General features: G+C 67.2%; 61 protein-coding genes (2 of these 61 running past the window's edge). 26 read left to right on the top strand and 35 right to left on the bottom strand.

The annotated features are described in order from the left end of the window. Positions 1 to 1074 carry the 3' portion of a hypothetical protein gene (locus ACMGFI_RS13850; protein WP_436910380.1) on the top strand. It extends 474 nt beyond the left edge of the window, so the window shows 1074 of its 1548 coding nt (coding positions 475-1548); its start codon lies off the left edge, out of view; it ends in the stop codon at positions 1072 to 1074. Between the two features lie 45 nt (positions 1075 to 1119). Here the strand turns inward: ACMGFI_RS13850 and ACMGFI_RS13845 are convergent, their stop codons facing one another. Together ACMGFI_RS13845 and ACMGFI_RS13840 are read right to left on the bottom strand one after the other, a co-directional pair. Then, positions 1120 to 2280, bottom strand: a complete 1161-nt coding sequence (locus ACMGFI_RS13845; RefSeq protein ID WP_436910379.1) for a sensor histidine kinase — start codon at positions 2278 to 2280, stop codon at positions 1120 to 1122. 133 nt (positions 2281 to 2413) lie between these two features. Next, the gene (locus tag ACMGFI_RS13840; RefSeq protein ID WP_436910377.1) at positions 2414 to 3490 is read right to left on the bottom strand and encodes an mRNA surveillance protein pelota; all 1077 of its coding nucleotides are present in this window, start codon (positions 3488 to 3490) and stop codon (positions 2414 to 2416) included. Positions 3491 to 3628: 138 nt separating this feature from the next. On the opposite strand from ACMGFI_RS13840, the gene ACMGFI_RS13835 reads away from it, so the two are divergent. Then, positions 3629 to 4003 carry a hypothetical protein gene (locus tag ACMGFI_RS13835; RefSeq protein WP_436910376.1) on the top strand — a complete coding sequence of 125 codons (375 nt, stop codon included), beginning with the start codon at positions 3629 to 3631 and terminating at the stop codon, positions 4001 to 4003. Then, on the top strand, positions 3970 to 4356 hold the full coding sequence (locus ACMGFI_RS13830) for a hypothetical protein (RefSeq protein ID WP_436910375.1): 387 nt from the start codon (positions 3970 to 3972) through the stop codon (positions 4354 to 4356). The genes ACMGFI_RS13835 and ACMGFI_RS13830 overlap by 34 nt, the downstream gene beginning before the upstream one ends. A gap of 138 nt (positions 4357 to 4494) precedes the next feature. On the opposite strand, the gene ACMGFI_RS13825 is transcribed toward ACMGFI_RS13830, so the two are convergent. Further along, positions 4495 to 4869: a DUF7718 family protein gene (locus tag ACMGFI_RS13825; RefSeq protein ID WP_436910374.1), complete on the bottom strand. Its 375-nt coding sequence runs from the start codon at positions 4867 to 4869 to the stop codon at positions 4495 to 4497. 207 nt (positions 4870 to 5076) lie between these two features. Between ACMGFI_RS13825 and ACMGFI_RS13820 the strand changes: the two genes are divergently transcribed. Beyond that, positions 5077 to 5259, top strand: coding sequence for a hypothetical protein (locus ACMGFI_RS13820; protein WP_436910373.1), 183 nt, complete (start codon positions 5077 to 5079; stop codon positions 5257 to 5259). 101 nt (positions 5260 to 5360) lie between these two features. Beyond that, positions 5361 to 6251: a bifunctional methylenetetrahydrofolate dehydrogenase/methenyltetrahydrofolate cyclohydrolase FolD gene (gene folD, locus ACMGFI_RS13815; RefSeq protein WP_436910372.1), complete on the top strand. Its 891-nt coding sequence runs from the start codon at positions 5361 to 5363 to the stop codon at positions 6249 to 6251. A 24-nt stretch (positions 6252 to 6275) separates the two neighbouring features. Here folD and ACMGFI_RS13810 read toward each other — a convergent pair whose 3' ends face one another. Beyond that, positions 6276 to 6995, bottom strand: coding sequence for a DUF7117 family protein (locus tag ACMGFI_RS13810; RefSeq protein WP_436910370.1), 720 nt, complete (start codon positions 6993 to 6995; stop codon positions 6276 to 6278). Positions 6996 to 7422: 427 nt separating this feature from the next. Then, positions 7423 to 7701, bottom strand: coding sequence for an amphi-Trp domain-containing protein (locus tag ACMGFI_RS13805; protein ID WP_436910368.1), 279 nt, complete (start codon positions 7699 to 7701; stop codon positions 7423 to 7425). 260 nt (positions 7702 to 7961) lie between these two features. Between ACMGFI_RS13805 and ACMGFI_RS13800 the strand changes: the two genes are divergently transcribed. Continuing rightward, a complete protein-coding gene (locus tag ACMGFI_RS13800) occupies positions 7962 to 8237 on the top strand; it encodes a PadR family transcriptional regulator (protein ID WP_123539147.1) in 276 nt (91 codons plus the stop codon). Here ACMGFI_RS13800 and ACMGFI_RS13795 read toward each other — a convergent pair. Further along, the gene (locus ACMGFI_RS13795) at positions 8234 to 9487 is read right to left on the bottom strand and encodes an AI-2E family transporter (RefSeq protein WP_436910366.1); all 1254 of its coding nucleotides are present in this window, start codon (positions 9485 to 9487) and stop codon (positions 8234 to 8236) included. The genes ACMGFI_RS13800 and ACMGFI_RS13795 overlap by 4 nt on opposite strands. A 107-nt stretch (positions 9488 to 9594) precedes the next feature. Between ACMGFI_RS13795 and ACMGFI_RS13790 the strand changes: the two genes are divergently transcribed. The 3 genes from ACMGFI_RS13790 to ACMGFI_RS13780 all read left to right on the top strand — a co-directional run bounded on the left by ACMGFI_RS13790 (position 9595) and on the right by ACMGFI_RS13780 (position 13161). Next, positions 9595 to 10872, top strand: a complete 1278-nt coding sequence (locus ACMGFI_RS13790) for an MgtC/SapB family protein (protein WP_436910364.1) — start codon at positions 9595 to 9597, stop codon at positions 10870 to 10872. Between the two features lie 94 nt (positions 10873 to 10966). Next, entirely contained in the window at positions 10967 to 12304 is a 1338-nt protein-coding gene (locus ACMGFI_RS13785) for a class-III pyridoxal-phosphate-dependent aminotransferase (protein WP_436910362.1), read from the top strand. Between the two features lie 77 nt (positions 12305 to 12381). Further along, positions 12382 to 13161 carry a ZIP family metal transporter gene (locus tag ACMGFI_RS13780; protein ID WP_436910360.1) on the top strand — a complete coding sequence of 260 codons (780 nt, stop codon included), beginning with the start codon at positions 12382 to 12384 and terminating at the stop codon, positions 13159 to 13161. A gap of 57 nt (positions 13162 to 13218) precedes the next feature. On the opposite strand, the gene ACMGFI_RS13775 is transcribed toward ACMGFI_RS13780, so the two are convergent. From ACMGFI_RS13775 to ACMGFI_RS13755, 5 genes are all read right to left on the bottom strand, one after another. After that, positions 13219 to 13491, bottom strand: coding sequence for a hypothetical protein (locus ACMGFI_RS13775; protein ID WP_436910359.1), 273 nt, complete (start codon positions 13489 to 13491; stop codon positions 13219 to 13221). Positions 13492 to 13844: 353 nt separating this feature from the next. Continuing rightward, entirely contained in the window at positions 13845 to 14174 is a 330-nt protein-coding gene (locus ACMGFI_RS13770; RefSeq protein WP_436910357.1) for a ribbon-helix-helix protein, read from the bottom strand. Between the two features lie 96 nt (positions 14175 to 14270). Next, entirely contained in the window at positions 14271 to 14549 is a 279-nt protein-coding gene (locus tag ACMGFI_RS13765; RefSeq protein WP_436910355.1) for a HalOD1 output domain-containing protein, read from the bottom strand. 180 nt (positions 14550 to 14729) lie between these two features. Next, entirely contained in the window at positions 14730 to 15482 is a 753-nt protein-coding gene (locus ACMGFI_RS13760) for a sugar phosphate isomerase/epimerase family protein (RefSeq protein WP_436910353.1), read from the bottom strand. Between the two features lie 105 nt (positions 15483 to 15587). Next, complete coding sequence (locus ACMGFI_RS13755) at positions 15588 to 16979, bottom strand: cytochrome P450 (protein ID WP_436910352.1); 1392 nt, start codon at positions 16977 to 16979, stop codon at positions 15588 to 15590. A 159-nt stretch (positions 16980 to 17138) separates the two neighbouring features. On the opposite strand from ACMGFI_RS13755, the gene ACMGFI_RS13750 reads away from it, so the two are divergent. Continuing rightward, positions 17139 to 18143 (top strand): NAD-dependent epimerase/dehydratase family protein, encoded by a 1005-nt coding sequence (locus tag ACMGFI_RS13750; RefSeq protein ID WP_436910351.1) that lies wholly within the window; start codon positions 17139 to 17141, stop codon positions 18141 to 18143. 46 nt (positions 18144 to 18189) lie between these two features. Here ACMGFI_RS13750 and ACMGFI_RS13745 read toward each other — a convergent pair whose 3' ends face one another. The 3 genes from ACMGFI_RS13745 to ACMGFI_RS13735 form a co-directional block, all read right to left on the bottom strand. Continuing rightward, positions 18190 to 18336, bottom strand: coding sequence for a hypothetical protein (locus tag ACMGFI_RS13745; protein ID WP_436910349.1), 147 nt, complete (start codon positions 18334 to 18336; stop codon positions 18190 to 18192). A gap of 5 nt (positions 18337 to 18341) precedes the next feature. Beyond that, a complete protein-coding gene (locus ACMGFI_RS13740; protein WP_436910347.1) occupies positions 18342 to 18527 on the bottom strand; it encodes a DUF7837 family putative zinc-binding protein in 186 nt (61 codons plus the stop codon). A 79-nt stretch (positions 18528 to 18606) separates the two neighbouring features. Next, positions 18607 to 19077: an FKBP-type peptidyl-prolyl cis-trans isomerase gene (locus tag ACMGFI_RS13735; RefSeq protein WP_436910346.1), complete on the bottom strand. Its 471-nt coding sequence runs from the start codon at positions 19075 to 19077 to the stop codon at positions 18607 to 18609. Positions 19078 to 19129: 52 nt separating this feature from the next. Here ACMGFI_RS13735 and ACMGFI_RS13730 point away from each other — a divergent pair, with 52 nt between their 5' ends. Then, the gene (locus ACMGFI_RS13730; protein WP_436910344.1) at positions 19130 to 19432 is read left to right on the top strand and encodes a hypothetical protein; all 303 of its coding nucleotides are present in this window, start codon (positions 19130 to 19132) and stop codon (positions 19430 to 19432) included. Positions 19433 to 19452: 20 nt separating this feature from the next. Here ACMGFI_RS13730 and ACMGFI_RS13725 read toward each other — a convergent pair whose 3' ends face one another. Continuing rightward, positions 19453 to 20460 (bottom strand): aldo/keto reductase, encoded by a 1008-nt coding sequence (locus ACMGFI_RS13725; RefSeq protein ID WP_436910343.1) that lies wholly within the window; start codon positions 20458 to 20460, stop codon positions 19453 to 19455. A 164-nt stretch (positions 20461 to 20624) separates the two neighbouring features. On the opposite strand from ACMGFI_RS13725, the gene ACMGFI_RS13720 reads away from it, so the two are divergent. Next, positions 20625 to 22022: a DUF389 domain-containing protein gene (locus tag ACMGFI_RS13720; RefSeq protein WP_436910342.1), complete on the top strand. Its 1398-nt coding sequence runs from the start codon at positions 20625 to 20627 to the stop codon at positions 22020 to 22022. A gap of 4 nt (positions 22023 to 22026) precedes the next feature. Here the strand turns inward: ACMGFI_RS13720 and ACMGFI_RS13715 are convergent, their stop codons facing one another. Together ACMGFI_RS13715 and ACMGFI_RS13710 are read right to left on the bottom strand one after the other, a co-directional pair. Next, entirely contained in the window at positions 22027 to 22221 is a 195-nt protein-coding gene (locus ACMGFI_RS13715) for a hypothetical protein (protein WP_436910340.1), read from the bottom strand. Between the two features lie 56 nt (positions 22222 to 22277). Next, on the bottom strand, positions 22278 to 22898 hold the full coding sequence (locus ACMGFI_RS13710; RefSeq protein WP_436910339.1) for a VOC family protein: 621 nt from the start codon (positions 22896 to 22898) through the stop codon (positions 22278 to 22280). Positions 22899 to 23031: 133 nt separating this feature from the next. On the opposite strand from ACMGFI_RS13710, the gene ACMGFI_RS13705 reads away from it, so the two are divergent. From ACMGFI_RS13705 to ACMGFI_RS13690, 4 genes are all read left to right on the top strand, one after another. After that, entirely contained in the window at positions 23032 to 23487 is a 456-nt protein-coding gene (locus ACMGFI_RS13705; protein WP_436910338.1) for a hypothetical protein, read from the top strand. Between the two features lie 115 nt (positions 23488 to 23602). Then, positions 23603 to 24457, top strand: a complete 855-nt coding sequence (locus ACMGFI_RS13700) for a hypothetical protein (RefSeq protein WP_436910337.1) — start codon at positions 23603 to 23605, stop codon at positions 24455 to 24457. Positions 24458 to 24552: 95 nt separating this feature from the next. Then, positions 24553 to 25407 carry a phosphatase PAP2 family protein gene (locus tag ACMGFI_RS13695; protein ID WP_436910336.1) on the top strand — a complete coding sequence of 285 codons (855 nt, stop codon included), beginning with the start codon at positions 24553 to 24555 and terminating at the stop codon, positions 25405 to 25407. A 118-nt stretch (positions 25408 to 25525) separates the two neighbouring features. After that, the gene (locus tag ACMGFI_RS13690) at positions 25526 to 26164 is read left to right on the top strand and encodes a phosphoesterase (RefSeq protein WP_436910335.1); all 639 of its coding nucleotides are present in this window, start codon (positions 25526 to 25528) and stop codon (positions 26162 to 26164) included. 43 nt (positions 26165 to 26207) lie between these two features. On the opposite strand, the gene ACMGFI_RS13685 is transcribed toward ACMGFI_RS13690, so the two are convergent. From ACMGFI_RS13685 to ACMGFI_RS13645, 9 genes are all read right to left on the bottom strand, one after another. After that, a complete protein-coding gene (locus ACMGFI_RS13685) occupies positions 26208 to 27245 on the bottom strand; it encodes an NAD(P)/FAD-dependent oxidoreductase (RefSeq protein WP_436910333.1) in 1038 nt (345 codons plus the stop codon). 523 nt (positions 27246 to 27768) lie between these two features. Beyond that, on the bottom strand, positions 27769 to 28902 hold the full coding sequence (locus ACMGFI_RS13680) for a CapA family protein (protein ID WP_436910332.1): 1134 nt from the start codon (positions 28900 to 28902) through the stop codon (positions 27769 to 27771). Positions 28903 to 28927: 25 nt separating this feature from the next. Continuing rightward, entirely contained in the window at positions 28928 to 31615 is a 2688-nt protein-coding gene (gene leuS, locus ACMGFI_RS13675; protein WP_436910331.1) for a leucine--tRNA ligase, read from the bottom strand. Positions 31616 to 31690: 75 nt separating this feature from the next. Next, positions 31691 to 31888, bottom strand: coding sequence for a hypothetical protein (locus ACMGFI_RS13670; protein WP_436910329.1), 198 nt, complete (start codon positions 31886 to 31888; stop codon positions 31691 to 31693). Positions 31889 to 31974: 86 nt separating this feature from the next. Beyond that, positions 31975 to 33405 carry a hypothetical protein gene (locus tag ACMGFI_RS13665; protein WP_436910328.1) on the bottom strand — a complete coding sequence of 477 codons (1431 nt, stop codon included), beginning with the start codon at positions 33403 to 33405 and terminating at the stop codon, positions 31975 to 31977. Continuing rightward, the gene (locus ACMGFI_RS13660; protein ID WP_436910327.1) at positions 33402 to 35297 is read right to left on the bottom strand and encodes a UvrD-helicase domain-containing protein; all 1896 of its coding nucleotides are present in this window, start codon (positions 35295 to 35297) and stop codon (positions 33402 to 33404) included. The genes ACMGFI_RS13665 and ACMGFI_RS13660 overlap by 4 nt, the downstream gene beginning before the upstream one ends. Continuing rightward, positions 35294 to 36367, bottom strand: a complete 1074-nt coding sequence (locus ACMGFI_RS13655; protein ID WP_436910326.1) for a hypothetical protein — start codon at positions 36365 to 36367, stop codon at positions 35294 to 35296. The genes ACMGFI_RS13660 and ACMGFI_RS13655 overlap by 4 nt, the downstream gene beginning before the upstream one ends. Before the next feature lie 232 nt (positions 36368 to 36599). After that, positions 36600 to 36728, bottom strand: a complete 129-nt coding sequence (locus tag ACMGFI_RS13650; protein WP_436910325.1) for a hypothetical protein — start codon at positions 36726 to 36728, stop codon at positions 36600 to 36602. A 1-nt stretch (position 36729) separates the two neighbouring features. Continuing rightward, entirely contained in the window at positions 36730 to 36933 is a 204-nt protein-coding gene (locus ACMGFI_RS13645; protein WP_436910324.1) for a hypothetical protein, read from the bottom strand. A gap of 520 nt (positions 36934 to 37453) precedes the next feature. Between ACMGFI_RS13645 and ACMGFI_RS13640 the strand changes: the two genes are divergently transcribed. From ACMGFI_RS13640 to ACMGFI_RS13620, 5 genes are all read left to right on the top strand, one after another. Beyond that, the gene (locus ACMGFI_RS13640) at positions 37454 to 37981 is read left to right on the top strand and encodes a hypothetical protein (RefSeq protein ID WP_436910323.1); all 528 of its coding nucleotides are present in this window, start codon (positions 37454 to 37456) and stop codon (positions 37979 to 37981) included. Positions 37982 to 38212: 231 nt separating this feature from the next. Further along, on the top strand, positions 38213 to 38536 hold the full coding sequence (locus ACMGFI_RS13635; protein ID WP_436910322.1) for a hypothetical protein: 324 nt from the start codon (positions 38213 to 38215) through the stop codon (positions 38534 to 38536). Further along, entirely contained in the window at positions 38533 to 39084 is a 552-nt protein-coding gene (locus ACMGFI_RS13630) for a hypothetical protein (RefSeq protein ID WP_436910320.1), read from the top strand. Before ACMGFI_RS13635 ends, ACMGFI_RS13630 begins: the two co-directional genes overlap by 4 nt. Beyond that, complete coding sequence (locus ACMGFI_RS13625; RefSeq protein WP_436910318.1) at positions 39084 to 39743, top strand: hypothetical protein; 660 nt, start codon at positions 39084 to 39086, stop codon at positions 39741 to 39743. Before ACMGFI_RS13630 ends, ACMGFI_RS13625 begins: the two co-directional genes overlap by 1 nt. 2 nt (positions 39744 to 39745) lie before the next feature. Beyond that, positions 39746 to 40555 carry an ATP-binding protein gene (locus tag ACMGFI_RS13620; RefSeq protein ID WP_436910316.1) on the top strand — a complete coding sequence of 270 codons (810 nt, stop codon included), beginning with the start codon at positions 39746 to 39748 and terminating at the stop codon, positions 40553 to 40555. Between the two features lie 313 nt (positions 40556 to 40868). Here ACMGFI_RS13620 and ACMGFI_RS13615 read toward each other — a convergent pair whose 3' ends face one another. The 9 genes from ACMGFI_RS13615 to ACMGFI_RS13575 all read right to left on the bottom strand — a co-directional run bounded on the left by ACMGFI_RS13615 (position 40869) and on the right by ACMGFI_RS13575 (position 48598). Continuing rightward, complete coding sequence (locus ACMGFI_RS13615) at positions 40869 to 41135, bottom strand: hypothetical protein (RefSeq protein WP_436910315.1); 267 nt, start codon at positions 41133 to 41135, stop codon at positions 40869 to 40871. Beyond that, complete coding sequence (locus ACMGFI_RS13610) at positions 41128 to 41454, bottom strand: hypothetical protein (RefSeq protein WP_436910313.1); 327 nt, start codon at positions 41452 to 41454, stop codon at positions 41128 to 41130. The genes ACMGFI_RS13615 and ACMGFI_RS13610 overlap by 8 nt, the downstream gene beginning before the upstream one ends. Further along, positions 41447 to 41725 carry a hypothetical protein gene (locus ACMGFI_RS13605; protein WP_436910312.1) on the bottom strand — a complete coding sequence of 93 codons (279 nt, stop codon included), beginning with the start codon at positions 41723 to 41725 and terminating at the stop codon, positions 41447 to 41449. The genes ACMGFI_RS13610 and ACMGFI_RS13605 overlap by 8 nt, the downstream gene beginning before the upstream one ends. A gap of 205 nt (positions 41726 to 41930) precedes the next feature. Next, on the bottom strand, positions 41931 to 42104 hold the full coding sequence (locus ACMGFI_RS13600) for a hypothetical protein (protein WP_436910311.1): 174 nt from the start codon (positions 42102 to 42104) through the stop codon (positions 41931 to 41933). A gap of 4 nt (positions 42105 to 42108) precedes the next feature. Continuing rightward, positions 42109 to 42345 (bottom strand): hypothetical protein, encoded by a 237-nt coding sequence (locus ACMGFI_RS13595; RefSeq protein WP_436910309.1) that lies wholly within the window; start codon positions 42343 to 42345, stop codon positions 42109 to 42111. Then, the gene (locus ACMGFI_RS13590; protein ID WP_436910308.1) at positions 42342 to 42524 is read right to left on the bottom strand and encodes a hypothetical protein; all 183 of its coding nucleotides are present in this window, start codon (positions 42522 to 42524) and stop codon (positions 42342 to 42344) included. Before ACMGFI_RS13590 ends, ACMGFI_RS13595 begins: the two co-directional genes overlap by 4 nt. Further along, positions 42525 to 46499 (bottom strand): hypothetical protein, encoded by a 3975-nt coding sequence (locus tag ACMGFI_RS13585; protein ID WP_436910307.1) that lies wholly within the window; start codon positions 46497 to 46499, stop codon positions 42525 to 42527. A 55-nt stretch (positions 46500 to 46554) separates the two neighbouring features. Beyond that, on the bottom strand, positions 46555 to 47160 hold the full coding sequence (locus ACMGFI_RS13580; protein ID WP_436910306.1) for a site-specific integrase: 606 nt from the start codon (positions 47158 to 47160) through the stop codon (positions 46555 to 46557). Between the two features lie 127 nt (positions 47161 to 47287). Further along, entirely contained in the window at positions 47288 to 48598 is a 1311-nt protein-coding gene (locus tag ACMGFI_RS13575) for a site-specific integrase (RefSeq protein ID WP_436910305.1), read from the bottom strand. Positions 48599 to 48865: 267 nt separating this feature from the next. Here ACMGFI_RS13575 and ACMGFI_RS13570 point away from each other — a divergent pair, with 267 nt between their 5' ends. From ACMGFI_RS13570 to ddfA, 5 genes are all read left to right on the top strand, one after another. After that, positions 48866 to 50086, top strand: coding sequence for an FAD-dependent oxidoreductase (locus tag ACMGFI_RS13570; RefSeq protein WP_436910303.1), 1221 nt, complete (start codon positions 48866 to 48868; stop codon positions 50084 to 50086). Positions 50087 to 50345: 259 nt separating this feature from the next. Further along, the gene (locus tag ACMGFI_RS13565; protein ID WP_436910302.1) at positions 50346 to 51389 is read left to right on the top strand and encodes a phytoene/squalene synthase family protein; all 1044 of its coding nucleotides are present in this window, start codon (positions 50346 to 50348) and stop codon (positions 51387 to 51389) included. 172 nt (positions 51390 to 51561) lie between these two features. After that, positions 51562 to 52767 carry an NAD(P)/FAD-dependent oxidoreductase gene (locus ACMGFI_RS13560; protein ID WP_436910301.1) on the top strand — a complete coding sequence of 402 codons (1206 nt, stop codon included), beginning with the start codon at positions 51562 to 51564 and terminating at the stop codon, positions 52765 to 52767. A 139-nt stretch (positions 52768 to 52906) separates the two neighbouring features. After that, positions 52907 to 53197 carry a translation initiation factor eIF-1A gene (locus tag ACMGFI_RS13555; protein ID WP_135362923.1) on the top strand — a complete coding sequence of 97 codons (291 nt, stop codon included), beginning with the start codon at positions 52907 to 52909 and terminating at the stop codon, positions 53195 to 53197. Between the two features lie 309 nt (positions 53198 to 53506). Next, positions 53507 to 53623: the 5' portion of a DdfA family disk-determining factor gene (ddfA, locus tag ACMGFI_RS13550; protein ID WP_436910299.1), read on the top strand. The gene runs 189 nt beyond the window's last position; the window shows 117 of its 306 coding nt (coding positions 1-117); it begins with the start codon at positions 53507 to 53509; its stop codon lies off the right edge, out of view.

Below are 53623 nucleotides of genomic sequence, written 5' to 3'. Positions count from 1 at the left end.
GCCAGGACGTTCGAGGCCGAACGGGACGCCAGCGCGCAGTCGCTGATCCGGACGAGCGACGGCGGGTTCGCCCTCGTCGGGCGGCGGATGACCGGGGACGGGAACGTCGACGCTTCCCTCCTGGTGACGGACGGCGACGGGGACGTCGAGTTCGACCGGACCTACGGCGGCGACGAGACGGAGGTGACCTACGACGTCGTCGAGACGAGCGACGGGGGATTCGCCATGGCGGGGCTCACGAGGTCGTACGGGGAGGGTTCTTACAGCGCCTGGCTCGTGAAGACCGACGGTGACGGGAACGTCGAGTTCACCGAGGCGTACGGCGACGGCCTGCGGGACAGAGCGTTCGGCCTCGTCCAGACCGCGGACGGGGGCTTCGTGCTGGGCGGCGACACGACGCCGCCGGACAGCCTCGACAGTAGCTTCTATCTCGTGAAGACCGACGAAGCGGGCGACGAGACGTTCAGCCGGACGTACGACGGTGGGACGGCGAGGGCCATGATACAGACGAGCGACGGCGGGTTCGCACTGACCGGGTCGACGTTCCTGCAGGACTCCGACGAGAACGCCGCCCTGTTCCTCAAGACGGACGACGAGGGCGACGAGGAGTTCTCGACGGCGATCGACAGCGAGGGAGTCTGGTCGGCGAACGCGCTGGTCCAGACCGACGACGGCGGGTTCGCCCTCGCCGGCTCCGGCGTGGCCGAGGGCCGGGCCGGGGAGTGCTGGCTCGTGAAGACCGACGAAGCGGGCGAGGAGGAGTTCGTCAGGAGTTACGGCGGCGACGCGCTCGACCTGGCGGACGGGGTCGTCCAGACCGAGGACGGCGGGTACGCGCTGGCGGGACTCACGGAGTCGTTCGACGCCGGGGGCTCCGACATCTACTTCGTCAGGACCGACGAGAGCGGCGAGGTGACGAGCGAGCGGGTCTACGGAAGCTGCGGGCACGACCGGGCGAGAGACCTCGTCCGGACGACGGACGGTGGCTTCGCGCTCGCCGGCGACGTGGCCGGCTCGGAACGCATCCGACCCACCGAGATGGCGCTCGTGAAGACCGCGGCCGACCTCGAGTGACGCCGGCGCCCGGGAGCGAGTTCCCGACCGAACCCGGACGAGGTCTCAGACCCGTTCGAGGGTCACCCGGAAGTCCGCGCCGCCGGCGTCGCTGTCGCGGACGGCGACGGTTCCGCCGTAGGACTCGGTGAGCGCGCGGACGAACCCGAGGCCGAACCCGGTTCCCTCGCTGTCGGGGCCCTTGACGCCCATCTCGAAGATCTCGTCGCGGAGGTCCGGCTCGATGCCGGCGCCGTCGTCGGCCATCCCGACGACGAGGCGGTCGGGCGCGGGCTCCTCGGCGTAGAGGTCGACCGTCACCGCGCCGTCGTTGTGGACCGCGGCGTTGGTGAGGACGTTCGTGAACACCGAGTCGAGCAGGTCGCCGGCGTAGACGCGGTGGTCGAACGCGGCGGGGTCGAACTCGACGGACAGCGACTCGTACTGGTCGGTCGCATCGCGGACGGTGTCTTCGAGCAACGGGCGCAGGTCCCGCGGTTCGGGCTCCCGCTGGGCTTCGAGCGTCGAGAGGAGGTCACCGACCCGCTCGACGAGGTCCGCGGAGTTGCTGGCCGCGCGTTCGATCTTGGCGACGTACTCGCTGGCCTGTTCGTCCTCGACCACGTCCGCGACGGCGTCTGCGAACCCGGCGATGACCTGGAGGTCGTTGCCGATGTCGTGGCGCAGCAGGCGGTCGTACATCTCGATCATCTCCTTGCGAGTCTCGAGGTCCTGGCGCGCGCGTTCGAGCCGCTCTCGCGAGCGGATGTTGCTGATGGCCGTCGCGGCGTGGGTCGCGAGGATCTCCATCGGCCTGACCACCTCGTCGCCGAACTCCTCGGCCGACGACGAACGGACGACGATCACGCAGATCGGTTCGTCGACGATCCCCTCCGGGACCGCCAGCGTCGCCGCGGTGTCCGCGTCCCCGTCGATCCCCGCCTCCTCGCCGGTGACGGTGAGCGTCTCGCCCGTCTCGTGGGCCCGCTGGACCACCTCGCCGGGCGCCCCGCCGGCGGAGACCTCGGGGTTCGTGCTCCCGACGACGGACAGGTCGCCGTCGCGGACCTCGACGACGGTCACGTCGGTCAGCTCGAAGAGGATCGTGATCGCCTCCAGCGTCAGCGAGACGACCTCGTCGACGGACTCGCACTGGTTCAGCGCCTGCCCGTACTTGTTGAGGTCGGCGACCTGCCGCGCGAAGTCCTGACGTTGTTCGAATCCCATGGCCCCGTCGTAACTACCGCACCTTCGGAAACCCGTACGTAAACCCTTTCGCCGCCGTTATCAACTGTGAGACGAACGACGTGTCCGGTCAAGCGCACCTGCGACCGGGGGAGCGTTGGACCACTGCGGGCTGTCAGTCGATGCGATAGCGTAGCAACGCCGCGATGCCGCCGAGGTTTCGCAGCTGCTGGCCGGGGTCGAACTCGCCGGAGAAGACGGTCACCTCGCCGCCCTTCTGCTCGGTCGTCTCGATGACGTCGTCGACGTCGATCTCCCACTCGCCGTCCTCGCCCCGCTCGACGCGCAGGCGCTCGTCGAGGACGAGCAACTGGTCGATGGCGCCGAACTCGGCGGCCTCGGCGACCTGGTCGGGGCCGTAGGCCACCTCCGAGCCCGTCGCGATGCGCTCGGTCAACTCGTCGATCAGGTCGGCCTCCGCGGAGATGCGCGTCTGGGTCTGGACCTCGTCGACGGCGCCGCGCTTGAGCACCTCGTGGACGCCGCGGTCGCCGACGCCCGTGGTGTCGACGGTCGTGATCTGCTCCGCGACGTCGGGGTGGTTGTCCCGGATGTAGTCCAGCGCGTCCTGCTTGGTGAACCCGGGGCCGGCGAGGATGATCGCCTCCACGTCCATCCGCGAGAGGACGGTGCCGAGTTCGTCGAACAGCTCCTCGCGCGGGCGGGCGCCGTCGCCCCACGCGGCCTTGCCGGTCGGGCCGGTGATCGACGCCCGCTCCTCGGTGCCGTACTGGGCGACGGTGTGGACGTAGGCCTCGCCCTCCTCGACGGTGGCGACGGCCACGTCGGGGTTCTCCGTGGCCTCGACGGCCTCCTCGAGGCGCTCGTCCTGGTCCGGTTTCCAGACCTTCTCGACCTCGATCTCGGTGCGCGGCTCGACGTTGAGCGTGTGGTGGAAGTCCAGTTGGTCCTCCCGCGAGCAGTCGACGATGACGCCGCCGACGCGCAGGCGGTTGGCGAACTTGGCGAACTCCACGTCGTCGACTTCGATCTCGATCCACATGGGCTCGCGCTCGCCGCCGGTGTCGCGCATATCGTCGTCGTTGCGCTGGATGCGCCGCGTCGTGTCGCCGGCCACCAGGTCGCCGGGCTCGACGACGTAGGTGAGATGCCAGAGGTCGTCCAGGCTCTCCGGGACGAGGGTGACCCGCTCCCGACCCTCCGTCGTCGGGTGGCGGTCGTTGATCTGCATACCCGAACCTCAGCCTCCGACGGCAAGTGTGCTGTTATTCCGCGGCGGTCACACTAAGTCAACGGCGCGTTCTACAAACTGCCCCAAATTCAAGTAGAAACGAAAATGCTTGAGTGGAATTAGCATACTTTGTGAGGTATGGATCTATTTGAGATTCTTTCAAATCCGGGCGTTGGAAACTTACTGTTACTTTTCGCATCTATAATCGGAGTCGCAGGGAGCTATACATTATATAAAATACGCTTAAAGGATCGAAAGTCAGCAATGCGACAGGCACTCAAAGCTGAAATTGAGTCTGGAAAATCTTTGGATACTTGGGTCCAGGAAAAAGACCAAAACGAGAACCCGCCAGCTCAAATAATTCATGCCACTGCAGCATATGACAGTCATGTTGAAGATCTTGGTCTATTAACCGATGAAGAAATAGCTAATGTGAGTGAGTTCTATTCAAAGCTGATTCTTGTGAATGACATTCTACAGTGGAAGCGGAATCAGATCTACAACTTGGTTTGACTCAAGGGGTAACTGACCCTAAAAAGGCCAAAATGGATTACAGGATCCGCAGGGCTCTTCAAGAGCTTGCAGTGAAGCGTTGGCAGGCCTTGCAGGTGCTTAAAAAGAATCTTGATGAAGATTATCGTTCTCCAGAGCTAATGGATCTCCCAAAAGAAGCTGGTGGTACTGTGCTAACAGACCATCCAGCTATAAACTCTGCTATTGATAAATTGGTTGAGAAAGAATATTTCGAGCCTACAGAGGAATCTTCAGACATCGTTCAGCTAACAGAGAAGGGAGAAAGATGGCTCAACGAGGATTCAGATATCGAGAATGAATATAATTTAGATACCGATCTTAGTCTTTCGTGAGTGAGTCTGCACTGCTTTTGAGGTCGCAAAAAAGTTATGCCAATTACTCGTCGTCTTCGAGCGCCTCGTCGAGCGCGTCGCGCACCCGATCGAAGTGGTCCTCGACGCGGTCGGACATCTTGTCGAGTTCGTCGTCGCTCACAGGTCGCTCCCGTTCCTGATGTCGTGCCATCTCTCGAACCTCTTGACGTATCGTTGCACGTTCTCACGTAAGTCCTCTTCGGCGTAGTCGAACCCTTGTGCGGCCGGTATCGGTCCGGAGATGTCTCGCACGTCGACCTTCTCCCCGTCCCTGTAGACATCCATATGCAGCCCCTCTTCGGCGATGTCGTGCCCGCTCTCGCCCTCCCGGTCGTGGTCGTATCTGACGACCGGCGCCCAGTCACCGTCGATCCAGTATTCGAGCTGTACCACGAAGCGGACAACGTCACCCTGCTCTGTCGTGAAGCCGGTCCGGATCTGGACGCGGTCGGCAAGCCGGTCGGGTGGTGGCGTCACCTCGTACTCAGACATCGTTACTCGGCGGAGTTCGCCGGGACGAGCGTCACCTGCTCCCGACCCTCCGTCGTCGGGTGGCGGTCGTTGATCTGCATACTCGCATCTCTGCCTCCGGCGGCAAGTGTGCTGTTATTCCGCGGCGACGCCGCGGAGATGGAGTCGGCCGTCGACTCCGCGGCTCCCGCTACGGTTTTCACTCCGCGTCGCCTAGCGGGTCCAGCCGTGACAGATCCATCCTCCCGGCCGGGCGCCGCGGCGCTCGGCCCGAACGACCCCGTCGAGGCGGCCGACGGCTACTCGCGGACGGTCTACCGCGAGTGTGACCTCTGCGAGACGGTGACCGACCTCACCGAATCGCACGGCCTGTTCGTCTGCGGCGCCTGCGAGGAGCAACTGCTCCCCTGACGGCGCGAGCCCCCGGAGGCGTCCCCGACTGTGTCGACTGTGTCGACTGTCCCGGCCCTGTTTCCGGGACCTTCTTGCCTCCGGGTCGCGCCCGTTCGAGTATGACCGAGATCATCGACGGCAACGCGGTCGCCGAGGACGTGCGCGACGAGGTGAGCGAGGCGGTCGACGCCCTCGAATCCGAGGGCGTGACGCCGACGCTGGCGACGGTGCTGATGAGCGACGACCCCGCCAGCGAGACGTACGTCTCGATGAAACAGAGCGACTGCGAGGAGGTCGGCATCGACACCGTGGACGTCGACATCGACTCCGACGCACCCGCCGAGGAGCTGTACGACACCATCGACGACCTGAACGCCGACGCCGACGTGGACGGCATCCTCGTGCAGATGCCGGTACCCGACCACGTCGACGACCGGCGGGTCCTCCGGAGCATCGATCCCGAGAAGGACGTGGACGGCCTCCACCCGGAGAACATCGGTCGCCTGGTCGCCGGCGACGCCCGGTACAAACCCTGCACGCCCCACGGCATCCAGCGCCTGCTCGACGCCGCCGAGGTCGAGACCGAGGGCAAGAATGCGGTGGTCGTCGGCCGCTCGCGGCTGGTCGGCAAGCCGATGGCGAACCTCTTCATCCAGTACGGCGACGGCGGCAACGCGACCACCACCGTGTGTCACTCCCGGACCGAGAACCTCGCCGAGAAGACCCGCTCGGCGGACATCCTCGTCGCGGCGGCGGGCGTCCCGGAGATGATCGACGGCTCGATGGTCGGCGAGGGCGCGGTCGTGATCGACGTGGGCATCAACCAGGTCGACGCCGACACCGAGAAGGGCTACGAGCTGGTCGGCGACGTTGACTTCGAGAGCGCGAAGGAGAAGGCCTCGGCGGTCACACCGGTCCCGGGCGGCGTCGGCCCGATGACCCGCGCGATGTTGCTGTACAACACCGTCAACGCGGCCGCGCTGCAGTCCGGCGTCGAGAGCGCGCTGTAACCGGTTTTCCCGCTCTCGTCCCCGTCAGAGGTCGACCTCGAACTCCTCGAGCCGCCGCTGGGCCTCGGCGAGGGCAGTCTCGTCGTCGTCCGCGAGCGCGCGGCCGATGGCCCGGACGATATAGACGAGTTCGCCGGCGGTGCGGGCCGAGACGTCGCCGTCGAGCGCCTCGATCCGCTTCTGGTGGTCGCGCAGCGTCGCGAGCAGCGACCCGACGGTCTCGTCGGGGTTGTCGTCGAGGTACCGGCGCAGGTCCGAGCGGTAGGCGTCGACCGCGCGGGCGTAGGCGAGCCCGCGGACCGACCGCATCGAGTCGGGCACCGCGTCGACGGCTGGGCGCTCGCCGTCGTCGGCGCCCCGGAGCAGTTCGAGGAAGTAGTACTCCTCGTCGTCGGAGAGCCGCATCGCGTGGGCGACCTCCTGGCCGGCCAGCCGGAGCTCGACCGCCGCGAGGTAGGTGTCGTCGAGCGGGCGCAAGTCGCCGCCGCTGACGAACCCCGACCGGCGGACGTACTCCCGGCAGCGTTCGGCGGCTGCCTCTGCCACGTCGGCCAGCGGCTGCTCGTCGACGAGCGCGCGGATCTCCGTCAGGTCCAACGTGACGGCGCCGGCGGTGTGCTCGGTGGGGTCGTCGAGCCCGACGCTCCGGACGCTGCCGCAGTCCGGGCAGACCACGCTGCCCGTCTCGTAGTACGACCAGCGGGTTCCACACTCCTGGCACTCGCGCTCGCCGCGGATCTTCATGCGACCGTCTTGCGCCCGAACGCCTAAAATCGCCGCGGTCGAACCGCCCCGACGGTGACCCGGTCCCCCGCGACGATCCCCGACCGACCGAGGCCCCGAGAACACGTTACCCGACCGTCAGATGGCGAGCGGATCCTGGGTCGGTAATTTTAAGTTGTTCCCACCCGGATGTACAGGTGACGCTTCGCTTGGAGGGCCGAAGCGTCAGCGGGGACCAATTCAGGGCGGCAAGCGTCCGCGTGGGCGTTTCGCCCACGCGGCCGCTTTCCATTCCTTTCGTGATTCACTCGATAGCCCCGGCCGTGTCCGGTAGCCCGTCGTACCGTCGTTCGACAGTCACAGTTAGAGGCGCGGAGCGGCCGCTCGGTCGCGGCCTGCGCGTGGCCGTCAGGACGGACGGGGTCAGGGGGCGAGAACTGTAACCGGCCTATCGGATGGACAGTTCGTCGTCGGACGCGTCGGCGTCCTCGTCCCACTCGAGTTCGAGTTCGAGGCCGAGTTCGCCGGCGCCGTCGGCGGGCCCCTCGCGCTCGATTTTCACTTCGAACTCGACTTCGCGGGGCACGTCGACGGTGATGGAGTCGGAGCCGGTCTCGAGCGTCAGCGGTTCCCCGGTCTCCAGCCGGTCGGCGACCGTGCGGAGATACGCGGCGACGTTCGTCCGGGTCAGCTGCCGTTCGTCCTCGAAGAGGAGTGTCTCGGGCATACCGTTCCTACGGGCCCGGGCGAGATAAGCGTCCGCCCCGCATTCGGGGCCGCGCGAGCGGCGCGAGCCCGTCCGGGGATACGTTTCGGTGTCGATACCTGAAATCGATCGAATACGACCGTTACCCGGTTCACATCAGTCGAGTTAGCAATACGGATTCGAGTAACAGCGGACTAACGCCGGTATTCCGATATCCAGTCGGGCTCATCAGTCGACATATTTATGAATATCCGACAGTAACCTCCGAACGGACATTACCGATGTACGACCTGACAGGATTCCAGCGTGACCTGCTGTACGTCATCGCGGGGAAAGAGGAGCCCCACGGGCTCGCGATCAAGGAGGAGCTGGAGGAGTACTACGAGAAGGAGATCCACCACGGGCGCCTCTACCCGAACCTGGACACGCTCGTCGACAAGGGGCTGGTCGAGAAGGGCCAGCGCGACCGCCGGACGAACTTCTACAGCCTCACCCGCCGGGGTCGCCGCGAGATCGAGGCCCGCCGCGAGTGGGAAGAGCAGTACGTCGACCTCTAGGTCCCGCGTGACGTATCGTCGGACGCGTCCGCCCCGTCGTCGCTCCCGGCTTCCTCGCCGGGCGCGGCGGTCTCGTCCCCGGTCGCGGGGGCTCCATCGGCGGCCGCGTCCGTGTCGCGGGTCACGCCGTCCCCGCTCTCGCCCTCCGGTTCGGTCCCTTCAGCGGCCGCGCCGTCGCCGTCTTCGGCCGGCCGGTCCCGGCCGAGCAGGGCGGGAACGACGACCCCGCCGAAGTGCGTGAGGAAGACGAGGATCATCGGCCCGAGGAACAGGCCGTACCAGCCGAACAGGAGCGGCCCGAGGATGTACGCGAACATCACGCTCCCGGTGTGCAGCGACCCGCCGGTGACGTACGGCCGGACCAGGAGGTCCGGGATGACGTCGACGACGACGAACGAGACGGCGACGAAGGCGCCGACGAACACCCAGCCCGTCCCCTCGGTGAACGCGGTCGCGGCGAGGTAGATCGAGACGGGCACGTAGACGAGTTTCATCCCGACGACCGGGATCAGGCTGGCGATGCCGGTGAGCAGGCCGACCAGGGCGGCGTACGGGACGGCGACCTCCGGGGGCGCGAAGACGTTGAGGACGCTGTACGTGATCGCCCCGACCGTCGCCGTGACGACGGCGTTGAGGATGTTGCCGGCGAATATCAGCTCCAGACTGTCGTCGACCTCGCGGGCGAACTCCTCGAAGACCGTCGGGCCGTCGTCGTCGAACCCGGCCACCCAGGCGGCGAGCCGGTGGTCGTCGCGCAACAGGTAGAAGGCGACGGCGAAGATGACGAACAGGTGGAGCAGTCCGGTGCCGAGAAAGCCCAGGTAGCTGGTCCCGCGGGTCAGCAGCGGCCCGATCAGGTCCATCCCGCCGGCGCCCTCGAAGACGCCGCGGGGGTTCTCGACCGCCTGCGTGACGTTCAGGTAGGGGTCGGCGACCGCGATGTACTCGCCCAGGTCGGTCGTCCCGGCGAACTCCTGGAGCTCCTGGACGCCGATGGCCGTGGCGTACAGCAGCAACAGCACCGCCGGCAGGGCGAGCGCGACCAGCGCCAGCGCCGCGGAGACGCTCGGCTGGCCCACCCGGTCGCGGATCTCCCCGTGGACCCGCCGCGTCGAGTAGTAGATGAACAGCGCGAACACGAACGTGCCGACGAACGACCAGAGCACCCACAGCAGCGCGAGTCCGAGCACTACTCCCACCGCCGCCCAGCCGATCCGCCCCCAGTCGGGATCGAACTCGAACTCGACCATCGTCCTCGCAGTGGGCCGGCCGGGGGATAAAACGGGCAGGTCGCTCACGGCCGCGCGGGGCGGGTAGCGCCCCGCTATTTATACGTGAGAACGGCATACGTCGGGCAGTGTTCGGAGTCGCGCAGTTCGCGTCGATCCCGCTGGACACCGAGGTGCTCCAGATCACGCTGGCGGGCGTGCTCGGCCTGTTCCTCGGGCTGGAGCGGGAGTGGTCGCACAAGTCCGCCGGCGTGCGGACGTTCTCGCTGATCAGCATGCTCGGCGCGGCGTTCACGGTGCTGGGGTCGACCCCGCTGGTGGTCGTCGGCGGCGCGCTCGTCATCGTGCAGGGGACGCTGCTGGCAGTCAGGGGCCTGCTCGCCGACGAGGAGGAAGAGGAGGGGCTGTCGCTGACCACCTCGATGTCGATGCTGGTCGCCTACGCCGTGGGGACGCTCGTCGCCAGCGCCTACACCATCGAGGCGGTGACGGTGACGGTCTTCTCGGCGCTGTTGCTCGTGCTCAAGCGGGAGCTACACAGCTTCGCCTGGGGGATGACCCGCACCGAACTCCGGTCGGCCGCGGAGTTCGCCATCCTCGCGTTCGTCATCTACCCGCTGTTGCCCGCCCGGAGCTACGAGGTCGGCGCCGCCGACCTGATGGTCGAGGTCGAACCCCGCGTCATCTGGTTGATGGTCGTCACCGTCGCCGCCATCGGCATCGTCAACTACGCCATCGTCCAGACCTACGGGAGCCGCGGCATCGCCGTCACCGGCTTCTTCGGCGGACTGGCCTCCTCGACGGCCGTCGTCGGCGCGATGCTCGACCACGTCGAACAGCGCCCCGCGGTGAGCTCCTACGCCGTCGCGGCCATCCTGCTGGCCGACGCGGCCATGGCCGCCCGCAACCTCGTCATCGCGCTCGTGTTCACCTTCGAGACGGGCCTGCTGGTGGGCGCGGTCGTCCCGCTCGGCGCGGTGATACTCGGGAGTATCGCGATCGCCGGCTACACCGCCGACTGGACGGAGAACCTGGAGATGGACCTGGAGAGCCCCTTCTCGCTGCGGAACGTCCTGAGCTTCGGCGGCCTGTTCCTGCTCGTCATCGTCGCCGGCGGGCTGGCCGCCGCCGAGTTCGGCCGGCTGGGCTTCTACGTGACCGCCGCGCTGACGGGGCTGGTCTCCAGCGCCGGCGCGACCACCTCCGCGGTGATCCTCTACCGCGGCGGCGGCCTCTCCGGCGAGGCGGCCGTCTTCGCCATCCTCCTGGCGACGGCCTCCAGCATCGTCGTCAAGGCCGGACTGACCTTCGCCGGGCCCAACCGGGAGTTCGCGGTCAAGACGGCGACGGTCAGCACCGTCCTGCTGGTCGCCGCCGGCGCCGTCACGGTCGGCGCGACGCTGTGAGGGGCCGTTCGACGCCCGGAGCCACCGCGACCCGACGGCCGACCGGCGAGCGCCCGTCAGATCACTTAACTTGCGACTGTGCTTCACTGCCGGCATGGACAGGGACACGGCGGAGCCCGCGGTGTCGTCGATCCCCGGCGAGCGCGCCCGGGAGTGGGTCGAGTACCACCACGAGACGGCCGCCCCGAGCACCTACGTCTACGAGTTCGTCTGGGACTACACCGAACCCGCGGAGGGACCGTTCTGCACCGACGTGGACGGCAACGTCCTCATGGACTTCACCAGCCACGTCGCCGCCTCCCCGCTGGGGTACAACAACCCCAAACTGATGGAGCGCATGGAGGGGTTCGACCTCGTCGACCCCATGAAGATCGCCGGCCAGGACTTCTACGTCGCCAGCGGCGAACTGGGCGACCACCCGTTCCCCACCCCTGCGGACCTGATGGACCGGCTGACCGACCGCAGCGACCAGTACGGCATGGACACCGTCTTCCTCTCGAACTCCGGGGCCGAGGCCGTCGAGAACGCCATCAAGATCTCCTACGACCACACCGGCGCCGACTACGGGATCACCTTCCGCGGCGGCTTCCACGGCCGCACCCTCGGCGCGCTGTCGCTCAACCGCTCCAAGTCCGTCTACCGCCGCGACTTTCCGGAAATCTCGAAGGTCCACGACGTGCCCTTTTGCGACGACCGCACCTGCGACGCCGACTCCTGTTCCTGCGGTTTCTTCACCGGCGAGGGCTCGCAGTTGCGGAAACTGCTCGACCCGAAGCGCGGCGCCGTCCACCCGGACGACGTGGCCTACCTGATCCTCGAACCCGTCCAGGGCGAGGGCGGCTACCGCTTCCCGAGCGACCCGTTCGCCCGGGAGATCGCCGACCTGTGCGAGGAGCACGACCTGACGCTCGTCGTCGACGAGATCCAGTCCGGCGTCGGCCGCACCGGCGAGTTCTGGGCGTCGGACCACTACCCGTTCGAACCGGACGTGATCGCGAGCGCGAAGGGGCTGCGCGTCGGCGCGACCATCTCCCGCGAGGAGGTGTTCCCCGAGCAAACCAGCCGGCTCTCCTCGACGTGGGGCGCCGGCGACATCGTCTCGGCGCTACAGGGTGCGCTCACGCTCGACGTGATCGACGACTACGACCTGATGGACAACGCCGTCGTCCGCGGCCGGCAGTTCAAAGAGTCGATGCGCGACGCCGACCCGGAGAACGTCGTCGACGCCCGCGGGAAGGGCCTGATGCTCGCCGTCGAGTTCGACACGAAGGAACGCCGGGACGACGTGCAGGCCGCGGCGATGCAACGCGGGCTGTTGACGCTCGGCTGCGGCCACAAGACCCTGCGCGTGCTCCCGCCGCTGGACGTGACCGAGCGGGAGATCGACCTCGGCGTCGACCTGCTGACCGCCGCCATTGAGGACGTGGCCTGACCCGCCGGCATTCGGAAATTCGCGGTTACCCCGAGTAATCCGCGAATAGAAATCCGGAGACGGGCCGACGGATAACCGTGTTCCCCGTCGTCGACCCGGTCGGTCGTGGCCTCGCGGCCGTCCCCAGTGGCGCCGGGACCGTCCTCCAGTCGGGAACGAGCGGTCTCCTCTCGAACCCGTGGTTCTACGCGGGCGTGTCGGCCCTGTCGCTGCTGGTCGGGTCGGCCGTCGGGGTCTGGGTCAGCCCGCAACGCCGGTGGCAGGCGGCCTTGCTGGCCGTCGGTGGCGGATCGCTCGTCATCTCGCTCGCCTTCGAACTGTTCGGGCCGGCCTTCCGGAACATCGGCGAGTATCCGGCCTCCGGCTACTTCCTCGTCGGCATCCTCGTCTTCGGGACGCTGGACGTGGCCATCGACCGCTGGGCCGACGACGAGACCCAGGAGAACGGTGTCGGACTGTGGGCGAGCGTGACGACCGACGGCATCCCGGAGAACGCCGCCATGGGTTCGCTGCTGGTCGGCGACTTCCACGGCGCGCTGGCGCTTCTGTTCGGCCTCGCGGTCACCAACGGCTCCCAGTCGATGATGTCCGGCACCAACATGGCCGAGAGCCACGACGACTGGACGGTGATGGCGGTGTGGGTGGCCACCGCCGTCGTCGTCAGCGGCTCCGTCGTCGCCGGCTACCGGTTTCTCCCGCCGCTCCCGGACTACTGGATCGCCGCGGTCCGCGCGTTCGCCGCCGGCGCCATCCTCGCCAGCCTCGCCGGCGAGATCTACCCCGACGCCTACGAGGAGGCCGGCCCGTACATCACGCTCGCGACGGCGGTCGGATTTCTGGGGACGTTTCTGTTGTGAGCGGTACTACTCGCGAGTTCGATACGTTTCCGTGCATATGCAGTAGCGGTTGCTGTCCTACGATGAGACACATCCGTTCGTTATCAAGATCTCGTCGGGTTCGATTGTGACGTTGACCTCCGGAGATTCACACGATACCGGGACCGAATAATCCCGTGTGACCGTCCGGCCATTCTGTATTGAGACACGAACCTTGGCCGGTGTTCCGACGAACGATTTCGATTCGTCACCCTTGCCCGGTTCCAGTGAGTAGGAGTGACCGAAGAGCTCGCTCGAACCCCGGAGGGCGGTGACGGTAACCCGAACTGACTCGTCGAGGGCGTTGGCCACGAACACTTCCAATCTCGGTTCGGATTCCGCAGATTGGTTCTGACCGAAAGGAGATGAACACCCTGCGACAGCCGCGGCACAGACCGATATTCCCCCGGCGAGGACCCCACGTCGGTTCATGCGATATTCCTCGTCTGTAATCGGAAAAAGGACATCGGATGCACAACGGGACGTTTGCCCCTCCAATGAGTGTTCGCTGACTATATCCTCTTCACTGATCATCCGGCGCGAAGCGAGGCGGTTCACCGGACGCGAAGGAGCGTAGCGACTGAGTCGTCCGGCCTTTTTCACCCATGTTTTTCCCGGCCGGCGCCCCCGGCGCGCGAGGAACCCCGGCCGGGAAAAAGATGGTCTCAGAACTGGTAGCGGCGGTCGTCGGGGTCGCCGGACTGGGGGAACTGGTCGGCGCCGGTCATCTCGTCGAAGGTCATCCCCGAGAGGTACTCGTCGTAGGTCACGTCGTACTCGGTGCGGAGGTGGAAGTCGAGGTTGCCGGTCTCGACGGCGCTCCGGAACAGCATATGGACCCCGCGGCGGACGAGCTCGTCGGGGTCGTCGGTGTCGAGCGCGGCCAGCAGCATGGCGAGTTCGTTGCGCGTCTCGCGGTCGGTCTCGACCGAGAGGACCTCGTCGAGGTCGCTGTACTCGCCCTGCACGTCGTCCTGCAGATCGTCGAGGCTCATACACCCAGCCAGGCGGGGCCGTCGCAAACACCTTACGCTCCGGGATTCGGTGCGCCCGGGAGCCAGTGGCGAGCGGCGGCCGTCGCGGCCGGTCCGTCAGTTGTACACCTCGACGGCGTCGGGTCGGACGACGAAGGTGTGGCCCCACAGGTCGACGGCGAGGGTGAACTCCCCGTCGGTGTCGCGGCGTCGGTGGTGGGCGACCAGCGCGTCGAGCGCGCCGGCGTCGATGCGCCCGTGCAGCGAGTCGACCTCGTCGAGGTCCAGGTGGGCGCGCCGGGCGGCTCTCAGCAGGGCGTCGGTCGCGTCCTCGTCGGCCCCGACGGCGGCGCGAGCGATCGGCGGATCGTCCGGAACCCGAGTCGATGCGGTCATGCCCCATCGGCGGGGCGCCAGGCTCCTAAACCGGGGTCGCCGCTAGCGCCGATTAACCCGATTTAATCCGGTTCAAACCGCGACCAGGGGCGGATTGTCGGGAACAGAGGAGGGGGCCGGGCCGCCGAACCGACGCGGGCGCTCGAACGACGGGGCGGTCAATCGTCGAGCGCGCGCCGGTCAGTCGTCGAGCGCGCGCTGGACGGTCGCGACGGCCTCGCGGAGGGCGTCCGTCGCGCGGTCCTGCGGGAGTTCGTACTCGATCACGAGCGGGGCGGCCAGGTCGGCGTGGTCGTCGAGCAGGCCGACGAACGAGGCCACGTCGAGCTGTCCGGCGCCGGGCACGTCCTCGATCTCCGCCTCGGAGGTGTCCTTGAGGTGGCAGGCGACGATGCGGTCGCCCAGGTCGCGGACCACGTCGTCGGGGCGCACGTCCTCGACGAGGAAGTGGCCGGTGTCGGCGCAGAGCCCGAGGCGGTCGTGGTCGTAGCGGTCGAGGACGCCGCGAACGTCATCGATAGTCGAGAAGACCCGCGAGAGGTCGTCGTGGTGGACCGACGAGTAGTTGTGGATGGCCACGTCGAGGCCGAACTCGTCGGCCAGCGCGACCAGTTCCTCGGTTATCGGGTCGGCCGCGGGCGGGTAGTTGACGGTGAGGTACTCCGCGCCGAGGCGGTCTGCGAACGCGGCGTGTTCGCGGGCCTCGCCGGGCGATTCGAGGTCGACGACGCCGTAACCGCAGACGGATACGTCCGCGGCGTCGAGCGCGTCGAGTCCGGCGGCGACCGCCCCGTCGTCGTGGTCCGGCGCGAGGTGGTGCCCCCACAGTTCGAGGTGCGTCACTCCGGTTTCGTCGAGTTCGGCGAGCAGGTCGACGAGCGAGAAGTCCCGGAAGACGACGCTCTGGACGCCGATATCGTAGTCGCTGGACATGAGGGCGTAGATGCGTGAGACCGGCAAAAGGGTTCCGCCGCGGGAGACACGGACCGGAATCGGAGTGGGTCCGGAGAGGTCGATGGCCGGGGGAGGGCGGGCTCCTCAGCGCTCGACGACTCGGGCGGGCACGTCGCCGTCGGGCTGGGTCGTCATCTGCGGGGCGAGTTCGAGTTCGGCCCGCGGTTCGAGTCGGTAGCGGCTCGCGACGGTCGCGAGCACGAGACGCGCTTCGAGGCTGGCGAACCGGCGGCCGATGCAGTCGCGCGGTCCCGCGCCGAAGGGAACGAACGCGTACCCCTTCGACCGGGGGCTCGCGTCGCGCCAGCGCGACGGCCGGAACCGCTCGGGGTCGTCGTAGAAGCGCTCGTCGCGGTGGATCGAGACGACCGAGAGGTGGGTCGTCGTCCCCTCGGGGACGCGGTGGCCGTCGACGGTCACGTCCTCGGTGGTCACTCGCGGGATCGTGTGGATCGGCGGGTAGAGCCGGAGCGTCTCCAGGAGGACCCGCTCGGTGACCTCGAGGTCCGGGAGGTCCGCGAAGGAGGGGCGAGCGCCATCGGTCGCCGCATCCGCCGCGCCGTCCCCGAGCACGTCGTCGAGTTCGGCGTGGAGTCGCTCGCGCACTTCGGGATGGGTGCCGAGCAGGTGCAGCGCGTAGGTCATCGCGAGCGCGGTCGTGTCGTGGCCGGCGAAGATGAACCCGGTCACCTGGTCGACGATGTCCGCGTCCGAGAGGTCGGCGTCGCCCCGCTCGCGGAGCGCGACCAGCGTCGACAGCAGGTCCTCACCGGCCTCGCCGTCGGTCGCGACCGCCGCTTCCCGCTCGGCGAGCAGTCGCCGCGCCTCGGCGTCGAGCGTCTCGCGCGCCCGGGCGAACCGCCGGCGGGCGGGCGTCGGGACCCAGTCGGGGAGCACCCACGAGGTTGGTTCGAACCACAGATTGAGCGCCGAGGCGGCCCGCCGCAGGTCCGCGTCGCCGTCGACGGCGAGCCGTCGGTCGAACAGGGTCGCGAAGAGGTTCTCCAGCGCGAGCGACCGCATCTCCGCGTGGACCGAGATCCGCTCGCCGTCGGCCCAGCGGTCGGTCCGGCGGGCGGCGAGTTCGACCATCTCCTCGGCGTAGCCGCGGATCTTCCCCGGGTAGAAGAACTCCTGAACGGCGTCGTGTTGGCGCTCCCACTGGTCGCCCTCGACCGACAGGAGGTTCTGCCCGAACGCGACCGAGAACGCCTCGCCCTTGCCGAAGGCGTCGCGGTCGGTCACCAGCGCCCGCTCGATGTGGTCGGGGTGGGCGAGCACGCAGAGGTCGCCCTCGCCGAGGACGCGGGCGAACAGGCAGTCGCCTGCCCGGTCGGTCGCCCAGTCGACGAACGCGAACGGGTCGCGGGCGTACCGATGGGTGTGTCCGACGACGGGCAGCCCCGGCGGCGAGGGCGGCGGTCCGGCGGCCGACCCGCCCGCCCCGTCGGCCCCCGCTTCCTCGGAGTCGCTCATACGACCGGGTAGCGAGCGCCCGGGCCGAAAACCTGTCGCCCCGCGGCGGTCGATGGGGAGTGGGCGAACGGGTACCGACCCGGTTCGACCCGCTCCGTTCCTCGCGGCGCGGGCTTCCGCGAGGCGACGTTTTATCCGCGCAGTCGCCATGGGTGGCCCATGGACGTTCTCATCATCGGCGGCACCGGGCTGATAAGCACCGGCATCGCGCGCCAGGCGGTCGACGCGGGCCACGACGTGACCGCGTTCCACCGCGGCGAGACCGACGCGGACCTGCCCGACGCGGTCGCCCACGTCCACGGCGACCGCAACGACGACGAGCGGCTGGCCGAGGTGGCCGAATCGGTCGACCCCGAGGTCGTTATCGACATGGTGTGTTTCTCGCCGGACCAGGCCGAGAGCGCCGTAGAGGCGTTCGACGGCGTCGAGCAGTTCGTCTTCTGCTCGACGGTCGACGTGTACCACCGACCGCTGGAGGCCAACCCCGCCACGGAGGAGGCCGCGCGCCACCCGCCGGTCAGCGACTACGGCGCCGACAAAGCCGAGTGCGAGGACGTCTTCTTCGAGGCGGGCGGCGACGCCTTCGCGACGACCGTGATCCGGCCGTGGAGCACCTACGGCGAGGGCGGCCCGGTCATCCACACGATGGGCTGGGGCACCTACTACCTCGACCGCGTGCGGAAGGGCGAGCCCGTCATCGTCCACGGCGGCGGCGCGACGCTGTGGGGCCCCTGTCACCGCGACGACGTGGCCGGCGCGTTCGTCGAGGCTATCGGCAACGAGACCGCCTACGGGGAGGCCTACCACGTCACCAGCGAGGAGGTCATCTCCTGGAATCAGTACCACGAGTACGTCGCCGACGCCATGGACGCGCCCGAACCCGAGATGGTGTACATCCCGACCGACAAGCTCGTCGCGGCGGTCCCCGACCGGACGGACCCGCTGGTCGACCACTTCCAGTACTCGACGGTCTTCGACAACAGCAAGGCGAAACGGGATCTAGATTTCGAGTACACGATCCCATTCCGCGAGGGGGTCGAGCGGACCATCGACGACCTCGAACGCCGCGACGCCATCGACGACGCCGACAGCGAGAACGACGACGAGATAATCGCGGCGTGGCGCGACTCGACCGCGTCGTTCGTCGAAGCGTTCGACGGTTGAGAGGCGGGACGAACCCCGGGTAGCGAGGTGCGGCCCGCCGGATCCTTCACTCGATGTCGTACCGGACGATGTCCTCGGAGCCGCAGGTCGCGCAGACGGAGGTGTCGGCCTCGACGGTGGTGCCGCAACGCCGACACTCCGCGACGACGGTGCCCGGGTCGTCACGCGCGACCAGCGAGGCGAACAGTCCCACGGCGATCACTCCGGATGCACCGGGTCCTCGCAGTCGGGGCACTCCGCGAAGAGCTTCGGCCAGTCGCCCTCGGACTCGTAGCGGATCAGCAGGTTCGCCGGCGGGATCATCACGTCGCAGTTCGGACACGTGCCGAGCGGTCCCCCCCGGAGTTCCCTGTCGTCCGTCCCGGCCATGCCCCGCGATACCATACCCTGTTCCGTAGTTATTTCCCGTATAACGCCGGTAATGCGGTCCTTTACCCGGTGTCTGCGAGCCTGCGTCCGGGGCTCACTCGACGGCGACGACTTCGACCTCGAAGGTCAGCGCCTCGCCGGCGAGTTCGTGGTTGAAGTCGACGGTGACCGTCTCGTCGTCGGCGTCGACGACCTCGCCCGGGAGGCCCTCCTCGGTCTGGATCTCCAGCCCCTCCTCGATTTCGCGGCCGCCGAGCATCTCCGCGAACTCGTCGGCGCCGTACTCGACGACGCGGTCGTCCGTGTACTCGCCGTAGGCCTGTTCGGGCTCGATCTCGACGGTGTCCTCCTCGCCGGCCTCCATGCCGACCAGGCCGTCTTCGAGCCCCTCGATGATGCGGCCCGAGCCGATCTCGACGGTGAGCGGCTGGTAGTCGCGGTCGGGCTGGTCCTCGGTGAGCCCCTCCTCCTCCGCGACGGACTCCAGCGACGTGTCGAAGACGCTGCCGTCGTCCAGTCGTCCTGTGTACTCGATGGTCACGGTGTCGCCCGTTGAAATAGCCATACCGACCGGAACAGTGCCCGACGGATAAGCCTGCGGTCTGGAGGGCGTATCGGTGTTCGGTACAGGCTACAGCACCAACAACAGAATCAGAAATATTTTCATTTTCCTCGGACAGATTCTCGTCATGGATGCAGGGGAATCAATCGGCCTCCGTATCCGCGCAGCGGCGCGTATCACTGCGGGAGTGCTGATCGCCAGTCTCGGTAGCATCATCACGGGACTAGGGGGCGCCAGCGGCGGTGATGCCGTCCTCGCCGGGGCCGCGGTCTGGATCGTTTCCCTTTTCGCCGGGCTCGTAGTCGCTCTTCAGGGCGTCATCGTGTTGGTAGAAGGTGTGATCGATTCAATCGAGTGACGGCCTGAACACGGCGTCCTCTAGACGTTCGTCTTGTACAGTTCGCCGTCATCGTCGTACCGCGCCTCGAAGATGCGGTCGAACTGGTCGTCGGAGATGGACACGTCGATAGCCCCCACGTTCTCGTCCAGTTGCTCCACGGTTCGAGCGCCGACGATGGGCACGCAGTCGAACTCCCGCTGGTCCATCAGCCAGCGGAGCGCGACCTGCGCGGGCGAGGCATCCACCTCGTCGGCCACCTCGCGTACCGCGTCGAGGACGTGCCAGCCGCGCTCGGAAACGTACCAGTCCTCGAACATCGGGTCCAGGTCGGCGCGGGTCCCCTCGTCGGCGTCGAGGTCGTAGGTGCCGTCGCCGACGCGCTCGTACTTGCCCGTCAGGAACCCGCCGGCCAGCGGCGAGTACGGGCAGACCGCGAGGTTCTGGTCGGCGCACACGTCCAGGTACTCGGCCACGTCCTCGTAGTAGGCGGCGTGGAACAGGGGCTGGGTGACGGAGAAGGCCTCGTAATTGTTCACGTCGGCTTTCCAGAGCCCCTTCGCGAGCTTCCAGGCGTCACAGGTCGAGATGCCGACGTAGTGGACCTTTCCCTCCGAAACCAGGTCGTCGACCGCCCGGAGCGTGTGCTCGATGGGCGTCTCGTCGTCGAACCGGTGGAGATAGAGAATGTCCAGATAGTCCGTCCCCAGTCGGTCGAGCGAGCCCTCGACCTCCGCGCGGACGTTCTTCTTCGAGAGGTTCTCCTGGAACCGCGAGACCGTCGACCAGAAGCACTTCGAGGCGATCACGTAGTCCTCGCGGTCCTCGCCCTCTAACCACTCGCCGATCCAGCGTTCGGAGTCGCCACCGCCGTAGCCGTTGGCGGTGTCGATGAAGTTACCCCCGCGGTCGGCGTAGGCGTCGAGCAGTTCCTGGGCCTCATCGCGGCCCGTCTCGACGACGCCGTCGTGTTCCTTCCCGAAGCGCCACGTCCCGAGACAGATGGGCGAGACCTGCAGGCCGGTCTCCCCGAGTCGTACGTACTCCATACCGGCCGCTAGGCCGCCGCTCGCTTAGTGGTTGGTTTCGCGGAACCGCGTGATGTTCGCCGGACAGCACCGGTGGACGACACGGGCCGAGCGCCGGGGTACGGGGACAAGCGGCCCGCACGCGCCGGCTCCGACCTTTTCCGGCGGCCGGCCCAACGGCGGCTATGCGGTTCCTGCAGCTGTCGGTGCCCGCCGAGCGCCGCGAGGCGGTGCTGGCGGTCCTCGACGGGCACGACCTGGGGTACACGGTCGCCGAGGGCGACGGGGCGAAGGAGGGCCACGCACTCGTCTCGGTCGTCGTCCCCGCCGACGCTGTCGAGAGCGTCCTCGACGACCTCGACGAGGCCGGCTACGACAGGGACACCTACACCGTCTCCATCGAGGCGGAGTTCGCGAGCTTCGAGGGCATCGACGCGGTGCAGTCCCACTGGGCGGAGACGCCAAACCGGATCGCCCCGCGGACGCTCCGCTCGAAGGCGCGCGATATGCGACCCAACACGCGGTCGTACGTGTGGCTGATGTTCCTGAGCACCGTCATTGCCACCGCCGGACTGCTCATCGGCTCGCCGGCCGTCCTCGTCGGCTCGATGGTGCTGGCGCCCCTGGTGGCCCCGATGCTCGCGGCGAGCATCGGCGCGGTCCGCAACGACCGGGCGATGGTCGCCGACAGCCTCCGCCAGCAGGCGATCGGCCTCGGCGTCGCCGTCCTCGGCGCGGTGGCAGCGAGCCTGCTGATCAGGTACCTCGCCATCGTCTCGGTGACGCTCGACGTGACGACGGTCGACCTGTTCGCGGTGCGGCTCTCGCCGGGCCTGCTGTCGGTGGTCGTCGGCCTCGCCGCCGGCGCTGCCGGGGCGTTCGGGCTGACGACCAAGGGCAACGTCAGCATCGTCGGCGTGATGGTCGCCGCCGCCCTGGTCCCGACGGCCGCGGTCGTCGGGATCGGCGTCGCCTGGGGCGCCGCGAGCGTCGCCGTCGGCGCGCTCGTGTTGCTCGGGCTGACCATCGTCGCCGTCAACGTCGGCGGCTACCTGATGCTTCGCTACCTCGGCTACCACCCCGAGGAGGCCGAGGGGCCGCTCCTCGACCTGGAGTCGACCGCCGAGACGGCTCGGTTCGCCGCGACCGTCGTCGCGGTCGTCGCCGTCGTCGCGGTCGTCCTCGCCGGCTCAGTCCAGCACGTCCGCTACGAGTACGCCGTCACGCAGGCGACCTCCGACGTGATCACGGACGAGGGATACGGCCAGCTGTCGCTCCGCGGCGTCACCGTCCAGTACGCCGGGATCAGCCCCGTCGAGACCCCCACGACCGTCTCGGTGAGTCTCACCCGCATGTCCGACGAGTCGTACCCGTCGCTCCCGAACGAACTCGCCCGGCAGATCTCGGACCGGACCGGCGAGGACGTGACCGTCCTCGTCACCTACACCGACTACGAGCGGTCGAACGCCACCGGGACCGCGTCGGGGACAGGTTCGACCGGACCCGCGGCGGGGGCGAGTTCGACCGGGACTACGTCCGGAACGGGTGCGACGATCCTCGTCCGCCCGGCGGCCCCCCGGTGAGCGGTCACTCGCTCCCGTCGCTCTCCCCGTCGTCCGCTCGCGCCCCTTCGTCGCTTTCCTCGTCACCTTCGTCGTCCTCGTCCATCCGTTCGGTCTGTTCGACCGCGTCGATGTCCCCCTCGCCGCCGCCGTACTGTTCCTGCCCCTCTTCCGGGTCCTCCGAGTCCTCCGTGTCGTCGTGGCCTTCCTCGTTTGCCATGGGCCGCGTTCGGCGCCGACGCGCAAAAGGGGCGGACTTGCCGTCGCAGGCGCGATTCACTCCACGCCGGCGCCGCTCGGCGCGTCCGGGAGTTCGACGGGGTCGCTGTCGATGCCGAGTTCCTCCAGCGCCCGCTCCAGGTGCTCGGCCTCGGCGTACTCGGCGCCGTCGGCGACGCGGATCCGCTGAACGGTCGCCAGCACCTCGCCGCGGCGGTCGTCCGGGATGTCGTACTTGTCGGTCGCGAGCTCGATGGTAAGTCCGTTGTGGTCGCGGGTATACAGCGAGTGGAAGATCCCCCGGTCGAACTCGTTGTAGCCGTGGCCGAACTCCTCCAGGGCGCGCTTCACGTCCGCGAAGCGCTCGGGGTCGATGCTGAAGGAGAGGTGGTGGACCGACCCGATCTGGTGGCGAAGCGGCGACGACGACGACTCGCGGTCCTCGGTCACGAAGAAGGTGAGGATGCGGCCGTCCCCCGTGTCGAAAAACAGGTGCGTCGAGTCGGGGTCGTCGAGGTTCGGCTGTCGGAGCACCAGCGCCATTCCGAGCAGGTCGCGGTAGAACTCGACCGTGTCCGCCTCGTTGCTCCCGATGAGCGTGATGTGGTCGGTGCCGGTCGTGTGGAACGGGCTCTCCGGGGGCTCGGCCGTGATCTCGGGACCGCTATCCTCTGACATACTCCGCCGTAGGGACGAGAGCCCCATAGGTCCCCCGCCGACGGTGGTCCGCTCGGCCCACCCCTACCGCACCCCGCGACCGATAGATTGATAGTCGATTACCGGTCCGGTACGACCAACGTACCCCGAGTAGATGACGCCTATCGAGACCGCCGCGGCCGTCGCCGTGCTCGCTCTCGCCGTCAGTCTCGGACTCGTCGCGCACGAACTCGCCCACGCGGCCGTCCTGCGCGCCGCGGGCGTGGCCTACCGGATCGACTGGTTCCCCGGCGACGACACCGGGGTCCTCGGCGCGGGCCTGCGCGGGCGCTGGGCTGCGGTCAGGCCGCGCGCGACCGCGGAGACGCCCGCCTGGGTCCTGCGGTGCTCGGCGGTGATGCCGCTCGCGCTCGCCGCGCCGCTCGCGCTCGTCCCCTTCGGGTTCGTCCCTGACCCGTTCGCCGGCGAGGGGGTCGCCCGCTTCGCCGCCGTCGGGTGGATGGCCTGCGCGCTACCGAGCCCGCAGGACTTCTCCGTGCTGTGGTACGCCGACGCCGCCGTCGCCGAGGCGACCGACACGAGCGCGACCGACGAGTCGCCGGCGGCGTGACCGCCGGCGAGCGACAAGTAGGGCCGCGATACTCCGCGACACCGCGCCGGCGCCGTGCCGGGGCGCCGATAGGCGCCTGTTTCCTTTTTCCGTCGCTCCCCTATCGGAGGGACCGATGTCAGACCCCGACAGAGACGCGGAGGCCGAGCGCGCGACGGACGTGCGGTTCGATAACTGGCCGGTCAGGCGCTACGACGCCTACGAGGTCAGCGACGAGCGCGAGACGCCGGCGACCGAGGAGGGCGAGCCCGAGCGGATGGACGACGTGGAGTGGATCGGTATGGCGCCCTCGGGCGGCGGCTCCGACAGCGCGTACATCTACGAACCCGAGAACGACACGGTCCACGAGGGCCGGTTCGACCGGGAGAGCGGCCGGGTCGTCCTCGACGAGGACGGCGACCGGCGCGAACTCGACGAGGAGGAGACCCTGGGCGACCACCTCGTCGACGTCGGCGAGGACCACGACTGGGGCTGGCTCTCCTCGTTCGCCCGCGAGCATATGGACACGCCCGACCACGACCCCGACGACCCGACCGCCGGCCACCACCTGCCGCCCGGCTTCGACCACGAGGCGACCGAGTTCCAGCGACGGAACCTCGTCGACGACGCCGACGAGGACGCCGCGTTCTTCGGGTCGCACACCTTCGCCGACGACACCGACCGGGTCCACGTGCTCGAACGCGAGTTCGGCGTCACCGCCGAGAGGGCCGACGGCGCCGACGTACACGTCGAGGAACGGTACCTCGTCGCCGAGGAGCCCCGCGAGGAGGACCGCGCCGGGGACGCCGACATCGTCGAGGAGCGCGAGTACGACCTCGCGCTCGACGTCGACCCCGACGAGGGGACCTGGGTCAACGAGTCGGAGGGGCTCCTCCGGGAGTGGCACCGGCGACACCTCGCCCCGCCCGAGCGCGAGGAACATCGGCGCGTCGACCGCCGGCCGGCCGGACCGGGCGACGCCGCCGACTGACCCCTTCGACCCGGGGGCTCGTCGGACCGGGTCGGCGGGCCGACCCGGCGAGATCCGGCCGCGACCACAAGTGCGGCGGGGTCGTACCGGGAACGGTGCCCGACGGAATCGTCCTCCAGGCGCTCGACGAGGCGGTCCGCGCGGCCGTGCCGTCGTGGCTGGTGCCGGTCTTCCTCGGGATCACCAGGCTCGGCAACGTCGGCGTCTTCCTGGTCGCGTTCGCCGTCGACTACTGGTTCGTCGACCGCGAGCGCGGCGCCCACGCCATCGGGGTCGTCGTCGCCGGGATGGCGGCCCTGACCGCGCTGAAGTACGTCTTCGCCGCGCCGCGGCCGCCGGCCTCGGTCAACGTTGTCCCGACCGGCGGCCACAGCTTCCCGAGCGGCCACGCGATGGGTGCGACCGTCGCCTACGGTACCCTCGCCGTCGACCTCGACATCGGGTCCGACCGCCTCCGCTACGCCGCGGCGGCCGTCCTCGTCGGCCTCGTCGCGCTCTCGCGGGTGGTCCTCGGCGTCCACTTCGTCCGGGACGTGCTCGCCGGTGTGGCCTTCGGCGTCGCCTTCCTGCTCGCCGCCTTCGCGCTGACCGGCCGGGACCCGCGCCGGGGGTTCCTGCTAGCCGCCGGTGCCTCCGCCGTCGCGCTCCTCGTCAGCGAGTTCAGCTACGACGCCGTCGGCCTGCTCGGGCTGGCGCTCGGCGCGGCGGCCGTCTGGGAGGCCGTCGAACACAGTGGGACCGTCGAGCGACCGCTGTGGCGCCTCGCGCTCGTCGGGGGCGTCCTCCCCGCCCTCGCCGGCCTGGGCTACGTCGCCGTCGTCGTCGAGCCGTCCCCGGCCGTCGTCTTCGCCTGCGCCGTCGCACTCGGGGCCGGCCTGATCGGTCCGCCCGCCGTCGTCGCGGCCGTGCGCGGCGAATCGCGTCCCGGGCTGTCGTCGCTCCGCTCCTGAACCTCCGGCGTCGACAACCCCCGGCGACCGCCGGCAGCGACTCTCGCGACTACTGGCGGCGACCCCCGGCGACTGCCGGCAGGCGCGTTATGCGGCCGGACGGCTAACTTCGCGCGTCATGTCGTTGCTCGGTCGGGCGGTCGACCTGTACGGGTACGTCTTCCACCCGAGCACCGTCATCGGACTCGGCGTCCTGCTACTGATCCACTACGAGTGGGCCGGCCAGTCGGCGGACCGCTCCGTCCTCTGGAAGCGCTGGGGAGCCTTCGTCGGCGCCGGCGTGCTGGGGTTCGTCCCGACGCTCGCGTTCTTCCTCTTGCAGCGGGGCGCGCTATCGCAGGCGTTCTCGGGCAGCAGCTGGCAACTCGACATGATGGTCGCCACGGGCGTGGTCCTCGGGGCGGCGATCACCTGGGGCGTGTGGCGCCGCTACGACTGGGGGCGGCTGGTCCCCGGCGGGATGGCGGCGCTGATCGCGGTCGTCCCGCCCTACGCCGTCCTCTCGCCGTTCTGGGACATCTCCGGCCACGTCATCTTCGCGGTCGCGCCGACGCTGTACCTCGCGCTGCTCGACCGGAAGTTCCTCCCGCTGGTGGCGATCCCCGTCGTCATGGTGCCGACCCGGGTGCTCGTCAACGCCCACAGCGCACTGGAGTCGGTCGCCGGCTTCGTCGTCGCGGCGGCTATCGTCGTCGCCGTCTACCTCTGGTGGTCCCCGGGCACCGAACGCGAGACTGCGGCCGCGCCGGCCTCCTGAGCGAAGAGGGGCCGGAATCGTCGACCACAGCTACCGGCGCCGCTCACAGCGAGTAGGCGAGCCGTTCGCCGGTCTCCAGGCCGTTCCGGAGCGCCGCGTGCAGGCGCGCCTCGCCGGCAACCCAGTCGCCGAGCGGGTAGAGGTCCGCCTCGGCGACCGCCTCGACCGCACCCTGCCGCACGCCCTCGTCGGGGAGCGCGTAGCGCCACCCCTGGTGGTCGGTCCACGCGGGGTCGGCCAGCCGCTCGTCGTCTAGCACGTCCGCAGTCAGTTCGGCGAGGTCGGTCACGTTCTCCGCCGGGTCGTCGTCGTAGCGCTCGACCGACCACTCGGGGTTGGCCTGCACCACCAGCACCGACTCCCTGTCGGGGACGTGACCGTCCTTGCACTCCTCGCGGGCGATCCAGCCGATCTGGTGGTCCCGGTCGGGGTTGACCAGCGCGTAGTACGGCCGGTCGAGTTCGAACTCGTAGCCCAGGACCGCCGTCCAGATCGTCCGGTAGGGGACCGCCTCGGCAGCCTCGGCGAGGTTCCGCCGTGCATCGCCCTCCCACCCGGCGTCGCGCAACAGCTCTGCGCTCTGCGGGGCCGGCGGGTTGAGGAGCAAGGCGTCGAACGGCCCCCACTCGTCGCCGTCGGTGTCGACGACGCGCCACCGGTCGCCGTCGCGGACCAGCGTCTCGGCTCTGGTCGAGTTCTCCACCGTCGCATCGGTTTCGCCCAGCAGGCGTTTGGCGATCTGAGTGAGCCCCTGGCGGTAGCTCCACTTGTGCTCGTCGGCGTCCCGACCCTCCGAGACCTGCCCGTCGGCGTCGAAGGTATAGATCGGTTCGGTCACGTCGACGAGTCCATCCGAATCGAGCGTCTCCGTCAGGAGTTCGACGACGCGGTCGTCGTCGCTCTTGACGTAGTTGGCGCCGTAGTCGTAGGTCACGTCGCCGCGGCGGCGGGTGGCCGCCCGGCCGCAGACGCCCCGGGACTTCTCCAGCACCGTTACCTCGGCCGACGGGACCGCCCCGTCGAGCACGTACGTCGCGGCCGCGGCCGCCGCGCCCGCGCCGACGACTCCTATCTCTGGCATGGCGGCCGTTCGGACTCCTCTGACTAAACGGGTGGTATCTCCGATCGGTCGTGTGTTCGTGGTCCGGGAACCGCTGGCCGGTAGTCGTCGCTCCCGCTCTCGGTAGCAGACGATGAAAGCCCTCGGCCCGCTCGCTAGCAGTCATCACCACCGCACTGCACAACTGGCGATGAAAGCCCTCGGCCCGCTCGCTAGCGGTCGTCACAACCGCACTGCACAACCGGCGATGAAAGCCCTCGGCCCGCTCGCGGTCGCTGACCGGGATATCCGCGCTCGGACAACCGCACCGCCCCGCACTCGCGCGGATAGTGCCCGCTCAGGCGACTAAAATGGACGCGAGCGCGCCTCGCCCTTTCAGTCCACCAGGACCGCACCGCCCCGCACAGCACCCAAGACGGCCACACACCTCCCCAGCCGATTGCGATGCTCACTTCGTTGCGCTTCTCATCCCTCGCGCGGCTACGGTCGCGCGCATGAAAGCGCGCTCCAGCGCGCGCCACCGCAGTTCGACGGTCACGCCCTCTTACCCGTCAACGAGCGGTATCGAGACGCCCCGGCCGTCGCGCTCGACCGTCGTCCCGAACTCGGCCGAGAGCGTCCGGACGCGCTCGCGGACCCACGCCGCCACGTCGCCGCTCGCTCGGCGGACCTGTTCGTCGACGATCTCGACGGGCGCGACGCGCAGCCGATCCAGCCGGCCGTCCTCCACGGCGAGTTCCACGCGGGCGCTCCGGTCGTTGTGCAGACCCTCTTTCACGATGTAGTCGTCCACGTAGTCGCCCAGATCGTACAGGATCGGGCGGCCCTGGTAGACCTCGATCCCCTGGAGGACGTGGGCGCTGTGGCCGTGGACCACATCGACCCCGCGGTCGACGAGCCAGCGGGCGAACCGCCGCTGGGTCGCCGACGGCCGGACCTCCCAGTTGGGGCCCCAGTGCAGCGACGCCACCACGAGGTCCGGGTCGCGTTCGTAGACGCTCTCCAGCATCGCCCCGACCCGCTCCCGCGTCTCCGGCCGCTCGGGGTCGAGCCGGAGCCACGCCGTCCCCGCGCTGTCGGGGCCGGCGCGGTAGGACCGGGACTGGTCTGTCAGCGCGATCACCCCCACGTCCAACTCGCCCGCGGACGCGACGGTCGGCTCGAACGCCGCCGAGCGGTCGCGGCCGGCGCCGGCGGCGGCGATCCCGGCGTCGTCGAGGTGGTCGACTGTGTCGGCCAGCGCCGTCGGCCCGAAGTCCAGCAGGTGGTTGTTCGCCAGCGACGCGAAGGAAGCCCCGGCCGCCGAAAGCGCCGGGACCGCCCACGAAGGGTCGGCCCGGAAGTAGTAGCCTCGGTTGGGCGTCCGCTCGCCGCGGGTCGAGAGCGCGCATTCGAGGTTCAGGACGAGGCCGTCGAGCCCCCGGAGCGCGGGCAGCGTCGACCCCCAGACGCCGGCGGGGTCGGCCCGTGACCCCGCCGATTCGCTGTCGGCCCACCGCTCGTCGACGCTCCGGCCGAGCATCGCGTCGCCGGCGAACCCGAGCCAGGCATCGGCGTCCCCGCGGACCGTCGCGGGCGTCGGCCGACGGGAGCGGCGCCTCGTGGCCCCGCCGAGTCCCGCCAGCGCGGTCACGGAGGCGGCCGACCCCGCGAGGACGGCCCGCCGGGACGGGGTCACGGTCGGTCGCCTTCCCGGAGACGCATCAGTCGATGTGGATCGCGGGTTTGGCCGGCTCGGCCTTCCCGGCGAGGTCGTCGTCGGGGCTCGCGCGACGGACCTCGATCTCCGCGCCGAACTCGTCGGCGAACAGCCAGCCGGCCGCCTCCAGCACGGCGAGTTCGCGGTCGGCGTCGAGCACCGGTTCGAGCGCGCCGGCGCGGTCGGCCAGTTCCCCGAGGTACTCGGCGGCGCGGTCGCCGGCCTCGCCGACGGCGTCGTCGTCCAGCGCCGACCCGACGACGGCGTCACCGGGATCGGCCGTCCGAACGTGCTCGTAGGCGCGGTACTTCCAGTCCTCGGCGACGACGATCTCGATGGTCCCGGGGTCGTCGATGTCGACGACCTCGGTGATGTCGCGCACGTCGTCGAGCGTCCGGTCGACCAGCCGTCGCTCCAGTTCGTAGTCCTCGATCTCCTCGGCCACCGCGGGCCACTCGGCCTCGACGACCATCCCCTCGGTGTCGAGCAGGTTCCACATCTCCTCGCCGAGGTACGGCGCCATCGGCGCGACGAACCGCGTCAGCGCGCCCAGCCCCCGCTCGTAGGTCGCCTCGTCGACGGGCCCGTACTCGGCGTAGCGGCGGAGCAGGCGCGCGAACCGCTGGATCTCGCTGACGACGCGGTGGAAGCGGAACCGCTCGTACTCCTCGGCGACCGCCGTTATCGTCCGGTCGATCTCGCGTTCGAGGTAGGCGTCCTGGGGCGCCGACTCCTCGCGGGTCGCCACGTCGTCGCGGTCGGCGACCATCGCGTAGAGGCGCTGCTGGAAGTCGTACACGTCGCCGACGCTCTTGACCGTCCACTCGAAGTCCTGCGCCGGGTGGGCGGCCGAGAGGAGAAAGAGTCGAGTCGTCTCGGCGCCGTACTCGTGGGGCGCGATGGCGTTGCCCTTCGAGGAGGACATCTTCTCGCCGTCGTACAGCACCGTGCCCTGGTTGATCAGCCGCTCGACGGGCTCGCGCGTGTCGAGCAGGCCCAGGTCCGCGAGCGCGCGGGTGAAGAATCGGATGTAGAGGAGGTGCAGGATGGCGTGTTCCTCGCCGCCGACGTACACGTCGACCGGGAGCCAGTCGCTTGCGCGGTCGGTGTCGAACGGCGCAGAGTCCAGGTCCGGCGAGAGGAACCGGAGGAAGTACCACGAGGAGTCGACGAAGGTGTCCATCGTGTCTGTCTCGCGCTCGGCGGGGCCGCCGCACTCCGGACACTCCACGGACTTCCACTCCTCGCTCTCTTCGAGGGGGTTGCCCGCGGTGCGGACGTACGGCGGGAGTTCGACGGGCAGGTCCTCGTCGGGGACGGGGACGCGGCCGCAGTCGTCGCAGTGGATCATCGGGATCGGGGTGCCCCAGTAGCGCTGGCGCGAGATGAGCCAGTCGCGCAGGCGGTACTCGACGGCCGACTCGACGCCCGATTCGCCGAGTAGTCGCTCGCGTGCGGCGGAGCTGGCGAGGCCGTCGTACTCGCCGCTGTTCGTGAGCATCCCGTCGTCGGTGTAGGGCGCCCCGGGCAGGCCCGTCCCGCTGCCGTCGACGGGTTCGACGACCTGTTCGACGGGGACGCCATGGGCGTCCGCGAACGCGTGGTCGCGCTCGTTGTGCGCGGGCACGCCCATCACGGCGCCGGTCCCCACGTCGTCGAGGACGTAGGCCGCGACGTAGACCGGCAACTTCTCGCCAGTAATTGGGTGCGTGGCCGTCAGGTCCGTCTCGACGCCGGAGGTCCCGCCGGCGTCGGCGCCCGCGCTGGTCACGTCCTCGACGTACTCAGCCACCTCGTCGTCGGTCTCCGCGACCGCACGCGCGAGGTCGTGGCCCGGCGAGAGCGCGACGAACGTTGCACCGTAGACCGTGTCGAGGCGAGTGGTGAACACGTCCACCGCCGTCTCCGTGTCACCGCCCTCGTCGGTCACGTCGAAGGTGACGTGTGCGCCCTCCTGGCGGCCGATCCAGTTGCGCTGGATGTCACGGACGCTGTCGGGCCACCCGTCGAGGTCGTCGAGCCCCGCGTCGAGTTCCTCGGCGTAGTCGGTGATCGTGAAGAACCACTGGTCGAGTTCCCGCCGTTCGACCGGCGTCTCGCAGCGCCAGCAGACCCCCGCAGCGTGGGCGTGGTCGACTGCGCTCGATTCGGCCTCGGCGTCGTCCGGCCGTTCGACCTGGGCGTCGGCGAGCACCGTCTCGCAGTCCGGACACCAGTTGACGCGGGCGCCGGTGTACTCGACGAGGTCCTCCTCGTAGAAGCGCTTGAAGAGGTACTGGTTCCAGCGGTAGTACTCGGGGTCGCAGGTGGTGACCTCCCGCGACCAGTCGTAGCCGAAGCCCATCGTCTCCAGCTCCTCGCGCATCTGCTCGATACAGGAGCGGGTCCACGACTCGGGGTCCGTGCCCCGCTCGTAGGCGGCGTTCTCGGCGGGGAGGCCGAAGGCGTCCCACCCCATCGGCTGGAGCACCTCGTCGCCCCGCAGCGAGCGGTAGCGGGCGTACGCGTCGGTGATCGCGTAGTTGCGCACGTGACCCATGTGGAGCGTCCCGGAGGTGTAGGGGAACATCCCGAGGACGTACGTCGGGTCCGCCGCGTCGTCGGACACCTCGTAGACCCCTTCGGCGTCCCAGACGTACTGCCAGTATCTTCTCACTTCTTGCGAAGAATACCACGTGTCGCGGTAGCTCATGTTGATACCGCTACCTAGCCGTAGTGATGGGAAAAAACTACCCGCTAGTCCGCCACTGCCGACAGAGAGCCGGAGTTATGACTGTGCTTCTGCCGGCTGTTCATCCTCCCCCTGCTTGCTGTTGTAGAGGATCACGACCACAGACGCCACGAACGCCCCACCCAGAAAGCCTGCAATCAGCTCGCCTGCTGTCCCGCCGCCAGTTTGGAAAGTGGCGAAGAGTCCGAATCCGACGATCGCGAGCCACTGAAACCGCTTCGGTCGATCTGACATACCCAGGAAATTGCTAGAGGCTTAGATATAATTGCGGGACTGTTTAGCGACAAAGAAGATACCCCGGCGGCAGGAAAGAATCGCGATTACACCTCTTCGTAACTCAATTCCTTGAATATCTCTCGCGCGTATCTGTGAGCTGTTTCGCCAAGTATCCCCTCTTCGGGGTTCGAAATTCGCAGGTCGGCCCATTCCGCGACAGCTACCAGAGCCTCATACGGCGGCGTTTCGCCTTCGAGATCGGCGGCATAGTGGTCCCGGGCCGCCAGACACGCTTTTAGTAGCGTCTCCCGCTTCGAGTGAACGCGGTCGGCGTTCCGACACGATACGATACCCTCTAAGACTGCTATCAGAGACAGCGCCCCACCGCCAGAACCGTGAGCGAAACAATGCCACTCGCCGTCTGAGTCGTCGACATTGAAGTTGGTGCTCTCTTCATCCTTCCGTGATGTTCCGCCGTGTTTTGGGTGTGGACCCTGCCAGTCACTTGGGGACGGGTTCGACGTGTCCTCACGGTGGGATTTGAATGGTCCAGTATCGGCTACGTCGGTTAGCTCTATCTGGTAATACGGGTTCTTGTCGTTCTCGCGACCGTCACCGACGCCGGCGCCCCCACTGCCGCCGTAGTCGTCGCTCACGTCCCCGCCCGTGTCCTCTTCGAGCGACGAGCCACACTCGGGACACTCGGGGGTGTCGGCGTCGATCTCTCGGGAACGGACGGCGGTTTCACACTCGGGACACTCTTCGGTTTCGTACCTGGCTACCAGCTCGTCGACGACGCCTTGAGCCTCTGGTATCTCATCTTTCGGGGTCCCTTGGACGTGTCGCCACGTCCCGCCGGTCATGCGCCCGCGGTCGTACATCTCAATCTGTCCCACGGCGTCGAGTGGTTCGATAAACTTCCCGTAGTCGCCAGGAAGCTCACCGCGAACCCATACGTGTAACCCCTCGCCGCTCGACGATACTTCCGCGTAGCCGCCTAAATCGTCAATTATCTCCCACACTTCCGCCGGGACTTCGCCCGTCTCCGGGTCACGAACGTCGTCGAAGTCGACGAAGAGTAGGTCGTTCTCGACGGACGCCGGCGGAATCAGGACCGCCGGTTTCACCGTGTCCGGCGTCTCGTCGGGGAACGGCCACGTATCCGCGATCTCGCCAACCGGGAGCGACGCGACCGACGCTGCCTTGTCGTAGCTGCGCCGCGGGTCCTTGTTTCCATCTTCAGCCCATTCTGCTGGGTACATATGACCGTTTTGCCAAGGGGCACGGGCCGTTTTCCCCAGATCCGGGCACCACACTACCCATACGTCGTAGTCTTTGAGGGGTTCGGGGATATGATAGCCGTCGGGTTCGACCGTCGGCGTCCCGTCGTCGGCGCCCGTGTCGAGATCGTCGAGTATCTCGCGAGCCGTGACCGGTGCGACGCCCAACGCTCCGGCCAACTCCGGAACGTCTACGTCGTCGTTCGCGTCGAGATACCGCGACGCTCGAATCCGCGGGTCAAGTTTCTCGCTCATTGTTCCGCGCTCCCGTCGGCCAGCGCAACGCCGCGGCGCGCTTCGTCCTTGAGCTTTCGCCCCTTCGGCAGGAACCGCCGCGTAAACTCGAAGCCGTCCTTTAGGACTATCAGATTCTCGCTGGCCCGTGTAAAGGCGACGTACCACGTTCTCCATTCGTTCCGGCGTTCGGCTTCGTCTCGGTTCATGCTCTCCATGATCCGTTTCGTTACGCCGTCGTAGACGGCCACAGTCTCGGCTTCGTTCCCTTTGCTCGCGTGGATCGTGTAGACTTTCGTGGGGAGGCTTCCACCGACCGGGTGATTGTTCTCTCGGAGCGCGTTCCCCAGCGCTCCGAAATCGCGATTTGAGAACGCTCGCCCCAGCCGCCCGGTCTTGTTGAGGTAGTGCAACGACCGCGATGCTTGAGTGTAAGTTCCCCAAAACTCCGGTTCGACGTATTCCGTCAGGTCACTCGCCGTAACCGACTCTTCGGCGTCGACCCAGCTCGAAGCCGTTTCCGTTATCTTCGACCGCTTTTCGGTGAGATACTTCGCGTTCGCTCGGTCGAGCAGTGTGGCAGCTTCCGTCGGTTCAAGGACGACACGCGACGGGTCGACGCCGCTCTCACCGTCGCTGTACTGGCCGAGTCCTGACCCGGCGCTATCCTTGAACATCGCGGGTTCGAGTCGCTTGATTTTCTGCAGTGCGTTGTAGATAGCCACGCGGTCGCTCATACTGTCGTTAGCCGGCGCTCCCCAGCCGGTCACGTCCGACGACGTGGGCACCTCGAAGAGTGTCCCCGCCTCTTCGAGCGCACGTGCCACGCCGTCTAACTGGTGTGTGGTCCGGGTGAGTAACATCGTGTCGTCGCCGTAGCTCTCGACAATATCGGCGGGACCGTATTCGTCCGACGGGTTCGGGACACGCCAGCCGTCGCGGTCGTGGGAGAACGTAGGTGAGCGTTGAACCTGGAACACGCCCCGACTATCGCGTTCGACTTCCGGCGGCTCGTGAGCATTCGAGAGTAGCCGTGTGGCCGGCTCCCAGTGCTCGAAGGGGACGCGGTAACTCTTCGGTAGCAGTATTTCGGGGTAGTCGAGTCGTTGGTAAAACTCCGGGTCGGCTCCGTCGTAGGTGTTGACCACCTGGTGCGGGTCGCCCGCTGCTATCACGATCTCCGTGTTCTCGGCCCACTCTTCGGCCAGCTTTGCCATGAGCGGGTAAGCGTCGTGATACTCGTCGATGACCAAGATCGACTTCCCGGGCGTAACCCCCTCTTCGAGCGGGGCCGCCAGCATCTCCCAAAAGTCGATTATGTTGTTGCTGTCCTTGTAATCCTCCCAATCCCGATATGCCCGAGGGATCGACCCGCGGTATTTTTCTCGCAGATCCTGAATCGCCGGAATTTTTCGCAGGTCACTCTCGTCGGTGGGGTCGAGTAGATTCTTATTCGCGTAGTTGAACACGCGAAAGAGGAGCTGGCCTGGCGGGTTGTCCCACGGCGTCGACTTGTCATATTTCAGGTTCCGGCCGGCGCAAAACGCCTTCTTGTCCCCGTATTCTGCCGGGTCCGGCGTCCCGCCCACCACTCTCGACGCGACCGCGTGAGCCGTCCCGATGTACTTCGTCGCGCCACGGTTCGGTTCCGACAGCTCTTCGTCGTCGACGACGCCCCACGCGGAAAGCCGCCGTAGCGTATCCATCGCGAGCGACTTCCGGTAGGTGATCCACACCACATCATTGATCGAGTAGTCGTGATCGCGGAGTAGCTTCGCGACGCGAGCCGCCGCGTTCGTCGTTTTCCCGGTCCCCGGCGGTCCGAACAGTTTCACCGACTCGTCGGCCGGGTAGTCGTCAATCCCAGCGATCTCTATATCTTCGAGTGCCAGAGTGCCGTTCTCGTCGCTCATGCGTCACCACCCCCGATAGCGCCCACGTCGCGGCCGTCGGCAGCTTCGTCTTCGTCCCGCTCGGCCATGCTCCCTGCGCCCTGGCCTTCCGGCTTGGTCGCTTCCGGTTGATAGGCGGCTGGTGCCGCGAAGTCGCCCGTCAGGGTCCAGAACGTATCATATCGACCACCAACGTATTCCTGACTTGATACGCTGGTTTGCCCTTCAACCGTGAATCCGCGAGCGTCTAATTCGTTCTGCAGCGCCCGAACGGACACGTCGTATTCTTCGGCGGCGTCCTTGGCCCAATCGTTCGGGAGCATTACCATGTCGACGCGCCACTCGGGGCATTCCTGCTCGGGCGCGTCCGTGTCGACCGGCTCAACGCCTTCCGGTGGGTCGTTGTTGACTTCGACGAAAACGCCTTGCATATCCGCCGCGTCCTCCAAATCTCCGAAGCCGTCGGCGTTCCGAACCCGCTTCTTGAGGTACTCGACCCCGTTCGTCCGTGGCCCTGTCGACACCTTCTCAACCCCGTGAGCCTCTTCTTGGCCGACGATGAACTCGCGCCACTCGTCCGGATCGCGATAGTCCGGCTGCGGATCGTCGAGATACGGTCCGCCGGACTCATAGACGAGATCGCGAAAATTCGGCCAGCCGAAGTGTCCCCGGCGCCCGTCCCCAGAAGCCGTTTCGACAGTCACGCCCCCAAAGTCCCACACGTAACGCGTGTCCTGGATGTGGTCCGTCGTTCGGATAACGCGCACCTCTTCGATGTTGTCGGCCACCCACAGATTGAGCGGCTGGCCGTCGTCGGCTTCGACTTCCTGCACTTTCCGTGCTATCAGACTCTTGGCTTCGGTCTTGTTGAGGCGCGAAACCTCCGACACGGCTTTGGCGAAGCGTCCTTGTGGCGTATCCAGGCCGTCCGCGAAACATTCTGCGAGCGTGTCGGCCAAGTCCTCGACGGCCTCTTGCTCTTTTTTCATCTGTACCGCAACGGAAGCCTCTTGAGCGGCTTCGAGCTGGGTAAGACACTCTTCGAGCGCGGTCGTTGCCCGCTCGAACGGCGAAGCGTCGGCGCCGGTCACGCCGAACCACCTCTATTCTCCATACGGGGGTCCCCCCCATCCCCCGCGAAGCGAGCCGGTCTAACCGCGCCGGGACAGGGGGAGAGGGCGGTGCTGTTCCGTAGGCTCAAATTCGCGACACTTCGACACCGGTTTTCGGCTAACTCATGTGGGGTTGGTTCGGGAGGGTATATAATAGAGCGACTGAGATCGCACTGGGTGGGGGGGTCCCCCGTATGGGAGATGAGTGGGTTCATTCGTCCTCCCGACAGAACGGACAGCCGCGGGCGTCGGCCAGACTCTCGGCGGTCCGCCGCGACAGTACGCGGTCGCACTTGTCACACTCCTGCCGATCCTGCTCCGGCGGTGCGCCACTGCTCATTTCACGAACCCTCCAGGGCCGCGCGTGCGATCTCGGCAAGCGCGCCGTCGCGGTCGGCCACACGCTCGAAGGCTTCCCGGCGCTCCGCAACGGACTCGCGGATCTGCCGTCCGCACTTGACGCACTCGTACACCTGTGGGTTCTCTGTGCTTTTGAGCCGGCCACCACAGTCACCGCCAGTGCATTTGTAGTTCGTCCCGCTCATCGACTCTCACCCCACTCCCCGAGATCGGCCTGTTCGCTGCTATCCTCCCACCGCTGCCAAAGCTCACCCAGCTCGTCGAGCGGCGTGCGCGGGTCGCACTCCCACAAGAACCTCGCCTTTGAGTGGGTCGGAGTTTGGTGATTCGGCGGATTATTTGCCGTTGCGTCGCGAGTGTCGTCCTGGGCGCTCTTGCGAGCGTCCCGACCACGGCACGTCGGGGAATCTTTGGTAGGGTTGGCCGACGTGTCGTGAGAGTCGTTTTTCATGCTCATGGGTCGGACAGGCAGACAGACACCGGCACGCCTGGCCGTGGGGATTGAAGACCACAGAACCCGTATTCGTACTTGCTTGGGCGTTCTGTGGTCCGTCCCCAGCGGACCCATGCCGTTCACACCGACAAGCGGTGCGTCTGTGTTTTGCCTATCACAGCCTTCGCCCGCCGATTGCTTGTTAACATGAGAACTAACTGAGGTGTGTTAGTGGGAATGTTTTTTATAGTAGGTAACTGGATATAGTTAGTATGGTCCAAGGGAATCCGGGTTTCCTGACGGATAGCCAACGCGAGTATCTAGCCGCGAGCGAAGAGGAACGCAAGAAGATGCGTGAAAAGAACCCAAACATTACTCGACGGATCCGGCAGAGTCTAAACGGCGCGCAAGAGGATTGGGCTCGGGTATTTGAGTCGGATGCCGATCTGTTCGATGGGTGGGATTTGACAAAAGAGAGAACTATAAACACGATCTACCAGCGGAAAGATGAGAAGGTCCTATCGGGCGTGAAAAGCTCGATAGCTCAGTCTAAAGCCTATGGTTCTGATGATTTAGTAGATCTGGATGGGGAAACGCCGGACGAACTGCTAAACGAAATGGAAAAGAACCAGTCTCAGTTACGGAATTTTGTTGCCAAGTCGGTCGTGCAAGGACTGACTGACAGTGGTGAGGATATAGAAGGATTCTCTGACGAACAGATGCGGCGGTTGATTGAGATCGTATTCCCTGAAAAGGAAAAAGTAGAGGATACTATCGTAGAGGAGTTTTCTGACCGATAGTCGCCGTTTGCCTGGCCTTTCCGTTTTATGTTAACAGCGATGTAAGAGTTGCGTATATGGAGCGGAAAATGGTCCCGTTGTACCGTGACAAGCGGGAAATGAAACTCTGGAAGCGGGCCGAGCGAAAGGCGCGACAAGAAATGCGCGGCAGCCCTCGCGAAGGCCGGGTGTTGGCACGCATCTGTGCCGACTACCTGGGGGAGGAGACGGGGGGTTCGGGGAGTGATAGCCATGACTGACGAGATCGAAGTCCCACCAGAAGTAACGGATCCGTCGGTACAAGCAATAGGTTACACGCTTGAAGAAAAAGTTACCATCCTATTTATGGGTGAACGCCGAGTGGCAGATGAAGGTACGACAGTACCCGGAACATTATGCGAACCTGGCGAATATACAACTGAAGATATCCATGATTTCTGGTGGGAAAACGGCGCCTATCCCGCCTTGAGGGATGGAGACACGGGGACGATCTATGTCCCGCTCCCCGGCGATAAAGTGGGCGAAGCGTCTGAAAAGATATTCTGGATGAAGGAAGCAATCGAGGTGGATGAATGATGTTCGGGGACAGTGACGACAGACGACGAGAGGAAGCCAAAGAAGAGCGCGAAAAAGAGCGGATGCACCGGATGCACAGCCAGGCTCTCAGTGGCACCGAGGGAGAGCGAAACAAGGCGGAGATACTTTCGCAGCTCTCCGAGATCGACGACCTGCCGATTGGCGATGACGATCCGGTGCTTGGGCAGCTCACCTCCCAGATCGCAAGTACCACGAACCTCAGCGAGGAGGACATACGGAGCGAGGAGTGGGTTTTCGAGTACATCCGGCTCTTGGACGGGGCTCGATATCCCCCATCGTACGGGATCACCGGCGACCGCCGCGCGTGGGTGTATGACAACATGGCCGAGTATCGCTTAGCTCAGGATAACGAGGACTCGGCCACAGCAGAGGCGTTCGTCGACAACGCGAAACGCGCGCTTACACGCTCCGAAGGCGCGAAGGTAATCGAGGAAAGCACCCGGACCGTCAATGAGAGCGTCGTCCGCGACGAGTCGCAAGACAGTGGCGGTGGTTCCGGCCTGCTCGGCCGGATGGGGCTGAAATAATGGCAGCCGAGGACTCTTCAAAGACGGCGGTAGTTGAGGATCAAGAGGGGTACGTCGACAAGGAGCGCAAGCGGACGATCTTGGAGAATCGAGCCAAGATCGACGAGGTTGCGGAGAGCGTATTCCCCGGAAAGGCGCGCGAAGAGTATCCCGAAGAGTATGCGTGTCGGATGTACCACGAGCCCGTCCGGACGTATCTCATGTCCATCGAGCCGCTTTTGCGTGATTTCAGCCTCAAGGGCGCTGAGGATGCGTATCTCAATGCCCCACTGGGGAAGGTGACACTTGCCCCGCCGCCTGAATTTCAGTCAATGCCTGGCGAAGCCGAGCAGATCAAGGACCGCGGGTTCCGGCTGCTTTCCGACCCGATAGAGCCGGAGACAAAGCGGATTGAGGGACTGAAAGAGGTGATCGAGCGCGAGGGGTATAGTGAGACGTGGAAGGTACACATCAACTGGATCCGAGGGTACGAGAAAAAACACGACCCGCCACAGTGGCAAACCGTGAGTGCCGAAGAGCATATGCCGCGAATGGCGCTCATCAACGCCGTCCGCGTGGCCGACGAGTTCCTTCAGGAGGCGAATGTGGGGCTGTCGGTCGGTGGGTCTCAGGAGACCGAAGCCGACTATTCGGATATTGATGAGGTGGATTCGTTCTAAAAATGCATCTCACCGACACCGAGTTTTGGCACGATTTGATGCATGGGATCGTCGGCCCACGACAGGGTGGTGCGCGGATCATCATCGACTCCGAAGACGCCAGCACCGGCGTGGGGAAGACCGGCCTCTCCGTGTATCTCGCGCTGTTACTCTGTCGTGCGTTCGGCTACCAGATCGACCAAGACGATCTCACACTCTCGGGTGCGGCGTACCTCGACCGCTGGCGGGAGCACCCCGGCGCTGAGCAACCGTCTGTGATCATCCTCGACGAGCTGGGCGGCGCCGGAGCTGGGCAAGCTCGCCGAGCCATGTCCGGCCAGAACGTTGACCTAAGCAACGCGTGGCAGCTCATGCGAAAGAAGCGAATCGTGACGATCGTGACGCTTCCCCACTGGTCGAAGGCCGACAAGAGCCTCCGCAAACAGGCTGATTACCGGCTGTGGTGCCTGCGGGAGCCTATCGGATACTTCCGCCCCTACAAGGTCGGTGCGACGTTCAATGACGGCAACATTCAGACGCGTGGGTACGACGACGTGGATCGTATCCGCTTCCCCAACATGGATGAGAACGGTTCGCCGGTCTACAACTATCTCGACGAGCAGAAGGATGAACTCCTCGAAAGTGGCTACTTTGACGCTGACAAGTTAGAGGGCGAAGAGCAAGACGACGAGACGGATAACACACTCACCGATAACGACAAGGAGCACATCAAGCACATGGCCGAATCTACCGGCGCGACACAGACGGAAATCGCGGACGTGTATGATATTGACCGAAGCACAGTATCGAAAATAAAGAACGAAGCATTGTGAGTAACCTAATCGCAAGACGCGAGGCGGGTACTCACAAAGCCCATTTCTCTAATCGCAAGACGTGAGCGGGATTTATCCACTCAGTTCGTGAGTGTGACCAAAGCATATACTCTAACGCGCGTAATGCCTCAGATTCTGCCGATTGGCTGGTAGCTCACCGTGCGCGCCACCCGCTCGCGGCAGTGACGAGCGGCCGCGCCTCGACGAGATCGCCCGGATCCGCGCGACGAATACAATCGCCCCAGCAGTGGGACACCACACACCCACCCACACACGGGTAACCCGGGCGGTAGGCCAATGCGCGGGCTACGACTTACTCCCCGCTACCCATCTCTTCCAGCTCGTCGGCGGTTGCGGTCAGGTCCTCGCCGACCGCGCCCGCCTCGTCGACGGAGAGGATCACGCGCTGCGTCACACTCCCGAGTGAGATCCGCATCTCAACGTGCGGGTCCTCGTCGTCGAGGTGATACCCCTCCACCTCGACCGACGCCTCGCCCGCCTCGGCGCCGAGCTGCAGGTCGGCGAGCGCGGAGTGTGTCGACCCGGCGATGCGCTCCGCGCCGTGGTCGGCTTCACTCATCGGTCTCACCTTCCGGCTGTTTGGCGCCTGCTGCGCATTCGAGCAGGTCCCGAGCGAACGTCTCGGCCTGCTCCGGCGGGAGGGAGACCGTCGTCGAGATCGTCTCGTCGCCGTTGGATACCTCGGCGCAAAAAGTCACCTCGCCGGGCTGAGTCTCGAACATCTCGATCGCGGCGGGCGCATCGCGGATCATCGCCTCGGCCACGCCAGCCCGTAGGTCGCCGATCCCCTGGCCGAAGACTGTCCACTTCGGATCGGCGTTGAGATTAAACTGTTCTGGGTCAGTGACGCGCTCCGCGCCGTGTGCGGCTTCACTCATCGGGGATCACCTTCGGAACGATCTGCACGCTGTAGATATCGGCTTCCCGCAGGCGCTCCGGCTCGTCAAACTCTGCGGTGAGCGTGATTTCAGTCTCTCCACCGCTCACATCGACGCTCAGCTCTGCCGACTTACTATCTCTGTACTGGTCGGCGGGGTTGTCGTCGTCGAGGAACGCGATAGCGTGCTCCGTCGTAAACTCAAACTCGGTGTCGTCGCTGTGGTCGGTATCCGATTCGTCGGTCGGTCGCTTGGTGTCAGTGGCGGTCATGGTCGAACCCCTGTGGTCGCACGCGGTTGGGTGTCCTTTGCACCCCGCCGCGCGTACTACCCATCTACTTGCTGGATACTTCAAATTACTGAGTATTACACGTAACGTGGCGTGCTATGCACGCAATATCGCGTGCGTCGATGTCTGGAGCGGTGGTTTCGCGACGCTGACCCCGGGGGTCAGAGCCGACAAAGTGCCATGCATTTCAGGATCTGAGGCGGCCGGCGATCTCCACCTCGTCCTTCAACTCGAACGCATTGAGTATCCGCCGCGCGCGGTCGCGGCTGACCCGCGCCGCTCGACAGAAGTCAAACAGCGTCTCGGCCTCTCGCGCGTACTGTTCCACGTCCTCCCGGGAGAGGTGATCTGGCAGCTCCATTGTTTCACCCAATCAGTCGCTGCCGCGTTTCGCAGCTCCCGCACGCGGCCACGCCGTCCGCCCAAAACGCTCTCCCGTCACACTCCGGGTCCGGACAGTCAATGACCGCCGTCTCGACTAACACCATTTCGCCGTCGATCTCGTCGACGCCCCAGGCGGTCCGGTCATACTTGACGGGCGGGTCACGCCGCAGCCGCCGAACGCGGTCAACCGTCCCGTCGACGGGGAGCGCGAGACTCATGTGGCCACCTCCCCCTCCGCGCGGTAGCCGCGCCACACCTGGCGCCCGAACACGACCAGCGGGACCAGCAGGCTGCCGAGCGCCTGGCCGAACTGTCCCTGCGCCGCGAAAAAGACCACCAACGCGGCGCATATCATCGCCACCACGTTGACCACCCAGCGGAGGTACGCGCGGAGCATTTAGAACAACCCTCCCGACCCGAACAGCCCGCCATCTGAGTCGTCGCGGGTGTCCCACCCCAGCTCTGCGCTGGTGTCGATGCGCTCGCCGGTGAACGGATTCAGGAAATCGATTGTGAACCGCTCTTTGTACCCCTCGCTGTCGTCGCGCCGCCCGCGGTCGCCGGCGTCGAGGTCGAGATCCAGGTCGGGCCGTCGCGGCCTATCCGGCGTATCCGGCGGGATGATCGGCCCGCCGGGCGGCGTGGTCGGCCCGCCCGGCGGCGTCCCGGGCTCGGACGGCGGCGTGCTGGATCCGTAGGTCGGCGTGATCGGGTCGGACGGTGGCCCGGGGTCGCTCGGCTGGCTGGGGTCGCCAGGCGGTCCGGGCTCGCCGGGGTCGCTCGGGATCACACTACCGCCGGGATCACTCGGGATCACACTGCCGCCGCTACCGGGAACGCCCGACCCACCGCTCGGGTCGGACGGCGGGCCGCTCGGGCCGCCCTCAGACACCCCGCCACCGCCGCTGCTACCGGGCGTGAACCCGTCGGACCCGCCGACCGGGCTGGTGGGGCTCGTCACCCCGCCGACAGGGCTGACGCCGCCGCTCACGCCGCCACTCGGCGCGGACGGCTCGCTCACGTCGCGCGTCGCCTCGCTCGGCGCGTCACCCCCACCGTCGGCGGGCACGATCGGGGCCGGCCGGTCGGTCCCTGGCCTGCGGCTCCCGGCCAGCTCGTCGATCGTCCCGGTGAACGCGGGTCGGGTGTCGGGGCCGTCGGGGATATCGGCCTGCGCGCGGTCGTCGAAGCCGAACCGCCGCGGCGGCGTGTCCGCGTCCACATCGTCGGGGACGACACCGCGGAGCGGGACGCGCCGGCCTTGGACCACGGTGTACGCGTCCGACCCGACCCCCAGCCGGCGGGCGAGGTTCCGGAGCGGGCCGCCACCCACGTCGCGGAACTCGGCGCCGGGCGGGACGATCGCCTCAACCTCGCCCGGGTTCACTTCGTCCGCCGGCTTGGTGACGGCGGTCGTATCGCCACCGCGGTCGATCATCTCCTGATTGAAGTCGTCGAGCGTGTCGGCGTCGGGGTTCTCCACATCCGTGCGGACGAGCAGCCCCGTCGGCTGGCTCCCCAGGTCCGGCAGCCCGGGGCGCAAGCTGAAGCCGGCGCTTCGCCCCTCGACGTCGAGGAAGTTGGGCGACAGGTCGGGGCCGACGAAACTCCCCGGCGTCTCGTAATCGAACTCTTCGAGACTTTCCCCGGGCCCGGACTGAAAACCCTGTGCGGCGCGGCCACGGCCGGGACCTTCGGGTTCGACGCCGAGCGCCTTGGTGAGGATCGTCCCGTCGTCGTCGAAGAGGTCTTGCACGGCCTCGGGTTGGTCGGCCTGCTGGCGGACCGCCTCGGCGGGGTCGGTCTGGTACAGGTCGGGGTCCTCGGCGCCCGGGAACCGCTCGCCCTCGGTGCCGCCAGTCCGCTGGTAGCGCGCGACGGCTTCCTGGGTCACGTCTTCGAGGTCGAGCCGCGGTCCGCCGACCGTCCGAACCCGGTCGCGAACGATACGGCCGCCACGCCCCAACGCGGTGCCGGTCCCGGCGCTGATTGCAGCGGCGCCGGCCACCGCCGCCCCGCTCTCAACGGGGTTCTCGCGGATACTCCGGACCGTCTCTTGGCCAGTGACGAGCCCGAGCCGGCCGACGGCCTGGGCTACGTCGACGGCGCCCTCTTCGCGCACCTCGCCGGGTGCCTGCGTCGCCATCTCGACAGCGGTATCGGCGAAGGCCGGCGCCTGCGCGACGCCCGCCGCCGCCTCGACGCCGGCGCCGGCGAGCCCCTGCAGCACGTTTTCGGGGAGTTCGCTGCCGGCGACGGTCACGGGATCGTTGTCCTCGAACGTATCGCGGTAATCGCTGATGTTCTGCGCGGTCGTCCGGAAGCCCTGTTCGGAGAGGTTGATACGAGAGACGTTCTGCAATTGCTCGCGCTCCGACTGTGCCAGCCCGTCGTCTGTAAGCCCGACCGGGCTGCGTCCACTCCCGACCTGGACCGAACCCGGAAGCAGCCCTTCATTCGTCCCCGGCCGTTCCGAGAGGATCCCGCCGCGGGTCAGGTCGTCGGTGATTCCGGTGTCGAACTGGATGTTGCTCTCCTCGCCGGGCTCGGTCGCCTCGACGAGATCGTCACCGGACAGCCCGGGGGCCGGGGCCATCGTCTCTTGGCCGACGGTCCGGATCTCGTCGCCTCGCCCGAAGATCGGGCCGATAAGCCCACCCAGCGGTCCCTGGTTTTGCTGCTGCTGGTCGTTGAGCGCGCCAACGCCGGGCCTGGTCACCTCCACGTCGGGGGCACGGGCTTGCATCTTCACCCGCTGCTGTGCGGTCCGCGCGCCGGACAGATTCCGGATGATCTCCTCGTTCAGCTCCGGTAGCTGGTTCTCCCGGGTCGCCGCGCGTGCCCGCTGTTTTTCTTGCTGCTGGGCCGTCCGCGCCCCGGAGAGGTTGCGGATGATCTCCTCGTTGCGCTCTTCGAGGTCGGCGAGCGCGTTCGTGCGTCGGCGCTCGCGCACTTGCTCTTGGGCCTCCTCGTCGAACGCGAAGGTCCGTTCGACCGTCTCGCCGGCGTCGGTCTCGACAGTCGCGGTCAGCGCGTCATCGATATCCTCCACTTCCTCAATCTCGGTCACGTCGCCGGTGACGGCCTCCTCGGCGGGCGTGCCCTCGCCCGGCGTGCGCCGGGCAACTTGGTCGTCGACGCGATCCGGCGCGTCGTCGGGGATCTCGCGTACGTCCCGCTCGAAGGCCGCTTCGATCGCCTCGCGCCGCTGCTGGTCGTCGAGGAACTCCCTGGCCCGCTCGTCGGTCACGCGGACCACCGGGTCGCCGCTCTCGTCCGTCTGTACCTCGACGGGATCCTCTCCGAACGGGTCGATGGTGAAGCTCCCGCGCTCGCCGGGGGCGTTGCTCCCTTCCAGCGTCGTCGATAGCTCGTCTTCCAGGCGATTCTCCCGGATTTCGGCGCGGGCTCGATCGGTGAGATTCGCCTCGAAGGTCTCACCCTCCTCCGCCCAGTTGATTTCGATCGCGCTTCGGGACTCAAGGTTGTACTCGTCGAGAAGAGTGGTCTTGAACTCCCGCGCCTGGCCTTGCACGCGCTCGCTCACACTGTCGTCGAACGCGAGCCCGAGCGTGTCGTCCGCGGCGTTCGGGTCGACGCTATCGGGCGCGGACGACTCAGGGAGCGTGCCTCGCTCCTGCGGCTCTTCGGTGGGCGGCGCCGTGGGGTCCTGGCCGTCGCCCGGCGGCTGTAGCGGGTCCGTGGTCGGCGGCTCCGGGTCCGGCGGCGTCGCGCCACCGTTCGCCCCACCGTCGCCGGGCTGGGTCGGCGCGTCGCCGCCGGTGCTGCCGCCGCTGCCGCCACCGCCGCCCGTGTCGTCGCCCCCTCCGCCGCCACCCGGCGGCGCTGGGTCGGTGGTAGGCGGCTCGGGATCCGGCGGGTCCGGGTCGGGATCGGGCGGCGCCGGGTCGGTGCCTGGCGTCGGAGCGAACCCGCCGCCAGCGGAGCCGCCGCCCGCGTCACCGTCACTCGGCGGGGTCGGATCAGGGTCCGGCGGGTCCGGGTCGGGATCGGGGTCGGGGGGCGCCGGGTCGGTGTCCGGCGTCGGGGCGAACCCGCCGCCAGCGGAGCCGCCGCCCGTGTCGTCGTCGGTGCTGTCGTCGCTCCCACCACCACCGCTCGGCGGGCTCGGATCGGGGTCCGGCGGGTCCGGGTCGGGCTCCGGCGGCGCGACCACGCCCGGGAAGGGACTAAACCCCCCACCGGCGGAGCCGCCGCCCGTGTCGTCGGAGCTGCCGCCGCCGCCACTGCCGCCGCCGTCGCTGGTATCGGTGCTGTCGTCCTGTGCGTCGCGTTGCTCTTCGGCGCGATCGCGTGCCTGCTCGATGTCGTCCTGAATGCGGTCGGGGAGATCGTCGGGGCCAAAGCTCATATCGCCAATTTCGCCCCGAACTAGCTTAAAAACGGCAGGCCAGGGCGATTCTCAGTTACGTGAGCCCCGCGTCCTCGAACGCGCTGTTCACAACGTCCGGCGTCGGTGTATTCAGATACGGTTCGATCGCCTGAAAGCTATTCCAGCCGCCCACGGCCATGACCACACGCGGGTTCATGCTCTCGTCGACGAGCAGGCGTTGTGCGAACCGCCTGCGGAGATCGTGACTCGACACATGGCGAAAGTCGTCGTCGCCCGTCTCGTCCGCTGCACGGGCCGCTGTCCGCTCTACGACGGCCCGCACGCCTCTCGGGGTGAGCTGTATGAACGAATCGGTTGGCGCTAAGTCCTCGGCGTTCTGAAAGCGGTGTAGGTCCCTCTCAACGTCCCTCGGAAGGTAGGCGTCCCGTGGCTCTCCGTTGCCGTTCTTGGTGTCTTTCCCCTCGGGCACTCGGAGGTGGTAGTGTTCGCCGTCCGCGGTCCGCTTGATGTGTTTCGGCTTGATCTGTGGGATCTCGAAAGCGCGCAAGCCGACGTAGCCGCCCAACTGGATAATGAGATCGTCACGGTGGCTGACCGCCGCTCGCCGGAGCTGTTCTAACTCGTCGTCGGTCAACCAGACCTTGTATGTCCCCTCTTTCGCGGTCCCGTCAAGTTGCATAGTCGTTTGTTAGAACAAGGCGGAACATAAGCACCGGCCGCCAGGGCACTGTGGCGAGATATAGCGGTGTGTCTCGGGGGTTCGGTTCCGATTTGACTCACAAGTCGGAAGTTCTGAGAGCCGAGTACTATTCCGCCAGGTCACCTAACTTGTCCATCAACTTTGCCGCCAGTTTCGGGTCGTCTTCGAGGGCCTGCGCTATCGCGTCGGCGTCCTTGTACTCTTCGAGCGTATCCGCCCGTTCCTTCTCTTCTCGCACTTTGTCTTTCACCACGTCCTGGGCTGCCTGCGCGTCGGGCGTGAACACGGTCCCACAGTCCGAACAGGCTTTCGCGTTGTCCGGTGTGTTCGCACCACAGTTCGGACAAATCTGTGGCGTGAGGGAGCTTTCCGGTTCATCCCCGTCGTCTATACTCGGAACAGCGTTACGTGCTGCCTGAATGAAATCGTCATCGGACAGGTGGGCATACGTCGTTTCCATCACCCGAGAGCTTGGTGCGTGGCCGATGAGGTGTTTGATCACCTCGTTGTCCATGTCGTAATCCCGCTTCGCTACCGTGACAAAATTGTGGCGTAATGCGTGGGGGTGGATCGGCTTGTCGATCCCCGTCTCGTCTTTCATCTTGTCCATGAGGTACGTGAATACGTCATGGCTCACCGGTTCCGTAGGGTCGGGCTTGGAGTACCGTGGCTTCGCCGTGATTAGGTACGCGTCGGGGTTATCCTTCGCTGGATGCGATTGGATCCAGTTGCGTACTGACGTTTCCGCCAAGAGCAACGGTCGGCGTTTCGCGTTTTCGTCGGCACCCTTCAGCCCTTCTGCCTCTTCATTGAGTTTGTAGGTGCCCGCCTGAACGTCGACGTGTTTGAGCTTGAGCGTCCGGATCGCGGTCGCACGCTGGCCGGTATAGAGGAACAGGTCGATGATCGCCCGGTCCCGTGGGTGAGTGGCCGCGTCCCGCAGCTCGTGAATCTCGTCGCGAGTCAGCATATCGTCGGGATCGATCGGACTCGACTGTTCTTTCAGGCCAGTGATCTCGCTTGGATCACAGTCGAGATCGTCATGGTAGCCGTAGAACGACTTTACGATCATCTGGTAGGTCCGCGTGGTACTCTTCGCAAGTCCCGAGTCTTTCACACCGTCCGCCGATCCATCCAAGAACGACTGCATGACTCGGTTAATGTCCTCGGCGGTAGCCGTAGCCAATTCGGTATGCTTAGCGATTCGGCCAAGGTCGTTGAGATACGTCCGCAACGTAGCTGCCTCTTTGTGACTGTCACCCTCCGGCTTCGCCGTCGTAATGTTCTCTCCGTCGTATGCTTCGCCGTATTCGAGGATTCGATCCGCGTCCGCCTCACTGATTGTCCCATCGTTGCCGTAACGTTCAATCCGCTTCCGAGCCTCTTTGTATTCTAGGCGCGGGGTCTTCTTGGTCATAGGATTCCCCGTGCCTGCCTTTACGTACCAACCACTTAGAGGTGTGGTATTCCTGGGTAAGTGGTCGGAGGATACTGCCAGTACTCCTGCACCCTGGCGTGGTTGTACCGAGTCATCGACTGTTGGCGGACCTGCGTCCGCCGCCGTAATCACTGTTCCCCCGCCGCGACGCGGTTTCGTGGGGTCGCCCGCCGGTCGGCGTCGCCGGCGGAGCCACTACAGACCGCCCGCCGGCACCCACATCCGTCTCCGACCCCAGGGATCGGTATGGCGACAGACACGACGGTCCTCGTGGTCGGCGGCGGGGCGACCGGCGCGGGCGTCGCGCGCGACCTCGCGCTCCGGGGGTGCGACGTGACGCTCGTCGACCGCGGCGGCCTCGCCGACGGGACGACCGGGCGCTCGCACGGCCTGCTCCACAGCGGCGCGCGCTACGCCGAGGCCGACGCGACCGGCGCCGAGGAGTGCATCGCGGAGAACCGCGTCCTCCGGGACATCGCGGGCGCGGCCGTCGCCGACACCGGCGGCCTGTTCGTCCAGCTCGCGGCGGACGACCCCGAGTACTTCGACGCCAAGCGCGACGCCTGCGAGGCGGTCGGGATCCCCGTCGACGTGATCGACGGCGACGAGGCGCGGGCGGCGGTCCCCGACCTCGCCGGGAGCGTCGAGCGGGCGATGCAGGTCCCGGACGCCGTGGTCTCCCCTTCCCGACTCGTGGCCGCCAACGCCCGCGCCGCGGCCGACCGCGGCGCCGCAGTCCACTACGACTCGCCCGTCGAGGGGATCCGGGTCGACGACGGCGAGGTGACCGGCGTCGCGGTCGGCGGCGCGCTCGGCGAGACAGTCCACCCAGATGTCGTCGTCAACGCGACGGGGGCGTGGGCGGGCGAACTCGCGGCGATGGCCGGTGTGACAGTCGAGATGCGACCCACTCGGGGGCTGATGGTGTCGGTCGAGTACCCCGACCTCGGGACGGTCCGCAACCGGTGTCGGGAGCCGGGCGACGGCGACATCGTCGTCCCCCACGATCGCGAGGCGGTGCTCGGGACCACGAGCGTCGCGGTCGACGACCCCGACGACCACGAGCGGGCCGACTGGGAGCGCGAGCGCGTCCGCGAGGAGTGCGCGGCGATGTGTCCGCCGCTGGCCGAGGCCGCCCACGTCCGCGAGTGGTGGGGCGTGCGCCCGCTGTACGAGCCCGACGAGGCCGAGCGCGGCGGCCGAGGTATCTCTCGGGGCTTCTTCCTGCTCGACCACGCCGACGAGGGCGTCGGGAACCTCCTGTCGGTCGTCGGCGGGAAGCTGACCACCTACCGGCTGATGGCCGAGGCGACGGCCGACGCGGTCTGCGAGCACCTCGGCGTCGGCGAGCCCTGTCGCACCGCCGAAGAGACCCTGCCCGGTGCCGACGACCCCGAGGCGCTCGACGGGTTCGTCGCCGACCTCGGCGGCCCTGGCCTGTCCGACAGCGACGTGGCCGGCCGGTGAAGGAGCGTCGCTGGCGGCGGTGAGGCGTCCGCAGGCGAGCGATATCCCGCCGGTCAGTCGTCGTCGAACCGGCGGGCAGTCGAGTCGAGGGACTCGTCGCGGGGCGGCCGGTAGATGGCTGTTCGCCGACAGATTCGCCCCAGCGAGGTCACCCGAGCGGTCGCGTTCGGGAGCGCGGACCGCACCGAACCCCCGGACTCGCGCGGGCGAACAGTCGGCGAACTTTTTACTTGTGGAAGCTTAAGGGGTGGTATCGGGAATGTCACGGAACCAGACCGAACAGATGTTTCAGGACGACCTCGACTACTGTTACGACGCCGTCCAGGACGTATCGCGGACGTTCGCGCTGACGGTCGCGGAGCTCGACGAGCCGATGTCGCGCGACATCTGTGTCGGCTACCTCCTCTGCCGGATCGCGGACACCGTCGAGGACGCGGGGCACATCCCGCCGGCCGAGCAGCGGACCCTCCTCGACCTGTACAACCGGGTGCTCGACCCCGACGACGACGCGACGATCGCGGAGTTCAGGGCCGCCGTCGACGAGTGGATCCCCGAGAGCCCCGACGCCGACTGGGAGGTCGTCGCGCAGTCGCCGCGGGTGTTCCGCGCGTTCGACGGCCTCGACGACGAGTCGAAGGCCGCCATCCGGCCGCCGGTGCGCGAACTCGTCAGCGGCATGGCGATGTTCGTCGAACGGTACGCCGAACAGGGCGGGCTCCGGCTCCAGACGTTCAGCGAACTGGAGGAGTACTGCTGGTACGCCGCCGGGACCGTCGGGACGCTCGTGACCGGCCTGCTCTCGCGCAACGTCGACGACTCCGTCAGCGAGACGCTGCACAACAACGCCCGCTCGTTCGCCATGCTGCTCCAGCTGGTCAACGTCTCGAAGGACGTGGCCACCGACTTCGAGGAGGAGAACAACGTCTACATCCCCCAGGAACTGCTCGAGGACCAGGAGCTCGACACGGAGGACATCCGCGGGGAGGACGGCGAGGAGTTCGTCCCCGTCATCCGCCGGGTGGTCGACCGCGCCGAGGGGTACCTCGACGGCGCCCAGACCTGGCTCGAAGCCATGCCCGAGATCCGCGGGAACACCCTCTCGGCGTGGGCGATCCCCTTCCTCCTGGCCGTCGGCACGCTGCGCGAACTCGAGGAGCGCCCCGAGGACGTGATCGAGGAGGGCGACGTGAAGGTCTCCCGCTCGGAGGTGACGACGCTGTTCGCGATGTTCTCCGGCGACGACGACCCCTCGGTCGCCGAACTGCGCTCGAAGATCCGCCAGCAACCGCTCGACGAGTACTGACCACGCGCCCGCCGACGGTCCCCGGTCTCCGGTCCGGCCCGGCCCAGTCGAGTTCGACTCGGTCGGGCCCGATCCGGTCCGGTCTGGTTCCCGAGGGTCGGAACACCGCCGAGCGTCCCCTCCGCCGGCACACATCGGAACGGATTAGTCACGCTGGTCGATAGCTCGCGATATGTCGGCAGACGCAGACGTGATCGTCGCCGGGGGCGGCCCGGCCGGCCTCCAGTTCGCCCGCGAAGTCGCCGCCCGCTCGGCGTACTCGGTCGTCGTACTCGAAGCCAACGACGCCCTCTCCGAGAACGACAAGTCGACGGGGGGCACCTTTCACCAGGTTATCGACCGCTACGGGATCCCCGACGGCGTGGTGATGGCCGAAAACGAGGACGTGGTCTTCGAGGCGCCCGGCGCGAGTTCGACGCTCGACATTCCCGGCTACGTCCTCGACTTCCCCGCCTTCCTGGAGTTCCTCGGCGAGGACGCCGAGCGCGAGGGCGCCGAGATCCGCACCGGTGCCCGGGTCCAGAAACCGATCCGCGAGGGCGGCCGCGTCGTCGGCGTCGAGTACACCCGCGGCGGCGAACGGCGCGACCTCCGGGCGGACCTGGTCGTCGACGCGACCGGCCCGCGGGCGGTGCTCGCGAAGCAACTCGGGATGTTCGACCCCGAGTCGGCCCAGCACGGCGTCGGCAAGGAGTACGAGGTCGAGGGTCGCTACGACCTGAACTCGATGCTGTTCAGATTCGACCACGACGACGCGCCCGGCGGGTACGCCTGGACGTTCCCCGCCGGCGACGACGCGTTCAAGGCGGGCGTCTGCTGGATCGACGACTTCTACGAGAGCCACGCTCCGGCCGACGACGGGGCCATCGACGACTACGTCGAGGAGTGGCTCGCAGCCGACCCGCGCTGGGAAGCCGAGTCCGTTCGGGCGGTCCACGCCGGCGACGCCGTCTCGAACAACTCCATCAACCAGCGCGCGACCGACGGGCTGGTGGCCGTCGGCGACGCGGTGTCGAGCATCAACCCCCTGTTCGGCGAGGGGATCCGTCCGGGCATGGAGTCGGCGGAGATGGCGGCCAACGTCGCGCTCGCGGCGCTGGACCGCGGCGACACATCCCGCGAGCGCCTCGCCGTCTACGAGGACCGCTGGAACAGCGAGAAGGGCCTGCACTGGCGGGTACAGCGGATGGTCGGCGAGTTGCTCTACGACTTCACGCCCGACCAGCAGCGGCGGTTCGTCACCAGCGCCGGCCGGCTGACCGACGCGCAGGTCGACCGCCTCCAGCGCTACGAGTTGCGCCTCCGGGACTACCTCGAGCTGTACCCCTTCGACCCGAGCGACCTCTCGAAGGTGCGGGCGCTCGCCCGGCACGTCTGAGTTCGGCCGGCCCGACAGAACCCCGAGTCTGACCCCAAGATCGAGACGAGACCGCCCGACTGCGCGGTCGTCCGGCGGTCGTGACACGTGGTAGCGCGATACTCAGGTGATTTAAACGTGGCGGGCCCGTACCTACCCTGTGAGCGAGAGCGACAACAGCGGGCGTCGGAACCTCCGGATGCCCTCGGACGACGAACTGTTCGCGGTGGTCACACAGCACAACGGCGGCAACCACGTGCGCGTCCAGTGCGAGGACGGCGTCGACCGCATGGGCCGGATCCCCGGCCGAATGAAGTACCGAACCTGGATCAGCGAGGGCGACGTTGTCCTCGTCGAACCGTGGGACTGGCAGGACGAGAAGGCCAACATCGAGTGGCGCTACTCCGAGCAGGACGCCGACCAGCTGCGCGACGAAGGCCACATCGACTGATTTTCCTCGTTCCCCGAGCGCGCCGTAGCGACGACCACGTGTCGCGCGGCCGGTAGCCTCGGCCCTCCCGATAGCCTCGGCCCGTAGCATTGGCTCCCCCGTAATACCGGCTCCGCCCACTCCGATCAGCCTAGCGTCTCGGATCGTGGGACCCCGTCAGAGGACCGTGATCGACGGTATCGGGTGGCACGGGCGCACTCGACCCGAACGCACCCTACGTGGAGGCGGCACCCGCCCGGGTCGTATCCCACTGAGGGCCGCAGGGAACCTGCAAGCAACGTTATGACCTCCGGCGGAATCTACGCGCACATGGAAGACGACGCCAGTACGACAGTGCTCTCGGTCCTCGAAACCGTCGCCGCCGCCGAACGGGTCGACCCCGTCGACCTGCCGCCGCTGGCCGACGCCGTCGACCCCCAGGCGCTG

The organism is Halosimplex marinum (assembly GCF_051414075.1).
Lineage (GTDB): Archaea > Halobacteriota > Halobacteria > Halobacteriales > Haloarculaceae > Halosimplex > Halosimplex marinum.
This window is presented reverse-complemented; position numbering and strand designations above follow the sequence as displayed.

Excerpts from the sequence above, each read along its gene's own strand:
- ACMGFI_RS13625 (WP_436910318.1), top strand. The coding sequence starts at position 39,084 with ATGGCAGCCGAGGACTCTTCAAAGACGGCGGTAGTTGAGGATCAAGAG.
- ACMGFI_RS13800 (WP_123539147.1), top strand. The coding sequence starts at position 7,962 with ATGTACGACCTGACAGGATTCCAGCGTGACCTGCTGTACGTCATCGCG.
- ACMGFI_RS13700 (WP_436910337.1), top strand. The coding sequence starts at position 23,603 with ATGTCAGACCCCGACAGAGACGCGGAGGCCGAGCGCGCGACGGACGTG.
- ACMGFI_RS13840 (WP_436910377.1), bottom strand. The coding sequence starts at position 3,490 with ATGCAGATCAACGACCGCCACCCGACGACGGAGGGTCGGGAGCGGGTC.
- ACMGFI_RS13575 (WP_436910305.1), bottom strand. The coding sequence starts at position 48,598 with ATGACCAAGAAGACCCCGCGCCTAGAATACAAAGAGGCTCGGAAGCGG.
- ACMGFI_RS13755 (WP_436910352.1), bottom strand. The coding sequence starts at position 16,979 with ATGAGCGACTCCGAGGAAGCGGGGGCCGACGGGGCGGGCGGGTCGGCC.
- ACMGFI_RS13735 (WP_436910346.1), bottom strand. The coding sequence starts at position 19,077 with ATGGCTATTTCAACGGGCGACACCGTGACCATCGAGTACACAGGACGA.
- ACMGFI_RS13640 (WP_436910323.1), top strand. The coding sequence starts at position 37,454 with ATGGTCCAAGGGAATCCGGGTTTCCTGACGGATAGCCAACGCGAGTAT.
- ACMGFI_RS13765 (WP_436910355.1), bottom strand. The coding sequence starts at position 14,549 with ATGACCGCATCGACTCGGGTTCCGGACGATCCGCCGATCGCTCGCGCC.
- ACMGFI_RS13710 (WP_436910339.1), bottom strand. The coding sequence starts at position 22,898 with ATGTCAGAGGATAGCGGTCCCGAGATCACGGCCGAGCCCCCGGAGAGC.
- ACMGFI_RS13645 (WP_436910324.1), bottom strand. The coding sequence starts at position 36,933 with ATGAGCGGGACGAACTACAAATGCACTGGCGGTGACTGTGGTGGCCGG.
- ACMGFI_RS13600 (WP_436910311.1), bottom strand. The coding sequence starts at position 42,104 with ATGGAGCTGCCAGATCACCTCTCCCGGGAGGACGTGGAACAGTACGCG.
- ACMGFI_RS13810 (WP_436910370.1), bottom strand. The coding sequence starts at position 6,995 with ATGAAGATCCGCGGCGAGCGCGAGTGCCAGGAGTGTGGAACCCGCTGG.
- folD (WP_436910372.1), top strand. The coding sequence starts at position 5,361 with ATGACCGAGATCATCGACGGCAACGCGGTCGCCGAGGACGTGCGCGAC.
- ACMGFI_RS13785 (WP_436910362.1), top strand. The coding sequence starts at position 10,967 with ATGGACAGGGACACGGCGGAGCCCGCGGTGTCGTCGATCCCCGGCGAG.
- ACMGFI_RS13570 (WP_436910303.1), top strand. The coding sequence starts at position 48,866 with ATGGCGACAGACACGACGGTCCTCGTGGTCGGCGGCGGGGCGACCGGC.
- ACMGFI_RS13805 (WP_436910368.1), bottom strand. The coding sequence starts at position 7,701 with ATGCCCGAGACACTCCTCTTCGAGGACGAACGGCAGCTGACCCGGACG.
- ACMGFI_RS13705 (WP_436910338.1), top strand. The coding sequence starts at position 23,032 with ATGACGCCTATCGAGACCGCCGCGGCCGTCGCCGTGCTCGCTCTCGCC.
- ACMGFI_RS13690 (WP_436910335.1), top strand. The coding sequence starts at position 25,526 with ATGTCGTTGCTCGGTCGGGCGGTCGACCTGTACGGGTACGTCTTCCAC.
- ACMGFI_RS13565 (WP_436910302.1), top strand. The coding sequence starts at position 50,346 with ATGTCACGGAACCAGACCGAACAGATGTTTCAGGACGACCTCGACTAC.
- ACMGFI_RS13560 (WP_436910301.1), top strand. The coding sequence starts at position 51,562 with ATGTCGGCAGACGCAGACGTGATCGTCGCCGGGGGCGGCCCGGCCGGC.
- ACMGFI_RS13630 (WP_436910320.1), top strand. The coding sequence starts at position 38,533 with ATGATGTTCGGGGACAGTGACGACAGACGACGAGAGGAAGCCAAAGAA.
- ACMGFI_RS13605 (WP_436910312.1), bottom strand. The coding sequence starts at position 41,725 with ATGACCGCCACTGACACCAAGCGACCGACCGACGAATCGGATACCGAC.
- ACMGFI_RS13720 (WP_436910342.1), top strand. The coding sequence starts at position 20,625 with ATGCGGTTCCTGCAGCTGTCGGTGCCCGCCGAGCGCCGCGAGGCGGTG.
- ACMGFI_RS13620 (WP_436910316.1), top strand. The coding sequence starts at position 39,746 with ATGCATCTCACCGACACCGAGTTTTGGCACGATTTGATGCATGGGATC.
- ACMGFI_RS13770 (WP_436910357.1), bottom strand. The coding sequence starts at position 14,174 with ATGAGCCTCGACGATCTGCAGGACGACGTGCAGGGCGAGTACAGCGAC.
- ACMGFI_RS13750 (WP_436910351.1), top strand. The coding sequence starts at position 17,139 with ATGGACGTTCTCATCATCGGCGGCACCGGGCTGATAAGCACCGGCATC.
- ACMGFI_RS13725 (WP_436910343.1), bottom strand. The coding sequence starts at position 20,460 with ATGGAGTACGTACGACTCGGGGAGACCGGCCTGCAGGTCTCGCCCATC.
- ACMGFI_RS13635 (WP_436910322.1), top strand. The coding sequence starts at position 38,213 with ATGACTGACGAGATCGAAGTCCCACCAGAAGTAACGGATCCGTCGGTA.
- ACMGFI_RS13585 (WP_436910307.1), bottom strand. The coding sequence starts at position 46,499 with ATGAGCTTTGGCCCCGACGATCTCCCCGACCGCATTCAGGACGACATC.
- ACMGFI_RS13715 (WP_436910340.1), bottom strand. The coding sequence starts at position 22,221 with ATGGCAAACGAGGAAGGCCACGACGACACGGAGGACTCGGAGGACCCG.
- ACMGFI_RS13760 (WP_436910353.1), bottom strand. The coding sequence starts at position 15,482 with ATGTCCAGCGACTACGATATCGGCGTCCAGAGCGTCGTCTTCCGGGAC.
- leuS (WP_436910331.1), bottom strand. The coding sequence starts at position 31,615 with ATGAGCTACCGCGACACGTGGTATTCTTCGCAAGAAGTGAGAAGATAC.
- ACMGFI_RS13845 (WP_436910379.1), bottom strand. The coding sequence starts at position 2,280 with ATGGGATTCGAACAACGTCAGGACTTCGCGCGGCAGGTCGCCGACCTC.
- ACMGFI_RS13615 (WP_436910315.1), bottom strand. The coding sequence starts at position 41,135 with ATGAGTGAAGCCGACCACGGCGCGGAGCGCATCGCCGGGTCGACACAC.
- ACMGFI_RS13685 (WP_436910333.1), bottom strand. The coding sequence starts at position 27,245 with ATGCCAGAGATAGGAGTCGTCGGCGCGGGCGCGGCGGCCGCGGCCGCG.
- ACMGFI_RS13650 (WP_436910325.1), bottom strand. The coding sequence starts at position 36,728 with ATGAGCAGTGGCGCACCGCCGGAGCAGGATCGGCAGGAGTGTGACAAG.
- ACMGFI_RS13595 (WP_436910309.1), bottom strand. The coding sequence starts at position 42,345 with ATGAGTCTCGCGCTCCCCGTCGACGGGACGGTTGACCGCGTTCGGCGG.
- ACMGFI_RS13795 (WP_436910366.1), bottom strand. The coding sequence starts at position 9,487 with ATGGTCGAGTTCGAGTTCGATCCCGACTGGGGGCGGATCGGCTGGGCG.
- ACMGFI_RS13825 (WP_436910374.1), bottom strand. The coding sequence starts at position 4,869 with ATGTCTGAGTACGAGGTGACGCCACCACCCGACCGGCTTGCCGACCGC.
- ACMGFI_RS13660 (WP_436910327.1), bottom strand. The coding sequence starts at position 35,297 with ATGAGCGACGAGAACGGCACTCTGGCACTCGAAGATATAGAGATCGCT.
- ACMGFI_RS13740 (WP_436910347.1), bottom strand. The coding sequence starts at position 18,527 with ATGGTATCGCGGGGCATGGCCGGGACGGACGACAGGGAACTCCGGGGG.
- ACMGFI_RS13580 (WP_436910306.1), bottom strand. The coding sequence starts at position 47,160 with ATGCAACTTGACGGGACCGCGAAAGAGGGGACATACAAGGTCTGGTTG.
- ACMGFI_RS13610 (WP_436910313.1), bottom strand. The coding sequence starts at position 41,454 with ATGAGTGAAGCCGCACACGGCGCGGAGCGCGTCACTGACCCAGAACAG.
- ACMGFI_RS13670 (WP_436910329.1), bottom strand. The coding sequence starts at position 31,888 with ATGTCAGATCGACCGAAGCGGTTTCAGTGGCTCGCGATCGTCGGATTC.
- ACMGFI_RS13835 (WP_436910376.1), top strand. The coding sequence starts at position 3,629 with ATGGATCTATTTGAGATTCTTTCAAATCCGGGCGTTGGAAACTTACTG.
- ACMGFI_RS13590 (WP_436910308.1), bottom strand. The coding sequence starts at position 42,524 with ATGCTCCGCGCGTACCTCCGCTGGGTGGTCAACGTGGTGGCGATGATA.
- ACMGFI_RS13665 (WP_436910328.1), bottom strand. The coding sequence starts at position 33,405 with ATGAGCGAGAAACTTGACCCGCGGATTCGAGCGTCGCGGTATCTCGAC.